The 57,671-nt window shown below is 36.3% G+C and carries 47 protein-coding genes and 2 tRNA genes (1 of these 49 running past the window's edge); 32 read left to right on the top strand and 17 right to left on the bottom strand.

Annotation, left to right across the window (positions count from 1 at the left end):
• The first annotated feature begins 85 nt into the window (after positions 1–85).
• Positions 86–337: a hypothetical protein gene (locus tag MMY79_RS14165; RefSeq protein WP_004793919.1), complete on the top strand. Its 252-nt coding sequence runs from the start codon at positions 86–88 to the stop codon at positions 335–337.
• Positions 338–397: 60 nt separating this feature from the next.
• Here the strand turns inward: MMY79_RS14165 and MMY79_RS14160 are convergent, their stop codons facing one another.
• The gene (locus MMY79_RS14160; protein ID WP_252609564.1) at positions 398–799 is read right to left on the bottom strand and encodes a Cd(II)/Pb(II)-responsive transcriptional regulator; all 402 of its coding nucleotides are present in this window, start codon (positions 797–799) and stop codon (positions 398–400) included.
• A 65-nt stretch (positions 800–864) separates the two neighbouring features.
• On the opposite strand from MMY79_RS14160, the gene MMY79_RS14155 reads away from it, so the two are divergent.
• Positions 865–1,506: a cation diffusion facilitator family transporter gene (locus MMY79_RS14155; RefSeq protein WP_252609563.1), complete on the top strand. Its 642-nt coding sequence runs from the start codon at positions 865–867 to the stop codon at positions 1,504–1,506.
• A gap of 56 nt (positions 1,507–1,562) precedes the next feature.
• Here the strand turns inward: MMY79_RS14155 and MMY79_RS14150 are convergent, their stop codons facing one another.
• Positions 1,563–2,165 carry a LysE/ArgO family amino acid transporter gene (locus MMY79_RS14150; protein ID WP_252609561.1) on the bottom strand — a complete coding sequence of 201 codons (603 nt, stop codon included), beginning with the start codon at positions 2,163–2,165 and terminating at the stop codon, positions 1,563–1,565.
• A 105-nt stretch (positions 2,166–2,270) separates the two neighbouring features.
• On the opposite strand from MMY79_RS14150, the gene MMY79_RS14145 reads away from it, so the two are divergent.
• Positions 2,271–3,161, top strand: a complete 891-nt coding sequence (locus MMY79_RS14145) for a LysR family transcriptional regulator ArgP (RefSeq protein ID WP_252609559.1) — start codon at positions 2,271–2,273, stop codon at positions 3,159–3,161.
• A 129-nt stretch (positions 3,162–3,290) separates the two neighbouring features.
• Here the strand turns inward: MMY79_RS14145 and rsmI are convergent, their stop codons facing one another.
• Positions 3,291–4,127 carry a 16S rRNA (cytidine(1402)-2'-O)-methyltransferase gene (gene rsmI / locus MMY79_RS14140; protein ID WP_049837709.1) on the bottom strand — a complete coding sequence of 279 codons (837 nt, stop codon included), beginning with the start codon at positions 4,125–4,127 and terminating at the stop codon, positions 3,291–3,293.
• A gap of 208 nt (positions 4,128–4,335) precedes the next feature.
• Here rsmI and MMY79_RS14135 point away from each other — a divergent pair, with 208 nt between their 5' ends.
• The 3 genes from MMY79_RS14135 to MMY79_RS14125 all read left to right on the top strand — a co-directional run bounded on the left by MMY79_RS14135 (position 4,336) and on the right by MMY79_RS14125 (position 6,389).
• Positions 4,336–4,737, top strand: coding sequence for a YraN family protein (locus MMY79_RS14135; protein ID WP_003652834.1), 402 nt, complete (start codon positions 4,336–4,338; stop codon positions 4,735–4,737).
• 77 nt (positions 4,738–4,814) lie between these two features.
• Complete coding sequence (locus MMY79_RS14130) at positions 4,815–5,522, top strand: BON domain-containing protein (RefSeq protein WP_016138873.1); 708 nt, start codon at positions 4,815–4,817, stop codon at positions 5,520–5,522.
• 3 nt (positions 5,523–5,525) lie between these two features.
• Positions 5,526–6,389, top strand: a complete 864-nt coding sequence (locus MMY79_RS14125; protein WP_016138872.1) for an alpha/beta hydrolase — start codon at positions 5,526–5,528, stop codon at positions 6,387–6,389.
• A gap of 28 nt (positions 6,390–6,417) precedes the next feature.
• Here MMY79_RS14125 and nudC read toward each other — a convergent pair whose 3' ends face one another.
• The 3 genes from nudC to dnaQ all read right to left on the bottom strand — a co-directional run bounded on the left by nudC (position 6,418) and on the right by dnaQ (position 10,312).
• Positions 6,418–7,161 carry an NAD(+) diphosphatase gene (nudC, locus tag MMY79_RS14120; protein WP_005303431.1) on the bottom strand — a complete coding sequence of 248 codons (744 nt, stop codon included), beginning with the start codon at positions 7,159–7,161 and terminating at the stop codon, positions 6,418–6,420.
• Positions 7,161–8,804 carry a chemotaxis protein gene (locus MMY79_RS14115; RefSeq protein ID WP_252609557.1) on the bottom strand — a complete coding sequence of 548 codons (1,644 nt, stop codon included), beginning with the start codon at positions 8,802–8,804 and terminating at the stop codon, positions 7,161–7,163. The genes nudC and MMY79_RS14115 overlap by 1 nt, the downstream gene beginning before the upstream one ends.
• Positions 8,805–8,935: 131 nt before the next feature.
• On the bottom strand, positions 8,936–10,312 hold the full coding sequence (gene dnaQ, locus MMY79_RS14110) for a DNA polymerase III subunit epsilon (RefSeq protein WP_252609555.1): 1,377 nt from the start codon (positions 10,310–10,312) through the stop codon (positions 8,936–8,938).
• Positions 10,313–10,545: 233 nt separating this feature from the next.
• Between dnaQ and MMY79_RS14105 the strand changes: the two genes are divergently transcribed.
• The 7 genes from MMY79_RS14105 (at position 10,546) to MMY79_RS14075 (ending at position 21,613) form a co-directional block, all read left to right on the top strand.
• The gene (locus MMY79_RS14105; protein WP_252609553.1) at positions 10,546–13,761 is read left to right on the top strand and encodes a LysM peptidoglycan-binding domain-containing protein; all 3,216 of its coding nucleotides are present in this window, start codon (positions 10,546–10,548) and stop codon (positions 13,759–13,761) included.
• 15 nt (positions 13,762–13,776) lie between these two features.
• Positions 13,777–15,612, top strand: a complete 1,836-nt coding sequence (locus MMY79_RS14100; RefSeq protein WP_252609551.1) for an extracellular solute-binding protein — start codon at positions 13,777–13,779, stop codon at positions 15,610–15,612.
• A gap of 31 nt (positions 15,613–15,643) precedes the next feature.
• Positions 15,644–16,696, top strand: coding sequence for an ABC transporter permease subunit (locus MMY79_RS14095; RefSeq protein WP_252609549.1), 1,053 nt, complete (start codon positions 15,644–15,646; stop codon positions 16,694–16,696).
• Positions 16,696–17,706, top strand: a complete 1,011-nt coding sequence (locus MMY79_RS14090; protein ID WP_252609547.1) for an ABC transporter permease — start codon at positions 16,696–16,698, stop codon at positions 17,704–17,706. The genes MMY79_RS14095 and MMY79_RS14090 overlap by 1 nt, the downstream gene beginning before the upstream one ends.
• Positions 17,681–19,276: a dipeptide ABC transporter ATP-binding protein gene (locus MMY79_RS14085; RefSeq protein ID WP_252609545.1), complete on the top strand. Its 1,596-nt coding sequence runs from the start codon at positions 17,681–17,683 to the stop codon at positions 19,274–19,276. The genes MMY79_RS14090 and MMY79_RS14085 overlap by 26 nt, the downstream gene beginning before the upstream one ends.
• A gap of 188 nt (positions 19,277–19,464) precedes the next feature.
• A complete protein-coding gene (locus MMY79_RS14080; protein ID WP_252609543.1) occupies positions 19,465–20,709 on the top strand; it encodes an NADH:flavin oxidoreductase/NADH oxidase family protein in 1,245 nt (414 codons plus the stop codon).
• 316 nt (positions 20,710–21,025) lie between these two features.
• Positions 21,026–21,613 carry a DUF2726 domain-containing protein gene (locus MMY79_RS14075; RefSeq protein WP_252609541.1) on the top strand — a complete coding sequence of 196 codons (588 nt, stop codon included), beginning with the start codon at positions 21,026–21,028 and terminating at the stop codon, positions 21,611–21,613.
• Positions 21,614–21,697: 84 nt separating this feature from the next.
• Here the strand turns inward: MMY79_RS14075 and MMY79_RS14070 are convergent.
• The 3 genes from MMY79_RS14070 to pyrC form a co-directional block, all read right to left on the bottom strand.
• Positions 21,698–21,773, bottom strand: a tRNA-Glu gene (locus MMY79_RS14070).
• A gap of 18 nt (positions 21,774–21,791) precedes the next feature.
• On the bottom strand, positions 21,792–22,454 hold the full coding sequence (gene rnt / locus MMY79_RS14065) for a ribonuclease T (RefSeq protein WP_002117536.1): 663 nt from the start codon (positions 22,452–22,454) through the stop codon (positions 21,792–21,794).
• Positions 22,439–23,473: a dihydroorotase gene (pyrC, locus tag MMY79_RS14060; RefSeq protein ID WP_003652801.1), complete on the bottom strand. Its 1,035-nt coding sequence runs from the start codon at positions 23,471–23,473 to the stop codon at positions 22,439–22,441. The genes rnt and pyrC overlap by 16 nt, the downstream gene beginning before the upstream one ends.
• A 149-nt stretch (positions 23,474–23,622) precedes the next feature.
• Here pyrC and MMY79_RS14055 point away from each other — a divergent pair, with 149 nt between their 5' ends.
• Complete coding sequence (locus MMY79_RS14055; RefSeq protein ID WP_252609539.1) at positions 23,623–24,885, top strand: diguanylate cyclase; 1,263 nt, start codon at positions 23,623–23,625, stop codon at positions 24,883–24,885.
• A gap of 61 nt (positions 24,886–24,946) precedes the next feature.
• Here the strand turns inward: MMY79_RS14055 and argG are convergent, their stop codons facing one another.
• Entirely contained in the window at positions 24,947–26,305 is a 1,359-nt protein-coding gene (gene argG, locus MMY79_RS14050) for an argininosuccinate synthase (protein ID WP_009390370.1), read from the bottom strand.
• Positions 26,306–26,749: 444 nt separating this feature from the next.
• On the opposite strand from argG, the gene MMY79_RS14045 reads away from it, so the two are divergent.
• Entirely contained in the window at positions 26,750–28,780 is a 2,031-nt protein-coding gene (locus tag MMY79_RS14045; protein ID WP_252609537.1) for an NADPH-dependent 2,4-dienoyl-CoA reductase, read from the top strand.
• A gap of 86 nt (positions 28,781–28,866) precedes the next feature.
• Positions 28,867–28,956, top strand: a tRNA-Ser gene (locus MMY79_RS14040).
• A gap of 211 nt (positions 28,957–29,167) precedes the next feature.
• On the opposite strand, the gene MMY79_RS14035 is transcribed toward MMY79_RS14040, so the two are convergent.
• Positions 29,168–29,983 (bottom strand): hypothetical protein, encoded by an 816-nt coding sequence (locus MMY79_RS14035; protein WP_252609536.1) that lies wholly within the window; start codon positions 29,981–29,983, stop codon positions 29,168–29,170.
• A 193-nt stretch (positions 29,984–30,176) separates the two neighbouring features.
• On the opposite strand from MMY79_RS14035, the gene MMY79_RS14030 reads away from it, so the two are divergent.
• The 4 genes from MMY79_RS14030 (at position 30,177) to MMY79_RS14015 (ending at position 35,228) form a co-directional block, all read left to right on the top strand.
• The gene (locus MMY79_RS14030) at positions 30,177–32,507 is read left to right on the top strand and encodes a hypothetical protein (protein ID WP_252609535.1); all 2,331 of its coding nucleotides are present in this window, start codon (positions 30,177–30,179) and stop codon (positions 32,505–32,507) included.
• Positions 32,508–32,916: 409 nt separating this feature from the next.
• Positions 32,917–33,837: an inovirus-type Gp2 protein gene (locus MMY79_RS14025; RefSeq protein WP_252609534.1), complete on the top strand. Its 921-nt coding sequence runs from the start codon at positions 32,917–32,919 to the stop codon at positions 33,835–33,837.
• 155 nt (positions 33,838–33,992) lie between these two features.
• Complete coding sequence (locus tag MMY79_RS14020; protein ID WP_252609533.1) at positions 33,993–34,223, top strand: AlpA family phage regulatory protein; 231 nt, start codon at positions 33,993–33,995, stop codon at positions 34,221–34,223.
• Between the two features lie 93 nt (positions 34,224–34,316).
• Positions 34,317–35,228 (top strand): hypothetical protein, encoded by a 912-nt coding sequence (locus MMY79_RS14015; RefSeq protein WP_252609532.1) that lies wholly within the window; start codon positions 34,317–34,319, stop codon positions 35,226–35,228.
• Between the two features lie 287 nt (positions 35,229–35,515).
• On the opposite strand, the gene MMY79_RS14010 is transcribed toward MMY79_RS14015, so the two are convergent.
• Positions 35,516–35,842 carry a hypothetical protein gene (locus MMY79_RS14010; protein WP_252609531.1) on the bottom strand — a complete coding sequence of 109 codons (327 nt, stop codon included), beginning with the start codon at positions 35,840–35,842 and terminating at the stop codon, positions 35,516–35,518.
• Between the two features lie 705 nt (positions 35,843–36,547).
• Between MMY79_RS14010 and MMY79_RS14005 the strand changes: the two genes are divergently transcribed.
• From MMY79_RS14005 to MMY79_RS13995, 3 genes are all read left to right on the top strand, one after another.
• Positions 36,548–41,440 (top strand): AAA domain-containing protein, encoded by a 4,893-nt coding sequence (locus MMY79_RS14005; protein WP_252609529.1) that lies wholly within the window; start codon positions 36,548–36,550, stop codon positions 41,438–41,440.
• Positions 41,440–42,786 (top strand): hypothetical protein, encoded by a 1,347-nt coding sequence (locus MMY79_RS14000; protein WP_252609527.1) that lies wholly within the window; start codon positions 41,440–41,442, stop codon positions 42,784–42,786. The genes MMY79_RS14005 and MMY79_RS14000 overlap by 1 nt, the downstream gene beginning before the upstream one ends.
• A gap of 504 nt (positions 42,787–43,290) precedes the next feature.
• Positions 43,291–43,746 (top strand): hypothetical protein, encoded by a 456-nt coding sequence (locus MMY79_RS13995; protein ID WP_252609525.1) that lies wholly within the window; start codon positions 43,291–43,293, stop codon positions 43,744–43,746.
• A 371-nt stretch (positions 43,747–44,117) separates the two neighbouring features.
• On the opposite strand, the gene MMY79_RS19425 is transcribed toward MMY79_RS13995, so the two are convergent.
• On the bottom strand, positions 44,118–44,246 hold the full coding sequence (locus MMY79_RS19425) for a hypothetical protein (protein WP_289781497.1): 129 nt from the start codon (positions 44,244–44,246) through the stop codon (positions 44,118–44,120).
• A 276-nt stretch (positions 44,247–44,522) separates the two neighbouring features.
• Between MMY79_RS19425 and MMY79_RS13990 the strand changes: the two genes are divergently transcribed.
• The 8 genes from MMY79_RS13990 (at position 44,523) to MMY79_RS13955 (ending at position 50,086) form a co-directional block, all read left to right on the top strand.
• Positions 44,523–45,296, top strand: a complete 774-nt coding sequence (locus MMY79_RS13990; protein WP_252609523.1) for a hypothetical protein — start codon at positions 44,523–44,525, stop codon at positions 45,294–45,296.
• 530 nt (positions 45,297–45,826) lie between these two features.
• On the top strand, positions 45,827–46,090 hold the full coding sequence (locus MMY79_RS13985; RefSeq protein ID WP_252609521.1) for a hypothetical protein: 264 nt from the start codon (positions 45,827–45,829) through the stop codon (positions 46,088–46,090).
• A gap of 102 nt (positions 46,091–46,192) precedes the next feature.
• Positions 46,193–46,339 (top strand): hypothetical protein, encoded by a 147-nt coding sequence (locus MMY79_RS13980; protein WP_000682545.1) that lies wholly within the window; start codon positions 46,193–46,195, stop codon positions 46,337–46,339.
• A gap of 22 nt (positions 46,340–46,361) precedes the next feature.
• On the top strand, positions 46,362–47,435 hold the full coding sequence (locus MMY79_RS13975; protein ID WP_252609519.1) for a J domain-containing protein: 1,074 nt from the start codon (positions 46,362–46,364) through the stop codon (positions 47,433–47,435).
• Between the two features lie 82 nt (positions 47,436–47,517).
• On the top strand, positions 47,518–48,216 hold the full coding sequence (locus MMY79_RS13970; protein WP_252609516.1) for a hypothetical protein: 699 nt from the start codon (positions 47,518–47,520) through the stop codon (positions 48,214–48,216).
• Between the two features lie 60 nt (positions 48,217–48,276).
• On the top strand, positions 48,277–48,606 hold the full coding sequence (locus tag MMY79_RS13965; RefSeq protein WP_252609514.1) for a hypothetical protein: 330 nt from the start codon (positions 48,277–48,279) through the stop codon (positions 48,604–48,606).
• Between the two features lie 91 nt (positions 48,607–48,697).
• Entirely contained in the window at positions 48,698–48,991 is a 294-nt protein-coding gene (locus MMY79_RS13960; protein ID WP_252609512.1) for a hypothetical protein, read from the top strand.
• Between the two features lie 57 nt (positions 48,992–49,048).
• Complete coding sequence (locus MMY79_RS13955) at positions 49,049–50,086, top strand: DUF932 domain-containing protein (protein WP_252609510.1); 1,038 nt, start codon at positions 49,049–49,051, stop codon at positions 50,084–50,086.
• Between the two features lie 265 nt (positions 50,087–50,351).
• On the opposite strand, the gene MMY79_RS13950 is transcribed toward MMY79_RS13955, so the two are convergent.
• From MMY79_RS13950 to MMY79_RS13935, 4 genes are all read right to left on the bottom strand, one after another.
• A complete protein-coding gene (locus tag MMY79_RS13950; protein ID WP_252609508.1) occupies positions 50,352–51,599 on the bottom strand; it encodes a serine hydrolase in 1,248 nt (415 codons plus the stop codon).
• A gap of 119 nt (positions 51,600–51,718) precedes the next feature.
• The gene (locus tag MMY79_RS13945) at positions 51,719–53,083 is read right to left on the bottom strand and encodes a TolC family protein (protein WP_252609507.1); all 1,365 of its coding nucleotides are present in this window, start codon (positions 53,081–53,083) and stop codon (positions 51,719–51,721) included.
• On the bottom strand, positions 53,080–55,209 hold the full coding sequence (locus tag MMY79_RS13940) for a peptidase domain-containing ABC transporter (RefSeq protein WP_252609506.1): 2,130 nt from the start codon (positions 55,207–55,209) through the stop codon (positions 53,080–53,082). Before MMY79_RS13940 ends, MMY79_RS13945 begins: the two co-directional genes overlap by 4 nt.
• A gap of 3 nt (positions 55,210–55,212) precedes the next feature.
• Positions 55,213–56,484 (bottom strand): HlyD family efflux transporter periplasmic adaptor subunit, encoded by a 1,272-nt coding sequence (locus MMY79_RS13935; protein WP_252609505.1) that lies wholly within the window; start codon positions 56,482–56,484, stop codon positions 55,213–55,215.
• A gap of 137 nt (positions 56,485–56,621) precedes the next feature.
• Between MMY79_RS13935 and MMY79_RS13930 the strand changes: the two genes are divergently transcribed.
• A protein-coding gene (locus MMY79_RS13930; RefSeq protein ID WP_252609504.1) for a radical SAM family RiPP maturation amino acid epimerase crosses the window boundary here: on the top strand, positions 56,622–57,671 show its 5' portion. 390 nt of this gene lie beyond the right edge of the window; the window shows 1,050 of its 1,440 coding nt (coding positions 1–1,050); the start codon lies at positions 56,622–56,624; its stop codon lies off the right edge, out of view.

Here is a 57,671-nt window from a genome sequence, read left to right as displayed (position 1 = left end):
TGCTAAATGCAAAGAGATTGCTAAATTTCTGAGTTCTTGGAACCATAGCGATGATGCAATAAAAAATCATTGTGGGGAGTGTGAAATGTCAGATATCAATGATTATGAAGATGCAGAAGATTCTGCTGTAGATGAAGATGAAGCGAAAGCAGCCGAAAGCGGCGCAGCTGATGAAGAAGCAGGCAGTATGAGTGATACTGACCTTGCCGAGGCAGAAACGCTGACTGTAACTGCTAAACAGAAACAGCGCCAAGCGCTGGAAGATGAAGTTGCCGCATTTTTAGCTCGAGGTGGGAGAATTACCGAAGTTCCTCCTGATGAACATAGCGACCATTAATCTTAAAAAAGCATCACATGAGTGGTGCTTTTTTATTTGTATGAATTTACTAAAATAGATTTAAGGAGAGCTTTGTAATTCTTTTAAAATCCCACATTCATCTACTGTTCGATTGGTAGAACAGTGCTGTTTTAAATCAATTAAAGATTCTTTTAAAAGTAATAACCGTTCAATTTTTTCAGATACTTCACTTAAATATTTATCTACTAGGTTATCAATTTTTGTACATGCCTGTTTAGGCTGAGCTTTCATTTCTTTTAACGTTTTAATATCACTGAGTGAAATATCTAATTCGCGGCAATGTTTAATAAACAATAGGTCGTTCAGCGTTTGCTCGGTATAAACACGATAATTATTTTCTGAACGTTGGATACGATCAAGAACACCTACTTTTTCGTAATAACGGATCGTATCAATTGGAACATCCGCTTTTTTTGATAATTGACCAATAGAAAGACTCATAAGGCTTGACTCTGGAGCTACTCAAGGGTTTTTAATCACTATAAAAGAGTTCTTGAGGAAATAAAATGGCTGGATGTGGTTGTGCTTCAACATGTTCTCCTTCAAAGAAAGTGAGTCCACGTTTTAGAAAAGCGTTATGGATTGCACTTGTGATCAATGCTTTGATGTTTGTGGTAGAAATATTGGGCGGTTATAAAGCTCAATCTGTTTCACTATGGGCTGATGCATTGGATTTTGCCGGAGATGCAGCAAATTATGCATTATCTTTAGTTGTGCTTTCGATGAGTTTATATTGGCGCGCAACAGCTGCATTACTTAAAGGAATAACGATGACAGCTTTCGGTGTTTTTGTTATTGCGAAAGTCGTTTGGTCGTATTTTCATGGTGTTCCACCTGAACCAATGGTGATGGGAGCAATTGGTGTGATGGCTTTAATTGCTAACGTTTCAGTCGCGCTTATGCTCTATGCGTACCGTGACGGAGATGCCAATATGCGTTCTGTCTGGTTGTGCAGTAGAAATGATTCTATTGCCAATATTGCTGTGATTTTAGCGGCAGTGGGAGTGTTTGGAACAGGGAGCGTATTTCCAGATTTATTTGTTGCCTTTGTAATTGCTTACTTAGGTGTGTCCTCTGGTTATGCTGTTATAAAACAGTCACAGCAAGAAAGAAAACAGTCAAAGCTAGTGTTGGGTTCTCAAGCATAATTTTGAGCGCATAAAAAGTACCATTCAGACATGGTACTTTTTACTGTTTGAATGCATTAGATGAGAAGCGATATTGCAATACTCCACATAACGCAGCCAATAATGAAATCTAAGACTTTCCATGCTTTAGGGTTGATAAATAATGGTTTTAATAACCTTGCACCATAGCCCAAACTAAAAAAGAAAATCCAAGAGGCAACAATGCTGCCCAAAGCAAAACTAATTTTGTCTTCCAGTTGAGTTGCAACTGAACCAATTAGAACAATGGTATCCAAATAGACATGTGGGTTAAGCCATGTAAAGGCAAGACAGGTCACTAATGCTTGGGTTAAAGTCTGTTTCTGACTACTATCAAGCTCCATACTCTGGGTGGTTTTTAAGGCTGCATAGAATGCTTTCGCACCGTAGACGAATAAGAACGTTGCTCCTAAATATTTAGCGACCGTAATTAAGATGGGTGATGCTGTCATGATTTCGGCAAAACCTAATACACCAAAAGCGATTAGAATCGAGTCGGACAGGGCGCAAATTAAACATAGCCAAAATACATATTGCTGTTTAAGACCTTGTTTTAGAACAAAAGCATTTTGTGCTCCAATTGCTACAATAAGCCCGCTACCAATACCGAAACCTTTAAAAAATATACTAAGAGAGAACATAACAATAAGGTGAAAAAATCAGATGTGGGAATTATCTGACTTTTTATTAAGAAATAAGTAAAATTAAGAATATTTAGGTTTGACTAAAAAAAATTTAGGTTTGATATGTTAGATAGCAAACAGTGTGAAGCCTTTCTTGCAGTAGCAGAAGTGGGTAGTTTTGATGCAGCAGGTGAGCATTTATATATTACGCCGTCGGCAGTGTCTTTACGTGTGCAAGCTCTAGAAAAGTATCTAGGCCAAATTTTAATTATACGTGGGCGTCCATGTGTACTCACACAAGCTGGGCAAACGTTATTACAACATTTACGTCATACGAGATTAATGGAGCAAAACTTATTACAAGGTTTGATGGGGAAGTCATCTGAATCGGAATTCTATAAAATTGCGCTAGCTTCCAATGCAGATTCGCTAGCGACTTGGCTTTTACCAAGTATTCAGCAAACCCTTTTTAAAGAAAAAATAGTCTTAGAACTAAAAATTGATGACCAATCGCATACGCATACTTTATTGGAAACAGGGCAAGTCAACGCATGTATTTCGGCAGAAGAGCAGGTCATGTCAGGCTGTCTAGCTCAACCACTCGGGAAAATGCGTTATAAAATGTTGGCTTCGGCTGAGTTTGCAGCTGACAGGTTTAAACATGGTGTAAACCGTGAAACTTTAAGAAATGCACCTGCTGTAATTTTTAACCATAAAGATCTTATGCACTCAGAGGCATTACTGAAATATTATGGTTTACCTTTGCAGAGCTATCCTTACAGTTTTATTCCTGCTACAGATGCCTTTGTGAAAGCAATCCAATTAGGTTTAGGATATGGCATGGTGCCCGAGCTTCAGGTTCAATCTTTGCTAAGCAATGGAACTTTAGTGGATGTTATACCTGAAGCTGAATTCGACATTCCGTTATATTGGCACCATTGGAAAAGACAGTCTAAACAGTTAGATGCACTGACAGAGACTATTGTGGAGTCAGCAAAACACATATTAAGATAGCGATTAGATATTTTTAAAAGCCAGAAAGTTTATTCTGATTTTGAAGTAATTTTATCTGTAATATTATTATGCAAAATTCATAGAGGATGATGACAAATAGTCTGTGTCATCACCTTATCTAATTAAAAATTAAGATTGTGTTAACTCAAGCGCACGTTGATAAGCGACTTTCTTCTTAATTCCTGTTAAATCGGCAGCAAGTTGAGATGCTGCTTTAACCGATAAGTCTTGAAGTAAACGCTTTAAAAGTTCATCTAGTTTTTCTTGTTCTAGATCTGTTTTTGCAGCTGCACCACCCACAACCACTACAATTTCACCTTTTTCTTGGTTGTGGTCATTTTCAATAAAGCTGACCAAATCTTTTAAGGTCATTTTTTTAATGGTTTCAAAGGTTTTTGTAATTTCACGTGCAAACCCTACTGGACGGTCTTCACCAAATACCTGAGCCATATCTTTAATAGACTCTAAAATACGATGAGGGGCTTCATAGAAAATTAAGGTCTGGGTTTCATTCTTAAGTTTTTCTAATTGAGAAATACGTTGTGAAGCTCTAGATGGTAAAAATCCTTCAAAGCTAAAACGATCACTCGGTAAACCTACCGCACTTAAAGCAGCAATAGCAGCACATGCGCCTGGCACTGGAACAACTTTAATACCGTGCTCTTGAGCAGCACGGACTAATTTAAAACCTGGATCACTGATGAGCGGTGTACCTGCATCACTAATTAAAGCAACGCTATCGCCAGCAAGTAATTTTTGAACTAACTGCTCAATTTTATTGCTTTCATTGTGGTCATGGCATGCAGTAAGTTGAGTCGATATATTATAGTGCTTAAATAATTGTGCTGATTGGCGAGTATCTTCGGCAGCTACAATAGAAACTGATTTTAAAATATCAATTGCACGGAAAGTCATATCATCTAAGTGCCCGATTGGGGTGGCTACAACAAATAACTGAGCACTCATTTGGTTTTACTCCGTACAGATAAACAATTTTAATCGGGTAGTTTACCCGAAATTATGATTTGGGCGTGAACAATGTCTGCTAGCTCGAGCTTTTCGAAAATAATCTGATTTTCATTTGTTCGATTTATAGTTGATACGACAGATGAATTTAAGAAAATAACTTACGCATAAAAACATCTAGAGATGCTTTTCATTGGGGAAAATAAAAATGTTATTGGCGCAACAGTTGGGTAAATGGGCAGAGCAAACTGCTTTAAACCTTTTACAAGCACAAAATTATGTATGGGTCACAAGTAATTACCATTCACGCCGTGGCGAAGTTGATTTGATCGTCAAAAGAGGGCAAGAGTTAGTTTTTGTTGAAGTAAAAGCACGTACTATAGGAAATTATGGACAAGCTTGCGAAATGGTAACGTGGACAAAACAGAAGAAAATAATCAAAACTGCGATGCGTTTTTTACAGCGCTATCCATCTTATCAGGATTTTTATTGTCGTTTTGATGTGATTTGTTTTGATTTTCCACAGAAAATTGCAAAAACAGTACAGCATGACTTTTCAAAATTCCATTATGATCTGCAATGGATCGAAAATGCATTTACTTTGGATTAAGAGTTCATTACTCTTTTGAGCAAATTTAAGTCTCATGCTTTATGATCAAGCCAAGAAATTGATAGGAGTCTGGTGGAGTGTTAAAACGTATTGCTGTAACAATGCTTTGTGTCGCAAGTTTATCAGGTTGCGCAAGTTTTATTTCTGGTGGAACAGGCACAGCTCCAGTGGGCACAGATAGTGGTGTTCGCAGTCTAGGCCAAGTATTCATTGACTCTTCAATTAAACGTACAGCAAATATCAACATTTACAAACTTGATCAACGTTTCAAGCAGTCACGTATTAATATTGAAAGCTTCCACAGTACAGTTTTATTAACAGGCCAAGTGCCAGACCCGTACTTGAAACAATTGGCGGAAGACAATCTTAAAGCCATGAGTGATGTGAAAGCCGTACATAACTATATTACGGTGGGTAACAAGGTTAGCTATAACACCATCATGCAAGATGCGGGTGTAACAGCAAATACGCGTGCTCTTTTAATGAAAGCGCCAGTGGTTTCTGATAGTAAGGTTCTTGTACATACCGAAGATGGCGTGCTTTACGTAATGGGGCGTTTAAATACTGCTGAAATTAATGATTTAAATAGCGTCTTACAAAACGTCGGTAACGTCACCAAAATTGTCACTTTAATTGATAATATTGATTTGGCGCCTGCTCCAGCAGCAAGTTCTGGTAATACAACGACTACACCAATTATTAATAACGTCATTGCTCAACCAACAGTTCAAACACCTGTTGCAATTGATCCTGACCAAACAGATCCTGCTTCGACTGCACAGTAATATATGAATCTGATTGAACAAGTACAAAGCAAAATTGAACAGGCGCGAACTCTCTATAAAGATTTCCGCCTGTATGATTTGGGGAGTTTTGCTTTAAACCGTTTTACGCCAAAAGATGGTTTTGAGCAGGTTCCAAATGTTCGTTATGGCCTAAAGCCTCGCCACCGTTTGGATGTTTACCGATCTGTTAAAAAGCTAACTCATCAGCCTCTTATTGTTTTTGTGCATGGTGGGGCTTGGCAACATGGTAATAAACGAGATTATCTTTTTATTGGTGAGACATTTGCCAAAGAAGGCTATGACGTTGCTGTGATTAACTACCAGTTAGCGCCTAAAAATATTTTCCCAAGTTTTGTTGATGACCTGACTCAGGCATTGAATTATTTGCATCAAAACCAAGACAAGCTAGAAATCTCTACAGAAAATATTGTACTTATGGGGCATTCAGCAGGCGCATTTAATGTCATGTCTGCTGTTTATCACCCTGATTCAACTAAAATTGAGTGTCTAGGGAAAATTAAGGCAATAATCGGTTTAGCTGGGCCTTATCATTTTGACTATAAGGGTGACCCACTGGCCGAAGATGCTTTTGATCAAGGTATCTCTTATAAAGAAGTCATGCCATATTATTTCGTCAATCAAAATAATATTAAACATTACCTTTTGATGGCTGAAAATGATCAGATTGTGAAAAAGCACAATACTTTAGATATGGATTTAGCGCTTAGAGAAAAGGGAAATCACAGCCATATCGCCGTGATTCCTAAAACTGGGCATATTACAATTTTGGCCAGTCTCTCTAGTTTTATTAGTCATTACTTCAGGACTAAAAGAACTATTTTGCATTTTCTTGAAGAAGTGTTTTAAACGAGAATATCGCCTAAAACACGGCAGATTACCCGGCTTGGGTAATCTGCATAATCATAGAATGAGCAATACTACCTTTAAATGGAATTTCAGGTAATTGATCAATTTTGAAGAATTGTGCATCTGCAATTTCTTCTTCTTGCAGCTTAATTTCACCAGACTCATATTCTGCTCTAAACGCAACCATAAGGTTACTTGGGAAAGGCCAAGGTTGACTTGACATATATTGAACATTTTTGAGTCTTAGGCCTACTTCTTCAAAAGCTTCGCGTTGTACCGCTTCTTCAAGAGTTTCTCCAACTTCAACAAAGCCTGCAATCAAACCATACATGTTAGTTTTGTTGTGGACTGACTTCGCCAGCAAGATTTCATCATCACCTCGAGTAATGACGGTAATAATGCATGGGTTCACACGAGGATATTGATGATAGCGACAAGAAGGACACACCATTGCATATTCAGTTGGATGAACTTCTGTTGGGTGTCCGCAGTGACTACAAAACTTATGATTGCGTCGCCATTCAAGTAACTGTACAGCACGGCTTGCTTGCAAGAACTGTTCTTTTGACCAACTTGTAATGAGTTGGCGAATTGGAACCAGTTGTAAGCCTTCGGGGATAGGTTCCTCAGCAAGCAAGTCACGTGCAATGACCTGCTCATCATGAGTGAAAAGTAAATCACTTGCTAACTTTTCGACTTTGGGTAGTTGAAGGTTTTGATCAACCAGTAATTGTTGATGATGAAAAATATAAGCAAGTGATAATTCAGACATTAAGCTGCCTTTTCTTGAAGTTGTTGACTACTCGACAATGCTACATTAAACATGGATTGTAGAACAGGTTGTTTATTTTTTAAATTGTCAACCAACATGTCAAGGCCTGCTAATACGTTAAAAATACAGTGAATTTGGTCTGTATTAAAAGGCTGGTTTTGTTCAAGTTGTTGTTGAACAAATTGAGCAGTTTGAAGTAAAGCATCTTGTTGAATGTTACTTCCTAGAAACTCGGCCGCGCCTGCTAGCTCTTTTAGTGAACCTGCAATTGCTTCAATATTTTGTGTCTGATCATTTGCATATAACGTAAGGCTCTGACAAATAAAATCAATTAAATTTTTTGTCTCGGTGAGTAAGGCTTGATGTGCCTCATCAAGACGATCTAAGGAAATATTCGTATTGTTCACGTTAAGTTGTAAGCGACTAGACGTATATTGGCGTACCAAAATACCAATTGAGTTCATGGCAGACAAAATGCTGTCCATAAGCTGCTGTGCATAGTTTTCATTACTTAATATATTAAGCTGACTTAAACTACTCGCTTGTTGAGAAAGCTCAACTGAGGCTTCATCAAGGTTAAGTAGCTTAAATGTATATGCAAGTTGTAAAAGACTCGTTTGTAATTGCTGGGCTTTTTCAGTCGACATATTTTGATAGTTATATTCAATATCGTTACGCACTTTGTTCATTTCGCTCAAAATTAATTGGCTTACAGCATGCATGGTGTCGAAATCAGGGCCAAAAAGATGGCGGCTTAAAACCAGTAGTTGGGTGTCTGTCGGTGTTTCATCGCCTATATGAAGTTGGTTGCGAATATGCTGAGCAACTTCATCTTCTTGAGCGATAACTATACTTAAAATATCTGCAAGCGCAGGCAAATCAGGCTTGAAAGTTTCCGGTGTTGCTAAGAACTGACCAATATAACTTTCAATATTAATGAGCACACGTAGGCGTGAATCATTTAAAAGCAAGTTATCAATATGGTCAAAAGCATAATTTACGAGTTGCCAATATTGTTGGCTTGGCTGGTGTTTTGCCATGCTGACCAAATAGGTACCGATCAGTTTAAACGCTTGATAATGATGAGTAGCTTCTGTTTTATTTAAAAATTGATGCAGAGATAGTTTATAGAGTTGATGGATAAACTGAGTTTTTTCATTAATGAATACTTTTGGTAATGGAAGTTCAAGCGAAGCATTTGCAAGTAAAGGAGCAATCGCTTGTCCAGAAGATGTCAGTGGTTTATTTAAAGCTAATTCTAAATTATTTAAGGTATTAAGAAGAAACTGAGGTACTTGTAATTCACGCAAGCAGATAAATTCAATATATCGTTTTACCATGGTTGTGCCTTCACTCAGCGCAACGACATCATCAGTATTAATTTGCGTTGGTTTCGCAATAATTTTTTGCATCAACTCAGTTGAATATTGAGTGATTTTTGCAAGATAGGGGATATCAATTAAACGTAGGACTTGAGTGCATTGCTTAAATTGTTCTAATGCATCATCAATACCAAAAGGGAGCGTTTGTTCTTCAATTAATGTACTTACTGCACCTTCAACCAGTTTTATTGAGCGATCAATTTCATGTTTAATGATGAGTAAAGCTGTTGGATCGAAATGAATCGAAGTATGCTCAGACATAAACGTTCCCCTTTGAAAAAAAATCAATTGTTATATTCGTAGTGCTCGGTAATTTGAGCTAAAAATCTATGTGACTAATATAACTTAACTTACAAAGGGGAAACGCTAAAAAACGCTAAAGAATCAAAAATTTATTTTGCAAAAAGGCAAGGTTCTCCATGTTTTTTCTCAAATTCTTTGACCCAAGTCTCATGTGTATTTAACTCTTCTTCAGAAGGAAGAATAACTGGTAGGTCAATTTGAACTCTAGTTTTATTTGTTGTGTTCTGGCTATTTTCACTTTGGGATAAGGCATCTATATCAAAAGAAACCTGTCCACCTGTCATTGCTAGATAAACGTCTGAAAGAATTTCAGCATCGAGTAATGCACCGTGGAACGTACGGTCACGTGCCGGAATTTCATAACGTCTTACAAGGGCATCAAGCGAGTTTTTTTGTCCCGGATGTTTGCTTTTTGCTAAAGCTAACGTATCTGTTACCTCACATACTTCCGAAAGCGCGGGAAGACCAGCGCGTCTAAACTCCATATCAAGGAAGTTCATATCGAAGGTTGCGTTATGGGCAATAATCTCTGCGCCTTTTAGATAGTCAAAGAGCGTGTCAGCAATGTCTGCATAGAGCGGTTTATCTTTTAAGAAATTATCACTGATACCATGGATATTTTCTGAGTCGCCCACTGGTTTTTGCGGGTTAATATAAATATGAATTGAGCTACCGGTAAGTTTCCGGTTAATCATTTCAATAGCGCCCACTTCAATAATTCGGTCGCCATCTTGGAAATAAAAACCAGTGGTTTCCGTATCGAGAATCAGTTGTCGAGGCCCTTGTAATTGTAATTTGGCTTCAGTCACAACAATTTGAGGATGAATATTATTAACGGGTTGCTTACTTTCTGGCTCAGTAGCTTCAACTTCAATAACTTCTTCTTCCACAATAATCATCTCAACTTCTTCGGGCTGTTCAAGATCAATATTATCTTCTTCGGCTACTTCTGCCATATCAAACCCAAAAGGGTCATCAAGCAACCAATCCTCTTCAGGCTTTTTTATATCTTGCAGGGCAGTCGCTTGAACTGTTTTTTTTTGAAGTGCAGTTTGATCGGCTCCGATATTTGCAAGCTCATCGGCCATTTCGTTGCCTGCATGTCCAGCATGGCCTTTAATCCAATGCCATTCAATATTTCTACCAGCACATACAGCATCTAATTTTTGCCAAAGGTCAGGGTTTTTTACATCTTTCCAGTTTTTCTTTTTCCAGCCATGAATCCATTCAGTAATGCCTTGCTTCACATAATTTGAATCTGTCCAGATAATCAAGTGAGCATCGGGTGGGCAAAATGAAACACCTTCAATCGCAGCTGTGAGTTCCATACGGTTATTGGTCGTATCTGGTTCGCCGCCAAATAATTTATGTTCACCCTGTTCGGTAATGACATATGCGCCCCAACCACCTAAACCTGGATTGCCACGACATGCACCATCAACATACAGTGTGATTGTTTGAGACATAAATCGAAACCTAAACTAAAAGAAAAAGAACTGAATATGGTGTATTGTATACGCAAAAAGTTCGGTTCCATCGTTACAAAGCAAGGTTTTTTTAATTTCTTGTAACATTTCCATGCAAATGACATCAAATTATTGCCTTGTCTATCTTGCACGCTTTACTACAATGGCATCGAAGACCTAGGGTTTGTGGCCAGACCCCAAAAAAATATTACGCGAGTTGTTTGGAAGTTTTTATGTATAAACCAACCACATTTGTGTGGCAGCCATCTGCGGCATCATTGTTCAAAATTACCGTACTTAGCTCTGCTTTAGCTGCGTTGGGTATTACAACAGGCTGTTCATCGACTCCGCAATCTGCAAAAACCTCAAAATCGAAACAGGTCAGTGGTGCAGGTTATTTAGATGCGAGTAGTCTTGACTCTTTGGAAGACTTACTTTCAGCAACCGATATGCGCGCTGTAGAAGGTGATCGTCTGCTTATTTTGAAGCATGGTGATGTCTGGAAGCGTATGTCAGTTGGTTTCAAAATGGACTTGAATCATTGGGATTCACGTATTGAAGCTCAGCGTAGCTGGTTTATTTCTCGTCAGCCTTACCTTGATCGCTTGAGTGCTCGTGCCAGTCGTTATTTGTACCATACTGTGAAAGAAGCAGAACGCCGTGGCCTACCGACAGAACTTGCATTATTACCAGTAATTGAAAGTTCTTATGACCCAGCTGCAACAAGTAGTGCAGCGGCAGCGGGGCTTTGGCAGTTTATTCCAAGTACTGGTCGTATTTATGGCTTAAAGCAAACTGGTATGTATGATGGGCGCCGAGATGTGGTTGAGTCGACTCGCGCAGCTTATGAGTTTTTGGGAAGTCTCTATAACCAATTTGGTTCTTGGGAACTTGCTTTGGCGGCTTATAATGCTGGCCCGGGACGTATTCAACAGGCGATTAACCGTAACCAAGCTGCTGGTTTACCAACTGACTATTGGTCATTAAAATTACCTCAAGAAACAATGAACTATGTTCCACGTTTCTTAGCTGTTGCTCAAATTATTAAAAATCCAAAGGCTTATGGTGTAGAACTACCGCCTATTGCAAATAGACCGCATTTCCGTGAAATAACTTTATCTGCGCCTTTAACTTTAAATGAAATTGCTTCTACAGCAGGATTAAGCCGTGCAGAACTTTATGCATTGAACCCAGGATATCGCGGTGAAGCAGTAGACCCTGCGAGTCCAATGCGTATTTTGATTCCAGCAGATTTAAGTCCTTCAATTGATAATAAATTAAAAGGAACAAAATCGGGTGGTAGCTCAGGTTGGTGGGCAAATGTAACTTCACCGTCTACACCGACAACTGTTCGTCCTTCTACTACAGTGACAACAAGAACAACTCCAACAACACAAGTTCAGCCAGTTAAACCTTCTTCGCCAGTGAAGAATACTTCAACGACTTCAAAATCTACACCACGTGGTTCCGATGCGTTGGCTGCCTTTGCAGCATCAGCGGATGTACCAAGTGCGCCGCGTATTCCTGTAGCTGTGACCAATGCAGCTAACATTACCAAGCCTGTTAAGATGGAGCCACCAATTTCGGCTTCTGAACGTGAAAAGATTTTAGCCGCAGTTCGCGCTGAAGGTGAAAAAGAGACTGTAGATCAAGCTTTACAACCGCAAGCAACTCAAGCTGAAAAAGATCAAGTCGTTGCTGAGTTAAAAGCAATCGCGCCTAAAGGAACTGAAATTGTCGATCCGTATGATGGTAAAATTAGGTTAACTGCAATTCAGACAAGCCAGTCAGTTGCAGAGCAACAAGGTAAAGAGGTAAGTAGAGGTTTTGCTTATCCAAAAACTTTAGCTGAAGACGTGACCGTAGCTAATTCTGAAGACGGACAGCGTAATAAAGACAAACCTTACATTAAGACTGATACTGATGTAGTGGTTGTACAGCCTAAAGGTAAGCGTAGTACCTATACGGTTTTACCGGGTGATACGTTAGCCGTTATTGCAATGAAAAACGGCGTAAACTGGCGTGATGTTGCTAAGTGGAACCAAATTGACCCTGAAAAGACGTTATATGTAGGTTCAACGCTTTACCTTTATGATGCTAAGCCACAAGAAACTCAAACTACTTCTAAAAGTACAGCTAAACCAGATGTATATGTAGTTGAAGCTAACGACAGTTTAAGCGGTGTTGCTAATCAGTTTAATTTGTCAGTAAGACAGTTAGCTGAATATAACGATTTATCAGTAACAGATGGTCTATTTGTTGGGCAAAAATTACTGTTAAAAGAGCCGAAGAATAGTCGCTCAAGTACGAAAGTTGAGCCGAAAGCAGTTCAAGCAAATGCAAAGCGTATAGCAACTAAAAGTTATACTGTGAAGCGCGGTGAATACCTTAAATTGATTGCAGATCGTTATGCGCTCTCTAATCAGGAACTTGCTGAATTAACGCCAGGTTTATCTGCGGGTAGTAACTTGATGGCTGGCCAAAAAATTAATGTGCCTACACAAGATATTTCTGTAGATGAAGTTGCTGAAACTAAAACTTCTAATAAATCTGAGAAAGCTACTGCTAGTATTTCTTATAAAACAGAAGGCTATAAAGTGCAGCGTGGTGATACTTTATCGAGTATTGCAACTAAATCAAAAATTAGCTTAGCTGAGTTAGCTGAGTTAAATAACTTAAAAGCAAATAGCCATGTACAGCTTGGTCAAACTATAAAAGTACCAGCTGGTGTGAGTGTTCCAGAACAGTACGTTGTAAAGTCAGGTGATAGCTTAAATGCGATTGCGAGTAAATATAACTTGCAAACAGGTTATTTGGCTGACTTAAATGGTTTGTCTCGTACTGCTGGGTTGCGTGCTGGTCAACGTTTAAAACTCACAGGTACAGTTGAAGAAGAAGCACCAACTAAGCCTTCTAAAAATACTAAAGAAGAAACACCAGAAACTTATACAGTCAAATCTGGTGATAGCTTAGGTAATATCGCTAACCGTTACCACTTACAGCTGGACTACCTTGCTTCATTAAATGGTCTTTCACGTACCAGTAGCGTTCGTGTAGGGCAACGTTTAAAGCTAACAGGTGATGTACCTACAGTAGAAACAGCTAAAGTAGATACCAAGTCTTCAACTAAAACAGTTGCAGCGGGTAAAAATACTGAAAGATATACTGTGAAATCTGGTGAGTCTTTAAATAGTATTGCGAGCCGTGCAGGTATTTCAGTGCGTGAACTTGCTGAAATGAATGCATTAAAAGCGAGTGCTAATTTACAGCGCGGCCAGAATATTGTGATTCCAAAAACTGTTGTGGAATACAAGGTGAAGCGTGGTGATACATTAATTGGCCTTGCTAGTAAATATGGTTTAGAAACCAATTTCTTGGCTGAGCTGAATAATTTGACACCTTCTACCCAGCTTCGCATTGGTGATGTTATTAAAGTGCCTAATTTATAAAATAATTAGCAACTTATGCATAAATTATATTTTCAACTGAGCCTGCTAGTCGGGCTCAGTGTCGTTTCTCATGCTGTTTTTTCTGCACAGCAAACCACCTCATATATAGCGATTCATTCCAAGCCTAAATATTTGGGAATGATGGCTATGCCATATGCAAACCCCAGTGCTCCGAAAGGTGGTGTGTTAAGTCAGGCCGCTCAAGGAACTTTTGATAACCTCAATAGTATGAATGGTAAGGGGAATGCAACAGAGGGCGTGAATTATCTTTTTGATACTTTAATGACGCAGTCGCTAGATGAGGTCGGGGTTTTATATCCGCTTTTAGCCGAGAAAGTGAGTTATGACCCAGAGAAAACGCAGTCTGTTACTTTCTATTTAAACCCAAAGGCGCGTTTTAGTAATGGGCAGCCAGTCACTGCAGCAGATGTTAAATTTAGTTTTGATGCCTATCAGACGAAGTCTAATTTAGGCTTACAGATGTACCTTGCTGATTTGGCAAAAACAGAAGTAATCAATGCTCATCAAGTAAAGTTTAGTTTTAAGTCTACTCATAATCCTAAAATGCCATTCATTTTGGCAACCTTACCCATTTATTCAAAAGCAGATTGGCAAAAAAGAGATTTTAGCCGAATTACTCTACAACCGATTATTGGTTCGGGGCCATATGTAGTTGAACGAGTTGATGCAGGTAGAAGCATTAGTTATAAAAGAAACCCGAATTATTGGGCAAAAGATTTGTCTATTAACAAGGGGCGTTATAATTTTGACCGATTAAAATATGTCTATTATCGAAATTGGGATATTGCTTTTGAAGGATTTAAATCTGGGCAATACACTTTGCATGAAGAAACTAATCCTAAAAAATGGGTAACAGATTATCGTTTTCCAGCCGTAAAAGCGGGACTTGTTACTCAATATAAGTTTCGTCACCATAACCCAATTGCCACTGAAAGTTATGTTTTTAACACACGACGAAAACCTTTAAATGATATTCGTTTTAGACAAGCCTTAACTTACGCCTATGACTTTGAATGGCAAAATAAAGCTTTGTTTTATGGACAGTATCAACGTCTTCAAAGTTATTTTGAAAATAGTGAATTGGCAGCAACGGGGCGACCTTCAAAAACTGAATTAGAGTTGTTAAAACCGTTATTGCCTAAGTTATCTCTACTCATGCAGCAAGGTATTTTAGCAGACTGGAAATACCCAGTGTCGGATGCCAGTGGGTTCAACCGTCAGAATTTGTTAACTGCACGGCAATTACTTATACAGGCTGGCTATAAAGTTAAAGAAGGGCAATTATTTACGCCAGAAGGGAGAAAAGTTCAGCTTGAGTTCTTAATTCAGCAAGATGGTAAACAACGAACACTTCTACCTTTTATTCGTAACTTAAAAAAGTTAGGCATTGTAGTTAATTTGCGTCAGGTCGATGCTCCGCAATATTTAGAACGGACTCGTCGTTACGATTTTGATATGACCACAATGAATCTGCCACAATCTCTCAACCCAGGCAATGAACAAACACAATTTTGGGGAAGTATCGCCGCAGCGCAGGATGGAAATTACAATTATGCGGGTATTCGCAACCCAATAATTGATCAAGTGATTTCAAAACTTGTTGCGAGTAAAAGTCGTGAACAACAGATTATTTATACTCGCATTCTCGATCGATTGCTTAGAGCTGGTTATTATCAAATTCCGACCTATGGTAAAGGTGAAAACTGGTATGCTTATTGGAATATGTATCAACAACCTAAAGTTAAACCAGCACTCTCTTCCGGAATAGAATATTGGTGGAGTGATGCAAACAAAGCCAAAACAGTTGCCAAATATTTACATCAACAATAAAAAGCACCTGCCATAAAGGAAATCCTGTTATATGGGTTCATATATTCTCAAGCGACTTCTTTTAATGATTCCCACATTGTTTGTCATTTTATTGATTAACTTTGTGGTTGTGCAAATTGCACCAGGTGGGCCAGTTGAGCAAGCAATGCATCAGGCACAAAGCGATTTGGGAATTGGACGTGCATTAAGTGCAGAAACTTATTATCAAGGTGCTCAAGGTTTAAGCCCTGAAATGGTCGAGCAAATTAAGGCACAGTACGGCTTTGATCGTTCTGCTCCTGAACGTTTTTTTCTAATGTTAAAAGGTTATTTAGCTTTAGATTTTGGACAAAGTTTCTTTAAAGATAAGCCTGTCGTGCAATTGTTGTGGGAAAAAATACCTGTTTCGATTTCGCTTGGACTGGTGAGCACTTTTCTGATTTATTTAATTTCTATTCCGCTGGGAATTAAAAAGGCAAGACAGCAGGGCTCATGGTTTGATCGGTCCACCTCTTTAGTTCTTGTGGTGGGATATGCTGTACCGAGTTTTGTATTTGCCATTTTGTTAGTTGTTTTTTTTGCAGGCGGCTCTTATTTTCAATGGTTTCCATTACAAAATTTAGTATCAGATAACTTTCATCAACTTAGTCTTTGGGGCAAAGTTACCGATTATTTATGGCATATGACTTTGCCACTAATTACGATGGTATTAGGCGGTTTTGCCAGTTTAACCTATTTAACTAAATACTCATTTTTAGAAGAACTCAATAAACCCTATGTTTTAGCTGCTTATGCAAAAGGTTTGAACAGTCAAGAAGTCTTATATAGGCATGTTTTTCGTAATGCTATTTTAGTCGTGCTCGCAGGCTTGCCAGAAGTGTTAGCGGGTATTTTCTTTGTGGGTAACCTGTTTGTAGAAATTATTTTTCATTTAGATGGGGTCGGTTTGCTGGGCTTTGAAGCAATTGTCCAGCGCGACTATCCTGTTATTTTTGGGGTTTTATTTTTCTTTACTTTATTTAGCCTAATTTTACGTCTCATATGTGATGTGCTGTATCAATGGATTGATCCACGAATTCACTTTGACGCACAAGGAGGCAAATAATGTCTCTGATTGTGCGCACACGATTACAGCGTTTCAGACAGCATAAATTGGGGTGGGCCAGCTTTATTCTATTTAGTCTGATTTTGGTTTTGTCCTTAGCGGCGGAGTTGATTGCTAACGATAAACCGCTGTTAGTGAAGTATGAAGATTCTTACTATTTACCCGTGTTAAAAACTTATCCAGAAACGGCGTTTGGCGGAGTATTTGAAACAGAAGCTGATTATAAAGATCCTGTTGTACAAGAACTCATTAATCATAAAGGATGGGCAGTTTGGCCCCTCGTTCAATTTTCATATCAAACTCCCAATTTAGACTTGGCCGTTCCTGTGCCGTCACCACCCTCTAAGCAAAATTGGTTGGGAACAGATGATCAGGGAAGGGATGTCTTTGCCCGCATTCTTTATGGCTTAAGAGTATCGTTACTTTTCGGCTTAGCCTTAACCTTTTGTTCCGCTTTATTTGGAATTACCGTAGGCGCTATTCAAGGTTATTATGGCGGTTGGATAGATTTATTAGGACAACGTTTGGTTGAGGTCTGGAATGGCTTACCCATGCTTTTTATGGTCATGATTTTAGTCAGTATGTTTGTTCCAAATGTATATTGGCTCTTTTTCATTATGTTGTTTTTTGGCTGGACCGTTTTGGTGGGAATTGTTAGAGCAGAATTTTTAAAAGCTCGCCAGCTGGATTATGTTCGTGCAGCCCAAGTTTTGGGAGTGACTGATCGCGCTATTATTTTTAGGCATATTTTGCCCAATGCGATTAGTTCGAGTTTGTCTCAGTTACCTTTTATTTTAACGACTAATATTAGCGCTTTAACCGCTCTTGATTTTTTAGGGTATGGACTGCCGCCCGATGCAGCCTCATTAGGTGAATTATTGCTGCAAGGTAAAAATAATTTAGATGCGCCATGGCTAGCAATTTCAGGATTTTTTAGTCTGGCTATTGTTCTTTCACTTTTAATTTATATTGGGGAGGCGGCCCGTGATGCGTTTGACCCAAGAAAATAATTTAAATATCGCCTCAACGTTGTTAAAGGTAGAGCATCTTTCGGTGCAGACCAAAGACCAAAAGGTTTTATTGAAAGATCTGAATTTTTACTTAAGTGAAGGGGCGACACTGGCTATTGTGGGCGAGAGTGGTTCAGGTAAATCGATGAGCTGCTTAGCAATAATGGGGTTGCTACAAGAAAAATTAGAAGTAACAGGTCAGGTCTGGATTGGCTCACAAAACATGCTTGAGTTAGATGAGAGAGCTCAAGCAAATTTACGTGGTCGACAAATCGCTATGATTTTTCAAGAACCAGCTACTGCCTTAAATCCAATACATCGGGTTGAAAAAATTGTAGGGGAAAACCTTCTTTTATCAGGTTTTTCAAAACAAGCAGTTCAACAGCAAATAGTTGAACTGCTAAAAGATGTGGGAATTGTTGAACCAGAACAAATTTTAAAACGCTATCCGCATGAGCTCTCTGGTGGACAAAAACAACGTGTCATGATTGCGATGACATTGGCGCTTCAGCCTAAAGTTTTGATTGCTGATGAACCTACTACAGCGTTGGATGTGGTCTTACAGATACAAATTTTAGAGCTATTAAAATCTTTGCAAGCAAAATATGGAATGGCACTTATTTTAATTAGCCATGATCTAAATTTAGTACATCGCTATGCAGAGAAGCTGATTGTATTGCAAAGTGGGCGTGTAGTAGAGCAAGGTGAACTGAACCAAATCTTTGCAAACCCTAAAACAGCTTATACAGCAAAATTATTAGATCATGATTTTGGAAGTGTAGAGTCTAGACCTGCTCAGCAGAATGTTTTATCAGTTCGACAGCTCAGCGTGCAATTTCCTATAAGAAAAGGAATTTTAAATCGCATTCAAGGGTATTTCACTGCAATAGAAGATTTGAGTTTTGATCTTGCTCAAGGTGAATCACTTGGGGTAGTTGGCGAAAGTGGTGCGGGTAAGTCATCTTTAGCCCTCGCTTTGGTTCAGCTTATTAAGAGTAAAGGGCAGATTGTTTTTTTAGGTCAAGATTTAAATCAGTTACAGCCAAAAGCCTTGCGTTTGATGAGATCAGATTTTCAACTTGTATTCCAAGATCCATTTGGCAGTTTAAACCCGCGTATGACAGTAGGGCAGATTATTGCTGAAGGTTTAAAGTTAAAAGCTGTGAATGAAAAAGAGATAAAGCAGCAAGTTGAATCTGCTTTGGTAAAAGTTGAATTGGCTGAAGATTTTCAACATCGTTATCCTCATGAGCTTTCAGGCGGTCAACGTCAACGTGTGGCCTTAGCCAGAGCTTTGGTGGTCCAGCCTAAACTCTTAATTTTGGATGAACCTACGTCGGCTTTAGATCGGACCACGCAAAAAGCCATAATTAAGTTGTTGCGACAATTACAGCAAAAAGAGCAGTTAAGTTATATTTTTATTAGTCATGATTTAAATATAGTGAAATCACTGTGCCATAAAGTGATGGTATTACGTCATGCCAAAGTCGTTGAGTATCAGGAAGCAGAACTCTTATTTTCTAAACCACAAACTGAATATACGAGACAATTAATTAAAGCATCTCTTTGAAAATTAAATCTTAATTATTTGTTTTTTAATGAAATATTTTTAATTTTTAACTTATGCAAAAAGTTGCATATTTTTATATTCTTTAAAATTGACATGTGCTATTGTCAGTTATCGATTATGTCTTGACACGCTCTATAACTCATTTAAATTAGAGTAATTGCTCTAAAAATCAAAAAAAGAGGTTAACCATGAACCAGATTGCTCAACCCATCACAATTCGTAATACCACCTTTAAAAATCGAATTATTAAAGGTGCGATGAGTGAGGCGCTTGCAAATTATGAAGGCCAACCAAATGATTTACATTTGGGCTTATATGGTGCTTGGGCAAAAGGTGAACTTGGCTGTGCCATTACGGGCAATGTCATGGTAAATGCCGGAGCCAAAAATGAACCGGGTGTTGTGGTTATTGAAACTGAACGTGACTTAGAGCGCTTAAAAGAATGGGCGGCCTTAGGTAAAAAATACCGCATGGTGCAATTGATTCAATTGTCACACCCAGGTCGCCAGTGTCCAAAAGGTTTAAATAAAGAAACCGTTGCACCATCGGCGGTACCTTTTAGCCCAGCTTTAGCAACCATGTTTGGAACACCACGTGAACTTACTCATGATGAAATTCTAGATATTATTAAACGTTTTGCGACAGCAGCTCATATCTGTGAAAAAGCAGGTTTTGAAGGGGTGCAATTGCACGGTGCACATGGTTATTTAATTAGTCAGTTTTTATCGCCATTAACCAATAAGCGTACAGATCAATGGGGCGGTTCAGTTGAAAATCGTAGCCGTTTTTTATTAGAGGTTTATAAAGCGGTACGTGAAGCGACTTCAGATAATTTTATCATTTCAGTGAAGCTTAACTCGGCCGACTTTCAGCGTGGTGGTATTAGCGAAGAAGATGTGATTTCAGTTTTTAAAGCAGTAGATGAGGCTGGTATTGATTTAATTGAAATTTCAGGTGGCACTTACGAGGCACCAGCAATGGCTGGAGCTAAGGCGGATAAACGTAAAGCAAGCACGATTGCGCGTGAAGCATACTTTTTAGATTTTGCTGAGAAAATCCGTCAGCATGTTAAGTGTAAACTCATGGTGACAGGTGGGTTCCGTACCGTAGAGGGCATGAATGCTGCACTTGAAAGTGGCGCATGTGACTTTATTGGTATTGCTCGTCCATTTGCTGTGGAAACTGATTTAACAGAACGTCTAATTGCAGGGGAAGATGTGCGTTATGCCGTAAAGCCGATTAAAACGGGCTTACCTTTTGTCGATAAAATGGCAATTATGGAAATCATTTGGTATGCAGCTCAATTTAAAACCATTGGCAAGGGTAAAAAGCCAAATCCAAAACTTTCACCACTTGTTGTGTTTTTAAATTATGCCAAAGGCAATATTAAAGCAGTGATTCAAGGACAAGTGAATTCACGTAAGTCAGCTTAAAAGATGACACGCCATTTCAGCAAATGAAATGGCGTATTTATTTTTCCAGCTAAAAGAGTAATTCATAAACAGTTGAATGGTGTGTGGTTTATTTAAGGTAACTATATAAAATAAAAGTATTTGCAATATGAGTAATAAAAATTAAGAAATATATAAATAGATGGACTTAAACAATTATAAATTACAGTCTAAAATAGAGCATCAAATACATAAAACAATAGCTTTTATAATCAAACAAATAATTTATAGTTAGCCGTTTTAAAATTGTATTTTTTAAAGATCAGTTTGTTTTTTATTTTTATCAAGGGGAAGTTTAATGTCTATGCTTGTCGGCATGGTTTTGTTGACCATAATTATATTGGCAATTTTAAGTGTTTTAAAGAAAGGGGAAAGTAAAAATCGAAATGCAAAACGTAACCCAATTAAGGGAAAGCGTATCATTACTATGAATGAACAACCGACTTTTATAAAGCTAAGAGAAGGTTTGCCTGAACATATTATTTTGGCACAAGTTGCTTTTAGTGCTTTTATGACAGCACAAGGATATGCGACACGTAATTTGTTTAATCGCAAAGTTGCTGATTTTATTGTGTTGGATAAAGCATTTAATATAATTGCTATTGTTGAGTTAGATGATTCTAGCCATAAGGGGAAAGAAAAGTTTGATGCAGAGCGAGATGCTTTGATTCAGGAAGCTGGTTTTAGAGTTGTACGTTATAAAAGAACACCAGAGCTTGCACAAATACATGCTGATTTTAATATTTCAAAAATTTCATTAGCTCAAGTTTCAATAGAACCAGATTTAACAAAAACAAAGTTAGTTGCTGATGCAATAATTATTGAGAAAGATGATCCAAGTGTACAACCCACTCAACATATTGATGAAGTAAAGTTGAAGTCTTGATTTTGAAAATAAAAAAATTATCTCATGGATGAAATTTGAAGTGAGATAAATAATTTAAAGAAATGATTCTTTATAGAAAGAATATGGCGTCCCTACGGGGATTCGAACCCCGGTTACCGCCGTGAAAGGGCGATGTCCTAGGCCTCTAGACGATAGGGACGTTGAGGATGGCGGTATCTTAAGAAGCCGCCACCAAACTGTCAAGTAGGTAAGGAGACAGTTTGTTCAAAATATAGCAAAACAGTTCAGCAGTCTTCTGAGTATCGTATAAAGCAGAGTGTGCTTCTTTACCATCGAACTCAATTCCAGCTTGAATGCAGGCTTTAGCAAGGACGGTTTGTCCAAACATCACAGCACTTAAAGTAACTGTATCCATGACTGAAAAACTATGAAATGGGTTCTGGTTTTTTGTGCTTGTACGTGCAATTGCAGCTTGAACAAAACCAAGATCAAAATGAGCGTTATGACCGACCAAAACTGCATGTGTGCAATGTTGCTGTTTGCGAACTTCATTGACTGATTTAAAAATACGGCGTAATGCAGTCCGTTCATCTTCAGCCATTGCAATACGCATTGGATTAAATGGATCAATACCAATAAAGTCTAGTGAACGGCGGTCGAGATTAGCCCCTTCAAACGGGTTAATGTGCGCATGAAATGCTGGACCAGGGACAAATTGTCCCTGAGCATCATACACAATTGGAATGCACGCAATTTCTAGCAATGCATCTGTCTGGGCATTAAAACCTGCCGTTTCAACGTCAACAACAACAGGTAAGAAGCCACGAAAACGTTGGCCAATGACCGGGACAGAGGTTTCTTGTGTCACACTTTTCTCCATTGCAGCGTTTTCCCGGCATGCAGCGGGATAATTTTTTGATCATCTAAATAATCAAAAGATTCTGGGACAAGGTTATCTTCTTTTACCAAAGTAATGGTAGAAGTATTACGTGGTAGACCGTAGAAGTCCGCACCAAAATGGCTAGCAAAACCTTCTAAACGCTCTAATTTACCCACTTGGTCAAATGCTTGGGCATAAAGCTCAATTGCATTAGGTGCACTATAACAGCCCGCACAGCCACACGCATTTTCTTTTGCATCTTGCGAGTGCGGCGCACTGTCTGTACCTAAGAAAAATTTAGGATTACCACTCGTTGCAACTTCAAGCAAAGTTGTTTGGTGTGTTTGGCGCTTTAAAATTGGTAAACAATAAAAATGCGGTTTAATACCACCGACCAACATGTCATTACGGTTAAATAATAAATGCTGAGGGGTGATTGTTGCAGCAACATTACGGTCATGTTCTAAAACAAAATGAGCCGCATCACTTGTTGTAATGTGCTCAAGTACCACTTTAAGTTTTGGAAACTGTTTTAAAAGCGGGTTGAGTACTTCGTCAAGGAAACGCTTTTCACGGTCAAAAATATCGACGTGGTTATGAGTTACTTCACCATGAAGTAGTAACGGAACTTGATGCTCTTCTAATTGCTCAATAACTGCATAAACCTTACGAATGTCACTTACACCGTTATCAGAGTTGGTGGTCGCGCCAGCTGGGTAAAGTTTAATTGCATTCACATGTCCAGATTCTTTAATTTTACGAACTTCGTCTGGTGAGGTGAAGTCAGTAAAATAAAGCACCATACGTGGGTCAAAATTGAGACCCTCTGGAACATGAGCAAGAATACGTTCACGGTAAGCTAATGCTTCTTCCACAGTTTTTACTGGCGGAACAAGGTTTGGCATACAGATCGCACGAGCAAACTGTTTAGCCAAATCAGGTACGGTACGTTTTAATGCTAAACCATCACGTAAATGTGCATGCCAATCATCTGGCTGGAGCAGGGTAATAGAGTCCAAGGCAGTTCAAACTTCGAAATAAAACAAATGATAATCGATAAAGTGTGAAAATGGTAACGAGAATTACGGACAAATGGCAAAATAAAGCGCAAGAGGCCTTAAAAAATAATGTTATATTTTGTTAATGTGTAAGAGGCAGGAATCGGGTAGTGGTAAATAGGGGAAATGTACATGAATTACTCAAAGCAAAAGAAGAAATAGAATATCTGGTAACTTTACATACCCACCGTTATGCCAATACACCTTTGCCTTATCAATTAGAAAAAAAATTCTGGTGCTTAAATCTTGAACGAACTAAACAAAATATCTCAAAGTTTTTAGCAAGTGGTGTTCTGACCTATCTGGTTTTTATTTTATTAGCGCTTCCTACAGACTACTTAGTGATCGGTGTATCTTACATTACTTGGGACTTTATTTACTGTTTACTAAGCGCAATTAATATTGCTTGTGCGCTGCTATTATTTTGGGTTTTTGCCAAGTTTAAAAAGCTTACTGAATATTTTTATATTGCTGCGTGCGGGATTGTATTTTTAACCATTATTTTCAATGCAATGTTGCTGCTTAGTGTAGGAAATGTCGCACTTAAAAATCAGTCGATGCTGCTGCTTTCTTTTTTATATATGCTCGGCTTTATTTTGAGCGGTATAAAGCCTCTACATATGCTTTATGTGGGTTTAACAGCAGCAGTTTTCGTTTTTTCTTCATTGATTTTATTGCAAGCGAATTGTGACTATATTGCTTTGGGGCGAGCATTGTTTGGTAGCTGTATTTTGGGTTTTTCAATTAGTACGATGCTTATCTCGAGAGAAAGAAGCCTTTTTTTAAATAATCAGCTTGCTGAGCTTAATGAAAAGATTTTACGTATTGAAGCATCTGAATTGCTTCATTTAAGTCAGCAAGATGCACTTACTAAAATTTCTAATCGACGTACTTTCGATGAGATGTTCGATTTTTTTTACTATCGGGCAAAGCAAGAGCAACGACCATTGGCCGTTTTATTTATTGATATCGATTTTTTTAAAAACTATAACGATTTTTATGGACACCAGATGGGGGATAAGGTCATCTCATCTATTGCCTCTGCAATTAAGAATTCGATTCGACATGTTGATTTTGTCGCCCGTTATGGTGGAGAAGAGTTTGTGGTTCTTCTACCCAAAACCCCCGCTCAAGGTGCATATGCTGTGGCTGCCAATATTTATAAAGCGATTGAGCGTCAGGCGATTCCTCATGCGGCATCGTTGGTTTCTACACATGTAACGATTAGTTTGGGCTTTACTGTTTACACAGAGGGCTTAAAAGTCACTCAGGAAAATTTAATTCATGCTGCCGATCAAGCTTTATATCGGGCTAAGCAGCTTGGACGTAACCAGATTTATTATCAGCCTTTACAAGTTGCCGAAATTGCTTGAATGAGTTTTTAAAATAAAAAGGCCACCTTAATAGGTGGCCTTTTTTGACGTTATAAGAAAATTATTTTTTCTTACTGTCTAATTGAGGAATAGCAGAACCTTGACCGATTGAAAGTAAACCAGCATCTGTATAGATACCAAGTTTTGCACGTGTATCGGTAATGTCGAGGTTACGCATAGTCAACTGACCAATACGGTCCATAGGCGAGAACATTGAATCGCCTTTTTCCATTGTTAAACGTTCAGCTTCGTACGTTAAGTTTGGAGATTCAGTGTTCATGATGGTGTAGTCATTACCACGACGAAGTTCAAGAGTAACTTCACCCGTAACAGCTTTAGCAACCCAACGCTGTGCAGTTTCACGCAACATAAGCGCTTGAGAGTCGAACCAACGACCTTGGTAAAGTAAACGACCTAAACGTAAACCGTTAATGCGGTATTGTTCGATCGTATCTTCGTTATGAATACCAGTAACCAAACGCTCGTAAGCAATATGAAGAAGGGCCATACCCGGTGCTTCATAAATACCGCGAGATTTCGCTTCGATAATACGGTTTTCGATTTGGTCAGACATACCTAAACCATGACGACCACCAATACGGTTTGCTTCAAGAATAAGCTCAACTGGGTTGTTAAAAGTTTGACCGTTTAATGCAACAGGTACACCTTCTTCAAAACGTACAGTTACTTCTTCTGGTTTGATTTCAACTTCTTCTTTCCAGAAAGCAACGCCCATAATTGGGTCAACGATTTTGATACCAGCATTTAGGTATTCAAGATCTTTTGCTTCGTGAGTTGCACCCAACATGTTTGAGTCAGTTGAATACGCTTTTTCTTTTGACATTTTGTAGTCAAAACCGTTGTCGATCAGGAACTGTGACATTTCTGCACGGCCACCAAGCTCATCGATAAAGTTTTGATCTAACCAAGGCTTGTAAATTTTAAGATTTGGGTTAGTCAACAAACCATAACGATAGAAACGTTCAATATCGTTACCTTTATATGTTGAACCGTCACCCCAGATGTTTACGTCATCTTCTTTCATTGCAGTAACTAACATTGTACCTGTTACTGCACGACCTAATGGAGTCGTATTGAAATAGGGAACACCACCTGTACTGATATGGAATGCACCACACTGAATTGCAGCAATACCTTCAAGCGCAAGTTGTAAGCGGCAGTCAATTAAGCGAGCTTTTACAGCGCCGTATTGTTCTGCTTTCTTTGGAATTGCATCGTAGTCATCTTCATCAGGCTGGCCTAAGTTTGCAGTATATGCATAAGGCTCTGCACCCTTTTGTTTCATCCATAATAAAGCAGCTGAAGTGTCTAGGCCTCCGGAGAAGGCAATCCCAACTTTTTTGCCTACTGGTACATGCTGCAAGATAGTTGCATTATCAGTCATTGCTAATCCTAACATTTATAAAAAAGACCCCGTACAGGTGGTCTCGAGAATTCTGAATGGCGGCTATTGTATCACTATTCATGGTGCTTTTTTGGCAAAAAAAGCATTAATTCACTTGTTCTGATTTGGGGTTTTAATTTCATAAAAAATCTAAGCGTATTTATAGAATGAGAAGGGGGAATGAAGTATTGTTATTCCAAATAAGAAAAGACTTTTAATGACTTAAAAAGAAAATAGGATAAATATGAAGTGTCATTATTCTTGGCGTGATTATGCAGTTTTTATTATATAAATTGGAGAAAGAACCAGATTTCATTAGTGTTATTAAATAAAAGCAATACGATTGGTTTTTATGGATTGACCATAAGCTCCAATAAATTTCTTTACTGGGTCATCCTAAAGCGGAAAAAAAGTATTAAAGTACTATGCAACAAGTTGCAAAAACTATTGGGACGCAGCATGACAAGTTACGCCAATCTATTAAAACCATTACATTTAGGCTTTACCACTATTAAAAACCGTGTGGTGATGGGATCCATGCATACGGGCTTAGAAGACCGTTTCTATAATTACCCTAAACTGGCTGCTTATTTTGAAGAGCGTGCCAAAGGTGGGGTTGGCCTGATTGTGACAGGCGGTATTTCACCGAACCGTCAAGGATGGTTAGCACCTGCTGGCGGAACCATGAACAGTCTATTTGATGTTCCTCAGCACCGTCTGGTAACGCACGCTGTTCATAAACATGGCTCTAAAATCTTAATGCAAATTTTGCATGCGGGCAGATATGGTTACCAACCTTTTGTAGTGTCTTCAACCGCAATTAAATCTCCAATTTCGCCGTTTAAACCACGCCAGCTTTCTGAAAAAAATATTCTCAGTACAATTGAAGATTACGCACAGTGCGCTGACATTGCCAAAAAAGCAGGCTATGACGGTGTCGAAATTATGGGTTCGGAAGGTTATTTAATTAACCAGTTTTTAAGTAGTCACGTAAACCAACGTACTGACAGTTGGGGCGGTGACATTGAAAATCGGATGCGTTTTCCAGTTGAGATTGTTAAAGCGATTCGTGCCAAAGTCGGCGAGAAATTTATTATTTGTTTCCGCTTGTCTTTGCTTGACCTTGTGCACGACGGTAACACCATGCAAGAAGTCGTGATTGTTGCCAAGGCTCTAGAAAAGGCAGGTGTGACTTTATTAAATACGGGCATTGGCTGGCATGAGGCACGTGTACCAACCATTGTAACGTCTGTGCCTCGTGCAGCTTTTGTCGACTACACGGCTCATGTAAAACAACATATTTCTATTCCGATTATTGCTTCAAACCGTATTAACATGCCTGAAACTGCCGAAGAAATTTTGGCAACTGGCAAAGCAGATATGGTTCAAATGGCGCGACCTTTATTGGCCGATGCTTTTTGGGTAAATAAAACGGCGACTAACCGCGTTGATGAAATTAATACCTGTATTGCTTGTAACCAAGCGTGTTTAGACCATGCTTTTAAAAATAAGCGTGTGTCATGTTTAGTTAACCCGCGCGCAGGTCATGAAACTGAACTGGTTTATTTAAAAACCAAGCAGCCTAAGCGTATTGCTGTTGTCGGTGGCGGGGTTGCAGGTATGTCAGCAGCAACCGTTGCGGCAAGCCGTGGTCATGCGGTCACTTTATTTGAAGCGACTTCAGATGTGGGTGGTCAGTTTAACTTTGCCAAAGTTGTACCAGGTAAAGAAGAATTCCACGAAACGATTCGCTATTTTAAAGTCCAACTCGAAAAAACAGGGGTGGATGTACGTTTAAATACTCGAGTGAATCGTGAGCAGCTTGAACGCGAAGGTTTTGATGAAGTCATTGTTGCAACAGGTGTAATTCCACGCGCATTAAAAATTGAAGGAAGCAATGCACCACAAGTTCTTTCATATGCTCAAGTTTTAAAAGGGGCAGAAGTTGGACAAAAAGTTGCAGTGATTGGTGCTGGCGGTATTGGTTTCGATGTATCTGAGTTTTTACTTAAACCTCCACATCAACCACAGCCTCAACCTTTAGCTGAATGGCAACGTGAATGGGGTGTAGACCCAGATCCAAACTATATTTCTGAAGGTGGTATGCAGCCACCAGTAGTTGAACTTCCCGTTCGCCAGATTTATTTACTGCAACGTAAAACAACACCATTGGGTATTGGTCTTGGCAAAACTTCGGGTTGGGTACACCGTGCACAGCTTAAAAAGCATGGCGTGCGTATGTTACGTGGTGTGCAATATAAAGCAGTTACTGATGAAGGGCTCTGGATTGAACATAATGGTCAAGACCAGCTTTTACGTGTAGACACGGTTGTAGTGTGTGCTGGTCAAGAGTCGGTAAAAGACTTAATGCCAAAAGAAGGTGAGTCGACTTTAGCAAACTACTATATTATTGGTGGAGCAAAGCTCGCAGCAGAGCTAGATGCGAAGCGTGCGATCAAAGAAGGAGCAGAATTAGCTGCTCGATTGTAATATTTGATGAAACAATACGCACTTGAACACAAAGCGATGATATTTTTCTTGAATAAAATGAATAAGCTTTGTATTCTTACGCACATGGAAGCGTGGCAGAGCGGTTTAATGCACCGGTCTTGAAAACCGACGAGGGTGTGAGTCCTCCGTGAGTTCGAATCTCACCGCTTCCGCCAAAATTCTAAATAAGCCCTTGTTCTGCAAGGGCTTATTTTTTTGCCTATATCTCTGTCCCACATAAAAACCCACATAAAAATTTGGATTGAAATAGAAACAATAAGAATATTTTAGATGGCTTTGGATAATAGATAAATTGAGTTTAAGTTGTTTCTTACAAAACAAACTTATATGTAAATTTATTCATACCTACTTTTGTCTCTGTTTTAATTACTCAGAGTTGTGAAAATCCTCTTTGTTGATGTCATCTTGATCTGTCATTGATTGTGTGGTTGGTGATGCTGATTTTTTCCTATTCGATGGGGGGATATAACGAAAGGGTTTTGCTTGGATACTATTTTTTGCTAATTGAGCTTTAGTGATTTGAGGGCTATTTAGATCTAGCGATGGTTCTGTGTCATCTTCGTTTGATAATGGTGTATCAACGAGAGCATCATCATTTTGCTCATTACTTTCTTTTTGGGGTTTTGTATCTCCACTTTCTGATTCGGGTAAGGTCATTTCATTGTCAATGGATTTTATGGGAAGGGGGTAGGGAGCAGCCTCACTTACCGATTTCGTTTCTTTATTGATGTTTTGGCATGACTCTAAAGGAGCCTGATTTTCACTTTCAGATTCTATTTGGCTTCGAGAGTTCTCGTCTGTAACAACTCCATCATTCTCTAGTTCTAGCCCAGCCTGTGTATTGCATTCATCCGTTGATGACTGAGTGGCGATTTTTTGGGCCAGACTCTGACGATAGCTTGTAAGCTCAGTAAGGTATGCTTTTTCACGTTCATGAGCTAAGTTTAGTTGCGTTTGTAGCAAGATATTTTGTGAAATGAGTAAGCTTAAAATCTGTTTAAAATTAATATCACTATCTTTATTTGATTTTTTATCGAGTAACTCGATAATAGCTGGCATAGCTTCTTCTAAATCTATTTTTCCATTGATTATTTTGATTTTATTTTTTGTTTGCAGATGATAAATCTGTGTTCTGGAGAGTCCTGTTCGTTTGCTTAGTTGAAGTACCGTTAATTTTTCCATGTTTAAATCTGTTTAAAATAAGTGTCTATTTTGAGTGATTATACTGATAAAGCGATTCAACTTTTAGGTAAAAACCATAGAAAATGTGTTTTGTGAGGTGAATTTTAAAATTATATAGCATGAAAAAAAGTGCTATTTTTAATTTGTAAAATAGATGGTCCATGTAACAGGACTTCTGGGTGGATTTTGTTAAATGAAACTATCGAATATTGAGTACACACAGCGTTTCAAAGAGCTAGAAATTCTTTTGAATTTTTATCTGATGCAGATTGAGCCCATTGACATGAAACCGATAGGTCTGCGCGATGAATATTATTCTGGAATGGCTTATCTAAAAATTGTTTCACAGCTTGAAAAACTCATTTTAAGTTTTGTGTATAACGGGAAATTAGAACGTAATGAAGAGAAAGATCTACTTGACCTGCTACATGAAATATATAAACAAGGAATAGAGCGTTTTGAGCTAGAAGAAATGCCCGCTTTGGATATGGAGCGGACAGAGTCTCAGATACAGGCGACAAACGTTCGGCTATTTGGTCAATTTCATGGCATAGCTAAGGTCATGCTCGACTCCGATTATACGAAAGCGCTTTTTCAACTCTATTGGGTATGGCACAACATATTTGCAGTGGAGCCTCACAAAGAAAGTCTTACTGATTTCATTAAAAAAAGAAATAATATTATTTTACAGAATACTACTTCTGTTCTTGAGAAGTTTACATCAGATTTTTGGGTGTCACGTGATCAACGGATCACGAAGTTGCGATCTACGTTTGACCAAATGCTCACTTCAAAAAACAGTGTAAAAGTACTTTGTGTTAATTTATTTGCACCTGAAATTGATGGCGAAGCTCAAATTGTATTTTTAAATGAGGCTTTGCAAAAACTCCGTAGCGAGATGAGGAAGCAGAATCACTACCTCGGCCTGTTTTATAAACTTGAATATGGTGTTGATGGGCAATTTTTTTACTTTTGTGTTGTGGTTTTTGAAAATTTAAAAAGCTTAGCGATTCGAGATTTATATAAAAATGTTGCTACTATTTGGCAAGCGATATACACGGGAGGTCATCCTTTAGACCTTCAAGCTTTACCTTGTTTGGCAGAGTGTCTCAATATCAAGCTTTACCGTACTGCGACTTTACAAGCAGGAGTTATTTCTAGAAGCGGGCCAAGTTATGCACAGTTTGTAAGAACAACACTTGCTTATATTGTTAACGCGCCACATCTCTTACAAATGCTTTTTAGGGATACTGTTTGGGCAGAAGAGAAGCCGTATGACTGTGCCGACAAGCCGAGAGAAATCCCTAAAAAGGCCATTACGCCAAGAAAAACAAAAAAGTTGGAACATCATCAGGAAAACCAGTCTCTCCTACAAGCATTAAAATTAAAAAATGTTTTTAAGCCTTTACAAAAGGATATCCAGGATATTGGGTTGTGTTATGAACACATCCCCTCTATTGATCAGCCATACAGTCAGAATTTTCTGGGATTCACACCTGCAATGATCCGGATGGAGGTTGCGGTGGTTTTGGCCCCTGTCTGGAAAAGAGATCCAGTTACAAATGAAGAGAAAAAGATCAAACAAAATGATTGGGGCGGCTTAATTCTGGATGATGTGCAAGAGCAAAAGAATATTGAAATTTTACTTCAGTATGCCGATTTTATGGGTCCACGGGTTCTATGCTTTATCGCTGCTTTTTTAATGCTCCCAAAACGACAATATTATCCTGTCTATGGTTATAGCTTATATAAAACCGCATTGCATCAGAAGATTCGGGAACTCATGGCGCTACAGCTTAAAATGTTTAAAGTGCAAATAAAGAGATTGGTAGATGAGCGGTTGATGCCCGCTGCTGCTTTTGCCAAATTAGAGGCCTTGCTGACGAGCCAACAGCATCATACAGAGTCATTGCAAGATTGGTTAAAGGTGCAGGAGCGAGTCAAAAAAAGATCATTTCTCGCGGTTGAGAGCTACATCAAAAAACTAGAAAACAAACAGAATATTTACCGAGATGTAGAATTTACGATTACCGTTCTAAAGCCTCAAGCTTTAAAACCAATCGATACCCTTTTGAGAAACATCATTGATCATTTTAATAAAACTCATCAGGAGCTCATGGGATACATTGGATATTGGAGTTTTCAGCAGGTAGATGAGCAAAAGATTAAATATATTGCGACCCTCACATTTTATCTGGATGAACGCTATATAGAGTCAACAGGACCTGAAAGCTGGTTTGAAAAGCTCAAGCATCAGGCGGAGTTACGTTTAGGTAAAGAGACCAATGCTTTGAATATTGATGAAATCAAGGTGAAACAAATTGACGGCCCCATGAAGTACGTCGAGTCTTTTCAGTCAAAGTTTATTAAAAAGGATCGTTCACGACGTTATACATCTAGTCTCTTATTTGCCTTAATTCATCGTGATTTATACTGGATGCATACAGCGGTACTTCAGAAACAAATCTTGATTCGTGGGCGAAATGGCTACAAAAAAAGAACTAGAAAAAAGACAGAAAAATAGGCTTAACTTCCGCTTGAGGCTTACCTATAAAAATTCACGGTATAGCTAGGTTTTTGATTGATAGGCTTCTCGTAAATACGATGAGATTTTTTAGCCAGTTTAGTGGGTAAAAGATATTATTAATATATATCTACTAATACGATAATTTATATCTCTTCACTCTCTATTGCTACAGACATTTCCATATCTAGATCAACCAAGCTCATGATTCATATAATAGGTTCATTACCTAGACAGAATCAGTTAGGTTTTCTATCAAGTAGTGCGAAGGCTACTTGATAGTATGTTCATTACAGTCAAATATAAAAATTAATTGAACTGACTTACCTATGAAGCTTAACTGAATAGGTAGACAAGCATGTTGAATGAAACAAAAATACTCATGGCTATAGAACGCCTGATCATAGAGGTGAGTCAGGTATTAGAGAACGGTGATCAAACGAAACCAAGTACCATACAAAAACTTCGGGCATATGCACGGCAAGGATGTGATTTGGTCCCTGCATTTAAACAGATCTTTACACGCAATCTCCAACTGATGTTTCCAGTAAATCAATTTATTCGAGTCATTGCGGTCGTAGATCGTTTGAACCAGCAATATGGTTGGTCACACACTGAAATTCCATATACGGATGAATATATTCAAATTTGTAGAGCTTTGTATGTATCACAAGCAGCATGGCATCGAGATCAGAATCGTTTCTACAGACAAGAATATAACAATCGGTTCAAATTAGAAGAATACCTTAGAAAAATCATCCAAAAACATCGTCAAACTTTATGGGTTCGAGAAGAACTTAAATACTATACAGAGTGTCTAGATGAGCTTTCTATTGTAGATGTTGAACGCCACTTAAAGACGTTACGGAAACGGATTTCAGATAAAGATACTTGTTTTAAAGACTTGGTTGGCTATGCATGGGCTTTAGAACAGGGGGGAGAAACGGGTGCCTACCATATCCATTTACTCCTGATTTATAACGGCTCAAAAAGAGAAGGGGATTGGTGGCATGCTGAATCAGTCGGTGAATTATGGGAGAAAATCACGGATGGTTTGGGGAAAGGATACAATAAACAGAGTGCTAAACAGAGAAAAGCTTATCAGGAAAGGGGTTTAGATGGATTGGGAATGGTGAAGCGAAGCGATGCAATGAAAGTGAGTAATGCGATTCGACTCGGTTTGTATCTTGCTGATCCGACTAAGTATGAACAACGTTTACGAGTAAAAGTATTTGGGATGAAAACGTTCAGCCATGGCCAGTTCACACCGAGTTTATATATGCTCCGTCAATCCAGAAAGGCAGATGACGATATCAAATTACCATTTTAAAGTGCTGAAGTATTCGTAGAGAAGAGAGCCATTGAGCTCTCTTCTTTATTTGCTTGTTTAATTTTTTGAGTTTGTTTCTGGGTTCCCTATTTATTTTTTATTGGGTTGGCCCATGGTATGTGCATAAACGCACGCATCATTTAAAAGGAAACTCCATGAATGCGTCTCTTACTCAAACTACCTTTGTGATGAATAAAATCATCAATATTAAACAAGTGATAGAGTTTACTGGCCTAAGTCGTGCCACGATCTACAGTTTGCTTGATCCTAAATCAGAATACCATGATTCTACTTTTCCTAAACAGGTTCGACTAACCACAAACCGTGTTGGTTGGTCAGCTTTTGAAATAAATGAATGGATTGAGTCTAAACTGGCCCAGCGTTAAAGGGCCAGGAGACATCTCTTTCAACGATTTAAAGATAAGCACAATAAAAAAATATTGATCAGTACTTCCTATGAACTAAATAGGAAGATCACCATGCAACCAATGACTTTAACCACTCTCGAACACCAAATTGCCCCACGCTTAGAGCAGGATATCCACAAATTATTCTTGAGCATCCGTTATAAACAAGGTGATGAGTATAATGCCTATGATTGGTGTGAACGATTGCTAAGCTATATCAGCATTTGGCATTTACTCTTTGCAACGAATGACTATCGTTATGGCTTTTGGTTAGAAACCATGATGCAGTGTTATCGTGCTAGCCAGATTGAATTGGGAATACGAGATATTCGGAATCCAGAGCAAGCTAAAAAACTCGTTGCAATGACCTTGGTCAAATTAGAACATATCTTCCAAAGTGCAGAAATTTTGGAGGTAATAAAAGAAAACAATGAAAAATATGTAAAGCAAATAGAGCGTTATCAGGATGAATATGACAAAGTGACTAAGTACTGTTTTGATTTGGAAAAAATGAATGTAATTTGTGCATATCAACCAGAGCTGGCTGATACAGTCTCTATCCTACAAATGAACAGGCATATCCAGACCTTTAATAAATACCTGAAACAGATGGAATATTTTCCAGTCAGTTACTTATACTGGTATAGAAGGATAGTTCGTATCCCAGAAAAGAATCAATATGTAATGGTTTTATCATTGACAGTGAATGCACGTATTTATATGGATACGTCTTCTTATTTACAAAGATTACAAGAACTCTGGCGATTCTCGACTGAATATACAGGAATAATGATTGATATACAGGATGAGAATAACCAAAGCCATGAGTTAGTCAGCAAAATTTTCTCTGAATTCGATGATCAGGATGATCTCGATAGCTTGCTTAAACGTGACATTGTGAATACGAGTAAGGACTCCATGGGAGTACGAGTTTGGCCAATAGGTTTTAAGCATTTTCTGGGTACAGCTGGGAAACAGAACTAAGAGGTAAAAAAAGGGTAGTGTAAACTGCCCTTAATTTCGATAGTCAGATTGAGAGGCATTACTTTCATTATTAATTGCAATGTAAGATTATGGGTGACAGTATTTGAAATTGACTCAGCGACAACGTACTTTTGAGAGGTGTGAAAACTAGGGATTGTTTACGGTACAGTGTTTGTTTAGCAGTCGGTTTATCATTGAAAAAGTAATTTCTCTATACTTTAAGATTTTCTTATAGCTTGAATAATTATAGTGCATCAATATTGAAGTTAGTTACCTTGACACATTTTCTAAATTTTCCTTCTGTTGTGCTGTGGTAGTTTTAAGGAAATGATAGTGATCATAAGGGGGCTATGATCTGACATTCCATAAGTGGCTTCATACATGAAAGCCTGATCTTCTGCTGCAATTGCAAAGTCGTCTGGATGAGTTTGTAATAAATCACTATTGCCTACTTTCTGACACTTATAGTAGTGAAGAACGAATCTTTCATAGATACCAAGTTGTTCAATGATGTAAGGAGTTGGATCATCGTTCTCTTCATCTTGAAAATGACTTGGGTCAAATCCTATGAATGGGAGGGTATTATTGATATGATCTGTTTCGGTATTATTCATTACCGTTATTCTCAAGAATCATAATTTGATGAAAAGTTAAGTAAGCAATAATAATGAATAGAGTAAACCTAACTTAATGATGAAAAAGATTTTTTAAGGTTTATAATCCTTGTTTTTTATATACTCACGTAGATGCTGTTAGGTTATTTTCAGGTCTGTAGATTGTAGTTTTGAGCTATTTTTAAGGGGATGGTTGATATGTAGGTTATTAGTGGAATTGGGCTGGATGAATTAAGAAAGGATTGGAAGATTTAGATTAGAATATTTATAAAAATAACCTTGAGGAACTTGAAATTTAATATTAACTATTAGGGAGTTGGTGAATAGGTTTGATAACAAAATTGAATATAAAACCCATGTTTGTTCAGTAGATAATGTCATAAAGATTTTAACTATTCACTCTTCATTATATTTCATATTTTGGAATTTTTAACTTGCTAAAAAAATTACCCAAGAGTAGACTTTTAAAAATCTGAACCAAATAGAGTAAAAACTGGCAAAATAAACAAACTGACCAAGCCATAGTTAATGTTTGATTGAAAATGAAAAATTATTAATTTTATTAATATCACATTCTATTGGCACATTAAGATCCTTGAATCTTAAATTTTTTTCAAAAGAAAGCTTACTTAGGTCTATAGATCATTGAATTTCTTTGTTCTATATATTTTTATTTTTAAATTATTGATTTATTTAGGTAAAATCATGATTGAAATTAGTGCATCAAATTTGTCAGCACAGCAAAAAAACTTAATTTCTAAACTTAATGTAGAAATTCAAAAACAACCCAGAAATAAACAATGGCAAGGGTTCTCTTTCTTTTCTCATTCTTTGGGTAATCAAAAGCAGCAATATGACTTAGTGCTTTTAACGAATGCAAATATTTTATGCATAGAATTTTGTAATGTTAATGGTAAGATTACATCTGACCAATATAATAACTGGTGGGTAAATAACGAACGCCTTAGTCCTTCACCTCTAACTATTGGAGGAAAAAAATCTCGTAAATTAACAACAGAAATCGAAGCTATTAAACATCAACTCCATAATGCTGATCAATTAGTAAAGAACCCCCATTTTTTACCTAAAGTTTTGAATTTAGTAGTCATGACAGACACAGCAGATTGGTCTGCACTTAGTGGGGTGCCATTTGTAGATCGGATTTTATCATTTGAAGATTTTTGTCAATTAATTCCCAAGGAAGATTTTTATCTTCATTTTTCTAAAAGTAAAAAGCCTTTACCAATGAGTGCAAAGCAACTCAATCGCGATTTTGATGTTTTGACTAAAATATTAACTAACAATATAGGACCAATTGCATCACAACCTATCGAAGGTTACGAACCAAACTCACTATTAATTATGCACTCTCATAAGTTTTATAAAGTCTATAGTGCTGAATCTATAGGGAATGATAATGCTGTAATTAAACAATGGGATTTTTTTGCTCATACTGTAACTGATAAACATCGTAAAGCTATTATTAATAATGGGATTAATACCGTAAATAGTATCAAAATCAAAAACCCTCAACTTTACGAAAAATGCCTGATCTCTTTAGAAACAAATCCCCAAGACAATGTAGATCAATACTATGATGAAGTCATTGAGCTACCTGATTTCAATCATATAACTCTCAAATCATATTTAGAAACGTGTCCACAAGGTTTAACAACAAAGAAATTGGACCTAATTCAGTCTATGATCTATGTTGTTAGTGAGTTGCATAAGCTTGGGATTGCTCATGGCGACCTGAATATATTTAGTATTTGGATTGATAGCGTTAATAAAATTAAGCTTTCACAATTTTCATCAGCATTTAACCCTGATTTTAATGTTGATGATGTTGTACGTACTATTTTGCCATTATTTAATCAAAGTGTCTTTAATGGATATTCATTAACGCCATATGTGAAAGATGTTTTTTGGATTGCCTGTCTCTCTTGGCATATCATTGAAGGGCTAAAGGTTACTCCTCAGAGTATCAATACATTTAAAACATTAAATTCTTCTGATTGGCTGACTAGCTTATTTAATCAAGCCGCTAATTTTATATATACAGATGCATCAGATTTTTTAGCAGCATTTTTAAACTCACGACCTATCTTAAATATTGAACATCAAGTTCCAAACGAAATTTTAAATTCTTATATTAGAAATGAGATTTCAGGGCAATACTCAAATATTGTCTTTGAAACACTACCAAATCCTTTGTCATCTTATGATTGTTTATACTATAAAGCGAAGTTAGACAAGTTAGATATATTGAGGACTCAAGGGGTAAAGAGTTATATACCTGAAATTACGGCTTTTGGAATTATTGAGCAAGATAATCAAAAAAAATTTTTCTCTGTAGTTCAGCCTATTACCACACCTACATGGAGTGACTGCGACTTAGGAAGTCTATGCTTTGAAAATAAAAAACAGCTTGCGGTAAACTTGATTGGGGCTATACAACATTATCATCATTTACAATATAGCTATGGTCAACTGTCTGGAGAGACAGTTCATGTTGATTTGGCTGATTTAACCATTAAGTTAAGTAATGTATTAGAGCCTGAACCAGTACATCAGGGTCTACTCGACCCTAATGATGTGGAAATGCCAACAGTACAACAGCGTGATAATTATGCTGTACTACAAATGTTAAAGGTTCTATTTAGGGAGGAATGTGAATATGAAGACTTTGATTGGTTATGTGAAGCATTTTTGCTTGAGTTTGAACAAAAACAAGGGAAATATCTCGATTTAAGTCGTTTTCTCGATACGCTGTTGGCTGAAGGTCAAGATGAACAAGTGCCTACGCTAATCACCATTAGATCAGGTTGGTCTAATGGTGATGACGATTCTAGTCCAAATAATTTTAATTATATTTTGCCTGATAACGGCAAAATTTATGGGCATATTAAACAGCAATCTGGGCGGGATATAGAAGTTGAGCTTTGGGGAATAGGAGGAAAAGTAAGTTTCTTTTATACTGACTACCAGCAAAATCCAGGCTTGACGCCTAGATATGTGCAACAAAAATCCTTTATTAATAAAAAATTTATTGATAGTTCCGTATTTGAACTAAACATCCGCATTAAAGTTGAAGATGAACGAGGCTTTTACAGAAGTACTCTTCCATGGCTAAGTGATTTTTTAATCCAAAATGATGACTTTAATCATGCTCTACAGGAGTTCAAGACACAAGGAAATTCACCTAGAGAGTATGTTGAGTTCTCTGAAGAAGTCATTGATATTCTTGATTTTAATGAAATGTCAACTAAAGCATTGTGGCGTTTAATTAAAGACACTGAAGAGGAAGCATTACCTATTGTTGAGCTTACTGATGTTCTAAAACCAATTCGTTCTAATCATTATATTAACTATTACAAAGCTAATTATGATCCAGTTGAAAGTAATGATGTGTTAGATCGCTTTCAGAAAAAAGATAAGGTTAAAGCTCTTTTAGTTATTGAAAATAGAGATGGTGAATTTGAGACTAAACCTGTCGGTGAGGTTGATATGATCAAATCGACTAGAGGGGCACTTTACATTAAAAACTGTAAGTTAACACGATTAAATGAAGGGAGTCGTCTTACTTTGCAGAATGTAGCAGAGCAATCTTCTAATCGTAAGCGTAAGATAGCTATTGATAATATTTTAAAAAATCGGTCAGTCATTCCAAATCTGATTGAATATTTCGAAAAAAATAGCACTGCTGAAGTAGCTAAATATGATATAGATTTTTGTGATCAACAACTTGATTACTATAACTCGACAACTAGAGAGGGTAAAACTATTGCTCTAAATGCAACACAACGCCGAGCATTTGAACAGGTTATTACTAGTGGCCCAGTAAACGTATTACAAGGTCCTCCAGGAACGGGAAAAACTGAGTTTATTTCGGCGTTTGTTCATTACTTATTCCATCATCAATTGGTAAAAAATATCTTGGTAGTAAGTCAATCACATGAAGCAGTAAACACAACTGTAGAGCGGATCCGTCAACGTTTCACTGGTCATAAACAAGATGTCAGTATTGTGCGCATTAGTAATAAGGCTGAACTTGTATCAAAGGATTTGTTAGATACCTATTCTGGTTCAATCATTGAATCACAACAGGTATTTTTCCAAGAAACCTTAGTACATCGTATTTTAAATTTAGGTTCTCATCTTAAGCTCAAAGAAGAGTACTTAACTGATTTGATTCGCGTAAAAGTTGAAATCTTCGAAAAAGTTAAACAAATACGTTCTAAGATTAGTGAAGAAGAGGATGTTGGTACTGTATCACCAGCTACATTTAAGCAATTTGTTTTATATCAATTAGAATGTCTTCATAAAATATATGAACTGGATACTGATGGTCTTGGTTTGGATATAACAAGTGAGGCTTTTTGGCAAATTATTGAAAATGCTGTGATGAATGTTTTAGCTGAAGAATATGCAGTTGATCCAGAAAATTCAGCAAAAGCACAAGCTTTAATTAGCTTGGCCAAAGATTGTGAAACTTTAATAGATGCTCCTTATGCTCATTATGAACGTTTTTTAGCCCAAACACGTCAGATTGTTTGTGGTACATGTGTAGGTATTGCTAATAACAGTGTCGATATTTCGAACCAGATTTTCGATTTTGTAATTATTGATGAAGCAGCACGTTCAAGCTCATCTGAACTTGCAATTGCAATGCAAACTGGTAAACGTATTGTATTAGTAGGGGATCACAAACAATTACCACCTTTATATGCTAGTGAACATAGCAATTTATTGAAAAAGAAGTTAGGCATTTCAAACCATAAAGAGTTAGAAGATGTTTTAAAAAGCGATTTTGAACATGTTTTTAATTCACCTTATGGTAAAAAAATTAGTGCTCAATTATTGCAACAATATCGTATGGCACCTGCTATTGGGCATTTGGTTTCTGATTGTTTCTATGATGGTAAATTACAAACCGCTGTCTGTGAGCCTCCTTTTGATAAAAAAGATAATGCAAAACGTGTAGTCCCATCCATTTATTACTCAAATAAAGTGAAAGAACTACAATCTACTGTTACTTGGGTAGATACAGGGGGTAGGGGAGCATTTCATCGAAAAATTTCAGATGAAAAAACAAGCCTGTATAATCTCCATGAATTAAACGAAATTCTAAATTTCCTTCGTCATATAGATTCTGATCCTGCGTTATTACAACGTGTAAATCAAAATGTTAAAAATGATGAAGCCGCTATCGGCATTATCTGTGCCTATGCAGAGCAGAAGAAACAGCTTATAAAGCGTTTTGCTGTTGGCAATTTTTCTACATTACTTCAAAAGTCAGTAAAAATTGATACTGTCGATAGTTATCAAGGTAAAGAAAACCGTATTGTTGTGTTCTCTGTGACACGAAATACCCCCGACTTCTCTAGTGCATTCTTAGCTTCAGAAAATCGTGTGAATGTTGCATTATCCCGCTCTATGGATCGCCTAGTGATTTTTGGTGCTACGGAGATGTGGGAGCATGAGAAAAATTCAAATAGCCCATTATATAAAACTTTGGCTTACATCAAAAAACGCTTGAGCCAACCAGAATACCAAATACTGAAACGTCGTAATGAAAATGTACAAGGAGCAAAATAATGTTAAATTATCATGATGTTGATGTATTGCTACCTGTGCAAAAATTTTTGATTGATTTTAGTTTTTCAGGTAAAAAGCCCTTAGACTTTGTTCATTCTATACTTTTACGTACTCTGCGTTTGGGTCCATGTAGTTCGGTTCAATTGGCCAGTTTTTTAAATCTGGATCAGAATGAAATTACTATACTTTTAAATGAGTTACTTGCCAAAAAGGAAATTAAATCAACTGAAAATGATTTATTTGAGTTATCTGAAGCAGCAAAGCGTTACTTTAAATCTGTCTCAGATATTCCTCAAGTTGAGCAAATCTCAGATCGTACAGTTTCAGTGATATATGATTTGATTGGATTTGATCCAGTTTTATCTTATGAATATTCAGGTCATAATGGTATACAGATCCAAGCTGATCAAGATCAGCTCTCTGAATCAGAAAAAATTGCTAAGGTTACATTCCAAAAAAATTTTTATAGCTATATTGAGCAAGGCGTACTTACATTTTATCAAGATCATCCCCAACTTTATAAGGTTGGTAAAGTTACTAATGACCGCCAACTCTTTAATCGAGTAAACCTTGATTTATCACTTAAATTACAAGGTGATCAATTAACTCCTGATGTTCATGCCGTTGAAAGCTGTTTTAGTCATTTACCAGGCAGTACAACCCTTCTTACTGAAATGGTTAATTCAACTTTACAAAGTATAAAAGTGGATAATATCGATTCAATTCAAGCTGAGTTAGCATATAATCCAATGTTTGAGTCACTGAAGATTAAGAACTTTTTAAAAAAAGGAAAACTCGATCTAACAGGTTTAGACCAACGAACAGAGCACCAAATTATAGGACCTATTTATGAGCCAAATAATCAAGAAAAATTCCTAAATTTACTTGAACGTTGTGCTGAAGATAAAAATGTTCAAGATTTATATTGGTTAACACCATCAAATCCTTTTTTTGGTGAATCAATAAATTTTAAGAATTTCTTGAATAAGCTAATTACTTCTGAAAGCTATGATTTAAATATGTTTCTTCCATGTACATCTTTGAAAAAGGCACCATGGGAGAATAATCATATAGAACGCTCGCTATTCAGTAATGGGAAGTTTCTTGCATTAGATGAAAGTGGCTTATTTAATAGTGATTTTGAAGTACTTGTTGTTAAAAACAAGTTTTGTATTGTGATTGCCCATATACATGACAGTGATGCATCTGTCCTGACAGCTGTACCAATTGGCGAGTTAACATTTGATTTAAATGTAGTAAATGGGTTTGCCGATGTATTCGCTAAATCGAAGCAACAAGCGGATGAAGAACGAGGACCATGCTATGGTGTTATCACAGCTAAATAAATCATCAAGTTTTTTTCAACAATTAAACTGATCTATAAAAATTTAAAGCTATATTATTGTCTATGATTTAAATGGAATGACTTAGAAATAAGCTCTTAATCAAAGAGCTTATTTCTAGTTAAAACTGTTTTGTCATTATAAAATTATAAGTTCACATTATTTTCTTTTTCTGTTAACAATTATTTCAACTCTACAGTTATAAATTAATTTATTTTTTTATTTTTATTAATATTTAGTTGAAAAGCTATTTTAATCTGACTATACCCTCTAGTATTTTATATCTTTCCAAGTATATTGTGATGTTGAAGAATTAACACATAATATTGGTTTTATTAGTAAATACTGAGATTGTACAACTTCAATGAATTTCGATTAAATGCAATATATGATTGCATTTAATCAGATATAAGCTTTTATGAAAAGCTGAGCGTGAACGTGATCGAACATGTTTTTGAGGAGATAGTCTAAGTGTTTTTTCGTATCAAGTTTAGATAGGGTTATAGAATGATTTTGAAAAAAGGTATTTGTATTTTAATACTTAGCTTAGCGATGATAAGTAGTGCATATGCTATTCCTAAAGATGCAGAAATTTATGTACGAAACACACATGCAAGTTATGTGAATCGGGGCATGTGCTCGCTTGCTTTTGATGTCATTGCTTATGATGCTTTAGATAATATTGAAAGTATTGACTTTACAGTGACCATGAAAGATAAAAATGGCAAGCTTATTGGTCGGGATCAAGTTACTGCGGATGAATTTAATCTTGTTGGTGGTAAAACTTATGGTAGATTTTTCATTGAAGGTGAGAAGGCTTGTGATGCTTTTGGGGAAAACCTAAATATCAGTAAAGCAATTGTTAAACATAACGATGGTACGAAAACTGAAGATATCGTTAAGACTCAGAAATTAAAAGTAGATGACTTCAAACCGATGAAAATCGTTATTGGTGGAAAATAAAAATAGGAAGTAAATATCTAACCTACAAACTTCAAATTATCCTCCTAGATATGTCATTTATATAGGAGGTTTTTTTATGCTTGGAGATCAAGTTTGTGGAGGTGCTTTAGATGCGATTGGTCATACTTACGGGGACATCCCATTTTGACTTTAGGGATTTCTGGAGGTTCACTACAACGGAATCCACGGATGCGTTTCTGTGTCGTAAATTGGAAGTATTGATCATTCTTGCAGAGATAATCAAAACTCTGTTCAAGGTTGTTTAGCATCTCTACGTCAGAATAATCTAGCTTTCCTAAACAACAATAACGGTAATCCTCTTTCTTCATATTGCAGATAAATACCGAACCCTGATTATTGGTCACTTGTTTCTATTGTTTAGCAATGTACTGTCCCCAAGTGATATCTGCCTGATGATCTTGTCCATCAAAGAAGTAATAAGCATGCACGTGATAACCCTTCTGAGGGCCGTATTCAATACGATGTATAACCCAGCGCATGCTTTAAAAGCTAGTTATTTTATTGCCTCGTCTATTGTCAAAGAGTCAGATCAGTAACACGGTGATAAAAAGAAAGCCTGACTTATGGGTGGTCAGGCTTTCTTTAAACTTGATTACGGGCAAGTAACCACAAGGAATTTAACAAAAAAAATAGTGATATGTAAAGATGATTTAGAGCGATTTCAATGAAAAATTGCATATTACTTTTACTATTTTTTGTCATGTAAACTATAAGGGAAGCCACTTTGTTTTTCAGAATCAGCCAGGAAAATTTCCATGACTCAAACAAAAAGCCGTTACTGGATCTTTATCCTATTTACAATTTTCTATTTTTTTATTTTATATAAATTCTTTGGCATTACACCAGTTAAGGTCAAGGCTTTACCTGCAAATGAAATTGGTGATTTCTTAGCTGGCGCATTTTCCCCATTGGCCTTTTTATTTCTGATTTTAGGTTATTTGCAAAACACTAAAGCCTTACAAATGCAAAGCCAAGAGTTAAAAGCAAGCACAGATGCATTGCATCAACAGGCTCAAGAATTAGCAAATAATGTTGAAGAGCAAAGAAAGTTACTTAGTGTCACACAGCAAGAGTTAGAAATTAAACATTTTGAAGCACGGCCTCATTTAATTTTCTATAGTTACCCTTTTACCTTAACGGAGAAGGACTTTCCTGAATGTGATGATCATGGTTCTATTATCGATATGGAACGTCATGAGGTCGCAGAAATTAAGATTATCATTGAAAATAAGGGGGAAGTGGCAAAGCATGTAACTATTGAAGAGTTGGACTCTGACTTTAATGATTTTAATATAGAACGTTATGAGTTAGTAGCACAGCAGAAAACTAGTCTTAATATTGAATTTATAGGAGAACGACTTGAACTTTTAAAAAGCAATTTTCAACAAGATATCAAGTTAAAAATTATTTACCATGATAAATATGGGCGACAATTTTCTGATTTAATGGATGTTTATATTTTCGTATTGAGAGATGCTTCTGGTAGTTTTGGAGTCAGTATCAAGCGAAATACCTCATTGTTCAAATGAAGCAACAATTAAATAAGATAATTAATCTATAAAAAACAGTAACAATCACTTTACGACTTAGTCGATAGATGATTGACACCTTAAATTTTGCACATTATCCTTTGCGTGCTGGCCTACATTGCCAGTCGGTTTTAGCAGACCGTTTTATTGGGTTGCATCAGAGTTATTCCTTCTGAGGAATAGTTTTGAGGGTACTTCTCGTCTCCTCCCGTTGCGGTAGGACGGGAGAGGGACACTTTCGAGTGTGCTGGTGTCAATCCAATCCGGTCTGCTAACCCTTTCTCGTTCTGCCACCATAATTCTCTAATGCTTTGGCAGAACTCCCAATATAAAGGAGTTGGCTATGCATATTCTTTTTATAGCGCCCGATTAGTTTTTAATAGGGTTTGATGAACTTCTAGGTTCTCAAGCTTTAGGTCTTTTCGTCAAAAAATTTAACTTAATAAATATGTCATGTGAGATATACCGTGGCAGGGCTTTGTATTGCCTAAAAAAGCCTAAGCTCCATGATGATGTCACTGGATAAAACGATGAAAAATAGAATTTTGATGGGTTTGGTGGGTGTCAGTGTTTTGTTGGTTACAGGCTGTTCTTCTGATTTTGAAAAGGGTATGAAACAAAGCTGTAGGAATACAGGGGGGAGTCGCAGTTTCTGTTCCTGCTTCTACGACAAGATGGAGGCGTATTATAGCGAAGAAAAGCTGGAGGCGATTGGCATGATGCAAGTCAGAATGCCAGAAGATTTTGAAGAGGTGTCATTTAAGTCTGGTCAGCAATGTGCACATAAACTTTAGAACAGCTCATATTCACATTAAATCTTAATTTGTCTTTTGACTTCACCTGCTGCCTTAGAGCAGCGGGTTGGATAGGCTTACCTAAAAAATGAGGAATTTATAATGAAACATCCACTGATTGGCCTTTATTTCACCATTGTGATTGGTTATTGGCTGTATTTAATTTGGCAGTACCCTATTTATTCTGGTTCATATTCTTTAGGGCGGGCACTTGTTTGGCCTGCTGATTTTCTACGTTGGTTGTTTTAGCCGCTAAATTGGGGAGGTTGCCATGACAATCATATCGAGAGAATCACTTCAGAAAAGCCGTTGGATGTTGATATTAAGAGCGAATGACAATATTTATTTTTCCCCTGCTATTCCTTATAAAAAATTGCAAGGGGCAATGAGTTATCTCCCTCAAGGTATTCATCCAGATGAAATCCTCATGCTGATTGACGATACGGTATTTGGTAGTGCTAAAGCTGGACTTTGTATAACGGCGACCGGACTCTTTTATAAAGAAAGCTTTGGTGATGAAGCTGCTTATCTCTTTAAAAATATTCATCACGTCGAGGCAGATCTTGGCGTCATTAATCATGGGATCGTACTGAATCGGATGGAAACCTTGACCTTTACCCAACTGGATAAAGGGGCAGTACGAACATTGGCTTCATTCTTAAGTGAAGTTTGTCAGGGACAAATAGAAGCCGACCAAGCTCCACCACAGATTGATGCAGAACTGAAGGTGATTGTTGATTTGTTTGCTTATTTCATCACATTCAATATGGGTAGATGGAATACTGAATCTAGTCATGCAATATCAAATCATTTTGCAAAGCTGAATGATGAAGCATCACAGCACTATATTCAAAGTTTACTGACTGAACATCCCAACTTTGAATATGAGGAGTTATTGCATCGCTTTGCAGAACTGAAAGATGTGCTGGCTTATAAGCTTCGTACGGAGATGATCGAACAACTGGTTTATGCCATGGCATTGGGGCAGGTTGAACAGAATCAGGCTGATCTTTTTATGACCCATTTGTGTCGTGTATCCAATGTTTCTAAAGCAGTATTTCCTGATCTGGTCAAAATTATCTATCAATGCTTAGCTGATGAAAAGAATCAGTCTCCTCATTCAGCTTTAAATAGTGAACAACTTCAAGCATGCAAACTTCTTGATATTCAGCCTAAATCACTGACTGAGCAGTTATTGCAATCTGCTTACCGAAAAAAGATGGCTGAGTTCCATCCCGATAAATACCAGAATCTCCCCGAATCTGTTCGTCAGTTGATTGAGAGTCAGGCACAGCAACTGAATGAAGCAAGAGCGGTATTAAAGAGCTATTTGGACAATAACTGAAAATAAAGAAATTTTACTTACATATTACCCCAATGAAGGCAGCACCTAATGCGCCGTATATCCTCTATTTCAAGGTAATGATATGAATATGATAAACAACAGCACTAACTCAACTAAAAAGGTACCACCGTTATATTGGTTGTTAACCGTAGTCATGATGGTTGTACTGATTGCCGGTGGTATTTTATTTAATCAACATCAAAAACGACAAACAGAACTTCAGTTAGCGCAACTCGCTTTAGAACAATCTAAGGTACAAAATCAATCTATTGCAACGGAAGCAGCTTCTGAATCTGCTGAATCAGGTTTCACCGGAATTGAAAGTATGGTGGAAAACCCAGAATCAGAATCTACTCACTCACAAGCTGAGGACGAAGTGGTTGCAGGTGCTATAGCTGCTGTTGAGAATGCCAAAGCACAAGATGCCAATATTGGAAAGCTCAGTTCAGAAGTTGATGCTGAGTACCATGAAGGAAAAACCTTAAGTTCGAACGCCTCTCTATATGGTTTAAAGCCAATCAAAACTGCTCCTAGTGATTTAAAGTCAACCATCCCGAATATTGATCAAATGTTAGCGTCACACCTTATGAATGTATGGGGGCGTTCAAGTTTGGATCAGGTGAGTAAACGAGTAGAAGGATGGAGCCAGCAAGGTAATACCATGACTTATCGTGCTGCATGGGACTCTGACCGTTATCAATGTACCTGGTATGTAGTGAGTTGGGATAAGAACAGCAATCAAGTCCTTAACGAAGGATACCAGTCATGTTTTGGTCACTAACTTAAACAACCTTTTAGCATTTATTGAATGATTACTTTTATGTACATTAGAGAAAAGATTATGAACTTTATCAAACTTATCACTTGTGGCGTTTTAAGCCTTTCAATCAGTTCTATTGCTTTTGCTAAAACTGAGCAGGTTACTTTAAAAGCCAACGTCTATTACGGCGAAGAGTCAGTTGTATTTCCAACTACTAAAGGCGAAGTCATTTTAAATAGCTACGCCATACCAGCTAAAGTTGTTCCTCAAGTTAAACCTTTTAAAAAGGGACAATGTCTAGAAATTAAATCGAAACATGGTTTCTTTAAAGATACTGGTGATGGGCAATATATTGAAAGCATTCGACCTTGTAGCAAAAAAGGTTTAGCGACTCCAAAAGTCACTCGTTAATCTGACATTTATCTAAAACGACATAAAGCTCAATCAAACCACAAGCATTTGCTTGTGGTTTTTTTATGCCTTTTATTTAAGGAAGAAGACCATGCACCAGTGTCCTTATTGCCATTCGAGGCATCTGAAATTACTCCGGCAGTCGGAGCAGACTCACCAAAGTGTATTTGCAAAGCTTTCATCTTTTTCACCGATGTCTCTGGCAGCTGCCTGTATGCAGTTGTCAAAACGCAGTCCCGTTCACCCTTTGGTGGGTGGTTTTGTTGGTTTAGTTGTTGGTGGCATGTTTCTGCTCTACGTCCAGCATCAAGAAAACACGCTGACGTTGCATTATCAGTGTGAGCAGTGTCTGGAACACTTTGAAATCAAGCAGTCGGGTTGTTAGTAACTCTCATTTTCACAAATTTCAAATTATTTAAATCACTTAATAGGAAAATCACTCATGGCACATCAAGTTGAAACAATGGCATTCGTTGGTCAAACCCCTTGGCATGGCCTAGGGAATCAGCTTACTAGAAATCAACCTATAGAAATCTGGGCACAACAGGCGGGGATGGACTGGCGAATTGAATCATCCAATGTCAGCTATATGGCAAAGAATGAAAGAGGACAAAGCATCATCATGCCGTATGAAGAGCAACGAGTGCTTTATCGTTCAGATACTCATGAACCGTTATCGGTGGTGAGTCAGCGTTATCAGGAGGTGCAACCGATGGAGATATTAAACTTCTATAAAGACCTGACAGAACAATCAGGTTTTGAACTGGAAACGGCGGGGGTACTGAAAGGTGGACGTAAGTTCTGGGCATTGGCAAGAACAGGCCAATCGGCAGCGTTGAAAAGTAAGGATGTCAGTAATGGCTACATTTTGTTGGCAACGGCTTGTGATGGGACATTAGCTACCACGGCGCAATTCACCAGTGTACGTGTGGTCTGTAATAACACTTTGAGCATTGCAATACGAGGACAGAATAGTGGAGAGGGTGTTGTAAAAGTTCCTCATAGTACTAAGTTCGATGCAGACAAGATCAAGCAGCAATTGGGTGTTTCTATTAAAACCTGGGATGAGCATATGTATGAAATGAAACAACTGAGTCAACGTAAAGTCACCCAGCAGGAAGCTACTGCATATTTTAATGCGGTGTTTAATAACACGACAATGAGTGCAACAGATCAGGAAGAAAGTATTATTCAGTATTACCTTAAAGCAGCATCCATGGACAAAAGTTCGAAGTCTAAAAATGAGCAAAATGGAAAGGCGATGTCTAAGGCTATGGAAATGTTTAATGGGCAAGGTCGAGGAGCAGAGTTAAGTTCAGCTAAAGATACGGCTTATGGTTTGCTTTGCAGTATCACAGAGTTTGTTGACCATGAGCGTCGTGCGATGAGCCGAGATCACAGATTGAACTCAGCATGGTTTGGGATGGGAGCGACAATTAAGCAGAGAGGATTGGAGCAAGCTCTTACGATGGTTGGGTAGAGTGGCTTAATTAGCCTAAGTAATAGCCGTATAGCATAGAGCCTGCTTAAAAAGCAGGCTCTATGTATTTTAACTTTAATTTATTATATTTGCTCTAAATACTTCTAAGCCTTATCTATGGTTAAGAGAAAATAAGTATGGATAATTATAATAATGATATTAAGACGAATGCTCCGTAACGAGCCTGTAAAGATAAAAATATAGTCCTCAAAATAGTTCCAAGATTTAAGCCAAATGATCACGTCTTACAATTAAATAATTGAGCTCATTTTTCTACAGAACTTAATGTTTGGAGAAGTCCGATAAATTGTAACGCCAGTTTAGATTCTGGCTGTTTGTCATCTCCATTTGCAGTAAAGACAACACAAACATCTTTTCCTTGAAGAGTTTGGCCTATAAAAGAAAAATTGAGAACTCCATTTTCTGACCCACCTTTAAAACCAATTTTTTTCCAATTTAAGTTTTTAAAAAGAGGATTATGAATATTATTCAAAGCAGGAGCATCTTTAATACTTTCGATAGTGGCACAGATTTCATTAGTTGTCATATACCATTCAGCTTGTTGCCATGTTGCTGTTTTAGTAATGTCATCAATATCTGGTAATGGCATTTTGTCTAGTCCTAAAAGGATCTCATTTTTCCCTTTTTTATTACTAGTACTATATTTAGCCCTAAGCTCATCATTATTAGAAGAGATCAATTGGAAAAATTCTCTAGTAGTCAAAAGAGGAGAATTTCTAGGAGAAAAAATTTCAATATTAGATTTTTTAAGTAAATGTATAAGGTTATCAGTAGCTGTATTGTCACTTGATTGAATCATTAATTGAGCAAGTATTTCTAGATTTATAGGAGTTTTAGCTGGAAGCATTTGCAAAACCCCTGATGGCAATGAGCGACTATTTTCTTCAAGTAAAATAACATCATCACGTTTAATTTTTCCTGCCTTAATAGCGTCTTCATAAGCTTTGAGAACTAACAATTTAAAAGTGGACCCGACAGCCATAGGAGTTTTATTGTTATCAGCAAAAATTGGTTTTTTATCTATAGTGATTAAAAGAGACTTGCTACCGATGGCAGAGTCTTGTAAATTTTTAATTGCTTCATCTAATTTAACATTAATGAATTTTGGTGAACCGAACCAAAGTGTACTTATTTGATTGTTGTCATCAAAGCCAATCGTAACAGGTACTTGCGCTTTTTCAAAATAAGCAAAGCCTTTACCATCTACTACATCTACCGATTTTAATACACCAAATGATAACTTTAGTTCAGCAATAATTTTTTTTAGTTGCAGTGCGGGAACTTGTTCTAAAAAAATAGGACTGAATAAAGATATGTTTAAAGGTTCTTCATTAAAAATTAGTAAAATTTTATTTGATGCTAAATTATTTGTTGATTGTGTTGCTGCTAAAGAGTTAGTGGCAACAATAGGGGAAACAGACATGACCATAACTCCTATAGCAAGAAATAATGCTCTAGTAGTATACATTTTTTTTAATAACTTTCTCTTCATTTCTAGTCTTCCCAATAAAAAGTTAAGTTTATCGTAACTTTACAATAAGAACAAAGTATCAAACAGGCTCTTAGAATATACTTTACAACAGTAAATTAAATTTACTTAATTTCAAATAACTAATAAATATCCTTAGCATCAAGCATACCGATAGTAGTAAGGAGCTTGTAGCGAGTTATTATAAAATTATTTAATGAATAGTTATAATTCTCATTGGCCTCAATGAAAACATTTTGTGAATTTAATAGTTCAATAATATTCCCAACACCATTTTTATATCGACCAGATGTAATTTCTACGTTTGCAAACGCATTAGTTTTTAAGTTTTCAAGTATTTGTAAATTTTTTTCTTCATTTTTTAATTCATAATAATAATTAATAATCTCTAAAGATAAATCTTTTTCAGTAAGTTTTTTTTCATTGAATGTTTTTTCTAGTTGGTTTTCTGCCTCAATTTTTCTATAGTGATTCTTAAATCCATTAAATAATGGGGCAGAGATTTTTATACCAAAATCAATTGTATTATCAACACTTTCGAAAGGAACAGCCCCTAAGCGATTGTTATTTAAAAAGTCAGAGGTAATATATACTTTTGGGTAGTTTTCTGACTTAATTACTTGTATGTTATGTTTGGCTGAGTCTATTTTATAATTTAAACTTATTAAATCTGGATGTTTTTCTTTTGCTATATTTATTAATTCATTAATTGGTTTTATTTCTAAGTATTTATTAATTTCAATTGGTTTGAGTGAAAATTCTTTTTCGATAGGAAATCCCATTAGAAAGCCAAGAGATCTCATGTTTATTTCGATTTGACTCTGAGTTTCATTTTTTTTTGAAATTATTTTTAAAACATTATTATAAGAACTCAGAACATCAGATTTATTATTTGTACCAAGATCATATCTAGTTTGCGAAATTAATAAATTTTTTTTTGCGATACTTTCACTTTGAATTATAGATTTTAAATTTTCATTTAATAATAAAATTTTGTAGTATCTTTCAATAACATCCATTGAAACTTTTTGAATGCTAGAGTTGTATTGAGCAAGGGACATATTTAAAAGATCTGTTAATAATTTTTTCTTGGAGTTTTTATATCCAAAATCGTAAACTAATAGGTTAGCTTGTAAGGATACTCCATATCTCTCTGAATCTGTTTTATAACTTAATTGAGGAGCATCCTTAACTTTATAGTTCGATTTCCCTATATTGTAATTACTTGAAAAGTTTAATTGAGGATAATAATTAGATTTTTCAATATCTATTTGTAAAACCTTGTTTTTAACCTCAGTCCATTGAATCTTTAAGTAAGGGTCATTGCATAAGACATTCTCAATTGCCTGAGATAAGGCTATATCAATTTCTTCTTTAGATTGACAAAAAGTATCACTTTTCATGTCTTGAAAAATTTGAGGGATTGTCTCACCATGTGAAAATGATGAAGAAACTACAAAAAGAGAAATATAAAAATAACGCATCATTTATTTGAAATATCCTTAACTAAGATATCACTGATAATTTCTCCGTTTGATAAAGTAATAACTCTATCATTGGAATATATAGTTTCTGGACGATGAGCTATTATAATTTTAGTAATATTTAGTGATTGAATATTATTATTAACTTCTGCTTCTTTAAAAATATCTAAATGACTTGTTGCTTCATCAAGAAACAAAATTTTTGGCTTTTTATAAAGTGCTCTTGCCAAAAGTATACGTTGCTTTTGACCTCCTGATAAAACACTTCCTAGTTCACCGATCAAAGTTTGATAGCCCATTGGCATACGTTTAATATCTTCATCTATAGCTGCAATTTTTGCACATTCTTCAATTAATTTTTGATTAGGGTTGGAATCAAAAAAACTAATATTTTCAATAATTGATCCAGCAAATAAAATATCATCTTGAAGGACGACTCCTATTATTTCTCGAATAGGGGCGAGGCCTACAAGATCGCTTTGTTTATCAAATATTGATATATAGCCAGAGTTTTTATTTAAGATACCTATTATTAAATGCATTAAAGTTGTTTTTCCACAACCAGATGCACCTGTCAACGCAACCGATTGACCTTCAGGAACTTCAAGATTTAAATTTTTAATAATATAGGGTTCGAAATCTGAATACTTAAAACTAAGATCATTAATACTTATAGCAATATTATTTTCTACAGAAGAAGAGTAGTCTTGTAAGTATAATTTTTCTGGTTCAGAAAAGACTATATCAGCTAATCGATCAACTTCAACTCTTAATGTTTTAATTTCAATATATTTTTCAATCAAGGAAGAAAATCGAGTGATAAATTGATTTTTATAAGCAATAAATGCCATAAAAATACCGACAGTAAAAATACTGTCTATAACTAAAGAGGCTCCAAGCCAAATAATTATAATATTCTCAAGCCCAAAAATAATACCATTACAAAATCTAAAGAAAATATGAAATTTTTGTGTTTGAAGGTTAGCATTTATTTGATTTACAAGTAAATTAAGCCATGAAGTTTTTCTGGACTCTTGATTTTGAAAAAGCTTAATAGGTTTTGTTCCACGTACAGTTTCCATGAAATGACTATTTTGCTTTGCTGCATGGATAACTTCAGATGCTAAGGCATTCTTCAAAGGTAAATACGATAAAAAACGTAATAAAGAGTATAGTAAAATAGCAATTAAAGATACAGAAGTTAATATAGGACTATATAAAAACATTAAAATTAATGTTAATGTTGCCATTAAGCCATCAAGGATTGCTTCAAAAAAAGTCGAAGTCAATGTTCTTTGAATATTATCAATAGAATTAAATCTTGAAACTGCATCTCCTAAACTTCTTTTCTCAAAATATGAAACGGGGAGATTGATCAGATGATTAAAAATATTAACACGCCATTGAATATTTATGTGTGTACTCATATGGAGCATAAACCATGCTCTGACTACTATTATTAATTGTTGTAGTATCAAAAGTAGAGAAAAGCCAATAATCAACGTAATTAAAAGACTTCTGTCATCTGATAAGATTACATAATCGATTACCCATTGTAGTAAAAGGGGTGAAAGTAGTGTAAGTAGCTCTAAAGTAAGTGCTAAAAATATAATTTGAGAAAGTGACTTCCAAAGACCTTGAATATTACCAACTATGTCTTTAAGTTTTAATTTACTTAAAAATTTATCTTTCTTAAAATCAGCATTTGGCCAAATTTCTAAAGCAATACCTGTAAAACTACGGGAAAAATCATCTAATGAAATTATTCTTCTTCCAAATGCGGGATCTATAACAATAACTGTGCTATGTTGAACTTTTTCAAGAACGATAAAATGATTAAAATTCCAGTGAATTATGCAGGGAAGTTTTAATTGAGTTAATTTATGGAGTTCTAATCGTATTGGACGCGTTGTTAAGTTAAGATTATTTGAAATATGAATTAATTGATTCAGAGTACTTCCTTTTTGAGATATATTAAATTTTCTTCTTAAGGAGACCAAATCTGTGGTGTAACCATGATAAGCTGCAATAATTGTAATGCAAGCTAAACCGCATTCTGACGATTCAGTTTGTAAAATAATCGGTAAGCTTTTCCTAAAATTTAAACTTATGTAATCGGTAATTTTCATAGTTTATATATTTTTCTCATAGATACTTAACAGTGGTAAGAATATCCACTCATATATATTACGAGTTTCTAAAAATATATCAGCGTCTAGTGTCATACCAACTTTCAAAGGCGTTTTTGTCGCATAGGTACTCATACTTTGATTTTGTATTTCAACTTTTACAATGTAAACATTTGCAGTTTTTAATTTTTCTAAATTTATTTGATTGGAATTAGGTAATTCATTGATATTCATTGTACTTTTTGAGATAGAGGTAACTCTGCCTATTGCTTGACCAAATTTTTGATAAGGAAATGCGTCATATCTTAATTTAACGATCTGGTTGGTTTTAATAAAACCAATGTTTTGAGGAGGAACATATAAAATAGCTTCTAAAATAGAGTCTTTGGGAATAATAGCAACTACTGGTTTATTAGTTGTTACTTGTTGCCCAACTTCAGTTGTTACAGAAGTAATTGCTCCATTAGCTGTAGCTTTAATAGTAAATTCTCTTTGTGATTGATTATCAATAATTTCCTGTTCAATGTTAGTCAGTTGTTTGTCAATATTTATTAAATTATTTTCATAATTAAGATGTATGGTCCTTAGAGTAGAAATTTTGTTGTTTAACTCCATATTCTTTGAAATTAATTCACTTTCAAAATTTTTTAAGTTTTGCTGCATTTGTAAAAAGATATCTTTTTTACTTTGAAACTCTTCTTTCGAGATATAATCCTTTTTAAATAAATTTTGATATCTTTCGTAGTTTTCTTTAGCTAAAGAAACTCTATCTCTTTGTTCTTTTATATTGTTTTCTATTTTAAGTAATTGATTTTTAATAGAAGAGATATCATTTTTAGTTAGTAAAATATCATTTTCCAGATTACTATTAAGTTTATTCTTTTCTTCGTTATTTAATAGTTTTCTTAGTTCAATTTGCTTCAGCAGAGAATGATTCTTATCTTCATTTGAATAAAAGTTAAGAGTTGAAACGGTAAATAATTGGTCACCTTTATTTACAGCCATATCTTCAACAATAAATTTTTTTTCGACATTCCCATTATTTTTTGGGTAAATGTAAATAAGACCTTCCTTGGGCAATAATTGTCCATGCACAGTTGCTCTTTGAGTAAATTTTCCAAAAATAACAAAACATACGATAGCAATACTAATAGAGCTAAACGCTATAGTTAATGTCTTAAAAGATGCAGGGCGAGAAAGAATAACTTTACCTAACCATTGCGATTCTTGTGCTTTGATAGCTTCTTTTCTAAAAGAAATTTTGCGGTTGCTCATTTCTATAATAGGGATTAGATGATTCAAGTATTTGGAGAATATAATACTATAATTTTCATTATAATGACTATTTATGTAGATAAATTTAAAAATAAATGTAAGATATATATGTAATGTTAGTTCTTTTTGGATTTAGGATGATAGATTCTAGCGTCATGAAGCTTGAAAGCTCATACTCTAATTTTATTTGGTCTTTAGATGAAGATGATAAAAAAAAGTATTATTTAACAAAGCGTTTTTTAGAAATTTACACTGGAAATGACCAGCTGAGAAATATCATTAATATGGGAGTACCTTTAGAAACTCTTGATAATAATTTTAAAGATACAAATCTAACTTTATCAGACTTTTTACCAATATTTGATACCTCAATAGTACCTACTGATTTAGAAAAGACAGAGATAGAAAAAAAGTGGCCATATGCTAATATTTGGTGGCGATATGTTGATACAGTACAAGACTTTAGAAAAAAAATACTTGAAACAGGATCAACTAATGGCTTAAACAATCTCTTTGATGTCTGGCGTCAACGTCAAATAAATAGAACTGCTTTTGAATTAGGCCCCAAAGGTTCTGGAATAATTCATGCACCAATTGCCTTTGAATTATCTGATGGTTGTTCAGTCGGTTGTTGGTTTTGTGGTATTTCGGCTGAAAAATTTAAGGGGCATTATTCATTAAAAGAGGATAATGGCAAAGAATGGAAGGAAATACTTCATGCAACTAAAAAAATATTAGGTAGTGGGATGAGGTCTGGTTTTTGTTATTGGGGAACAGATCCTTTAGATAATCCTGAATATTTAGATATTTTAAAAATATATGATGAAATTGTTGGTGTAGTTCCACAAACTACTACTGCAATTCCTTTAAAAAATATTGAATTAACTAAGAGTGTGCTTGAATTTTGGAAAGTTAAAAAAAATTATCCAATAAGATTTTCAATATTGACAAAAGCTATTTTGCAGAAAGTTCATGACCAATTTACTGCTGAAGAATTATTCGGTGTGGAAATGGTTTTACAGAATACTGGAGCAATGCATGAAACAAAAACAGGAGCTGGACGGGCATATTCTACTGAAAAGGAAAAAACATTTTTTAAAAGTACAAAATCCAAGAAATCGAAAAAAGTAATGTCAGATGCGACTATTGCATGTGTTTCAGGCTTTTTAATTAATATAGTAACAAAA

The organism is Acinetobacter sp. XS-4 (assembly GCF_023920705.1).
GTDB lineage: Bacteria > Pseudomonadota > Gammaproteobacteria > Pseudomonadales > Moraxellaceae > Acinetobacter.
Note: the sequence above shows the minus strand (reverse complement) of the source record. Positions and strands in the feature narration are given on the sequence as shown.

Excerpts from the sequence above, each read along its gene's own strand:
- MMY79_RS14150 (WP_252609561.1), bottom strand. The coding sequence starts at position 2,165 with ATGTTCTCTCTTAGTATATTTTTTAAAGGTTTCGGTATTGGTAGCGGG.
- MMY79_RS14075 (WP_252609541.1), top strand. The coding sequence starts at position 21,026 with ATGTCTATGCTTGTCGGCATGGTTTTGTTGACCATAATTATATTGGCA.
- MMY79_RS13935 (WP_252609505.1), bottom strand. The coding sequence starts at position 56,484 with ATGAGCAACCGCAAAATTTCTTTTAGAAAAGAAGCTATCAAAGCACAA.
- MMY79_RS13965 (WP_252609514.1), top strand. The coding sequence starts at position 48,277 with ATGAACTTTATCAAACTTATCACTTGTGGCGTTTTAAGCCTTTCAATC.
- MMY79_RS14015 (WP_252609532.1), top strand. The coding sequence starts at position 34,317 with ATGCAACCAATGACTTTAACCACTCTCGAACACCAAATTGCCCCACGC.
- MMY79_RS13980 (WP_000682545.1), top strand. The coding sequence starts at position 46,193 with ATGAAACATCCACTGATTGGCCTTTATTTCACCATTGTGATTGGTTAT.
- rnt (WP_002117536.1), bottom strand. The coding sequence starts at position 22,454 with ATGGAGAAAAGTGTGACACAAGAAACCTCTGTCCCGGTCATTGGCCAA.
- MMY79_RS14020 (WP_252609533.1), top strand. The coding sequence starts at position 33,993 with ATGAATGCGTCTCTTACTCAAACTACCTTTGTGATGAATAAAATCATC.
- MMY79_RS13990 (WP_252609523.1), top strand. The coding sequence starts at position 44,523 with ATGACTCAAACAAAAAGCCGTTACTGGATCTTTATCCTATTTACAATT.
- MMY79_RS14135 (WP_003652834.1), top strand. The coding sequence starts at position 4,336 with ATGTTATTGGCGCAACAGTTGGGTAAATGGGCAGAGCAAACTGCTTTA.
- MMY79_RS13960 (WP_252609512.1), top strand. The coding sequence starts at position 48,698 with ATGCACCAGTGTCCTTATTGCCATTCGAGGCATCTGAAATTACTCCGG.
- MMY79_RS14000 (WP_252609527.1), top strand. The coding sequence starts at position 41,440 with ATGTTAAATTATCATGATGTTGATGTATTGCTACCTGTGCAAAAATTT.
- MMY79_RS13950 (WP_252609508.1), bottom strand. The coding sequence starts at position 51,599 with ATGAAGAGAAAGTTATTAAAAAAAATGTATACTACTAGAGCATTATTT.
- MMY79_RS19425 (WP_289781497.1), bottom strand. The coding sequence starts at position 44,246 with ATGCGCTGGGTTATACATCGTATTGAATACGGCCCTCAGAAGGGTTAT.
- MMY79_RS14125 (WP_016138872.1), top strand. The coding sequence starts at position 5,526 with ATGAATCTGATTGAACAAGTACAAAGCAAAATTGAACAGGCGCGAACT.
- MMY79_RS14005 (WP_252609529.1), top strand. The coding sequence starts at position 36,548 with ATGATTGAAATTAGTGCATCAAATTTGTCAGCACAGCAAAAAAACTTA.
- MMY79_RS14165 (WP_004793919.1), top strand. The coding sequence starts at position 86 with ATGTCAGATATCAATGATTATGAAGATGCAGAAGATTCTGCTGTAGAT.
- MMY79_RS14045 (WP_252609537.1), top strand. The coding sequence starts at position 26,750 with ATGACAAGTTACGCCAATCTATTAAAACCATTACATTTAGGCTTTACC.
- nudC (WP_005303431.1), bottom strand. The coding sequence starts at position 7,161 with ATGTCTGAATTATCACTTGCTTATATTTTTCATCATCAACAATTACTG.
- dnaQ (WP_252609555.1), bottom strand. The coding sequence starts at position 10,312 with ATGTCTCAAACAATCACACTGTATGTTGATGGTGCATGTCGTGGCAAT.
- MMY79_RS14090 (WP_252609547.1), top strand. The coding sequence starts at position 16,696 with ATGTCTCTGATTGTGCGCACACGATTACAGCGTTTCAGACAGCATAAA.
- MMY79_RS13970 (WP_252609516.1), top strand. The coding sequence starts at position 47,518 with ATGAATATGATAAACAACAGCACTAACTCAACTAAAAAGGTACCACCG.
- MMY79_RS13945 (WP_252609507.1), bottom strand. The coding sequence starts at position 53,083 with ATGATGCGTTATTTTTATATTTCTCTTTTTGTAGTTTCTTCATCATTT.
- MMY79_RS13975 (WP_252609519.1), top strand. The coding sequence starts at position 46,362 with ATGACAATCATATCGAGAGAATCACTTCAGAAAAGCCGTTGGATGTTG.
- MMY79_RS14010 (WP_252609531.1), bottom strand. The coding sequence starts at position 35,842 with ATGAATAATACCGAAACAGATCATATCAATAATACCCTCCCATTCATA.
- MMY79_RS14100 (WP_252609551.1), top strand. The coding sequence starts at position 13,777 with ATGCATAAATTATATTTTCAACTGAGCCTGCTAGTCGGGCTCAGTGTC.
- MMY79_RS14155 (WP_252609563.1), top strand. The coding sequence starts at position 865 with ATGGCTGGATGTGGTTGTGCTTCAACATGTTCTCCTTCAAAGAAAGTG.
- MMY79_RS14145 (WP_252609559.1), top strand. The coding sequence starts at position 2,271 with ATGTTAGATAGCAAACAGTGTGAAGCCTTTCTTGCAGTAGCAGAAGTG.
- MMY79_RS14080 (WP_252609543.1), top strand. The coding sequence starts at position 19,465 with ATGAACCAGATTGCTCAACCCATCACAATTCGTAATACCACCTTTAAA.
- argG (WP_009390370.1), bottom strand. The coding sequence starts at position 26,305 with ATGTTAGGATTAGCAATGACTGATAATGCAACTATCTTGCAGCATGTA.
- MMY79_RS13940 (WP_252609506.1), bottom strand. The coding sequence starts at position 55,209 with ATGAAAATTACCGATTACATAAGTTTAAATTTTAGGAAAAGCTTACCG.
- MMY79_RS14035 (WP_252609536.1), bottom strand. The coding sequence starts at position 29,983 with ATGGAAAAATTAACGGTACTTCAACTAAGCAAACGAACAGGACTCTCC.
- MMY79_RS13985 (WP_252609521.1), top strand. The coding sequence starts at position 45,827 with ATGAAAAATAGAATTTTGATGGGTTTGGTGGGTGTCAGTGTTTTGTTG.
- MMY79_RS14115 (WP_252609557.1), bottom strand. The coding sequence starts at position 8,804 with ATGTCTGAGCATACTTCGATTCATTTCGATCCAACAGCTTTACTCATC.
- MMY79_RS14160 (WP_252609564.1), bottom strand. The coding sequence starts at position 799 with ATGAGTCTTTCTATTGGTCAATTATCAAAAAAAGCGGATGTTCCAATT.
- MMY79_RS13955 (WP_252609510.1), top strand. The coding sequence starts at position 49,049 with ATGGCACATCAAGTTGAAACAATGGCATTCGTTGGTCAAACCCCTTGG.
- MMY79_RS14095 (WP_252609549.1), top strand. The coding sequence starts at position 15,644 with ATGGGTTCATATATTCTCAAGCGACTTCTTTTAATGATTCCCACATTG.
- MMY79_RS14030 (WP_252609535.1), top strand. The coding sequence starts at position 30,177 with ATGAAACTATCGAATATTGAGTACACACAGCGTTTCAAAGAGCTAGAA.
- MMY79_RS14105 (WP_252609553.1), top strand. The coding sequence starts at position 10,546 with ATGTATAAACCAACCACATTTGTGTGGCAGCCATCTGCGGCATCATTG.
- MMY79_RS13995 (WP_252609525.1), top strand. The coding sequence starts at position 43,291 with ATGATTTTGAAAAAAGGTATTTGTATTTTAATACTTAGCTTAGCGATG.
- rsmI (WP_049837709.1), bottom strand. The coding sequence starts at position 4,127 with ATGAGTGCTCAGTTATTTGTTGTAGCCACCCCAATCGGGCACTTAGAT.